Origin of the sequence: Paenibacillus agilis (genome assembly GCF_007786455.1) — a bacterium.
Lineage (GTDB): Bacteria > Bacillota > Bacilli > Paenibacillales > Paenibacillaceae > Paenibacillus_B > Paenibacillus_B agilis.
In genome coordinates this window covers 230,686-288,356 of the sequence record NZ_VNJK01000001.1, presented here as the reverse complement: position 1 = coordinate 288,356, position 57,671 = coordinate 230,686, and the positions used below count along the sequence as shown (strand labels likewise).

Here is a 57,671-nt window from a genome sequence, read left to right as displayed (position 1 = left end):
TGTTAGTAGGACGGTACATAAATGTATGACAAGTTGTGCCCGAAACACTCTTGCAGCTGTCAAAGCAAATCCAAGCAAAGAACCGATGCAACCAAAAGCGGTTGAAATCGTTAGTATTAGAAACAAGTCACTATACTGTGCATAATCAGCTCCATACAAAATAGTTAACAGCCAAGACCCCAGCAGCCAGCTTCCTAAGGTCATTCCCACTCCAATAGCACAAATAATATAAGCTGCCTTACGCAGTAAAGAACGAAGCGCATGACGATCAACTGCTGACCATGCTCTTGCAAGATGTGGACTAATGCTCTGACCAAGAGCTGAAACAACTGTAGTAGCCGCCACCATCACATACATGAGCGCTGAGAAGTAGCCAAGCGCAGCTTCTCCATAGGCATCGGAGATGAAGTAGCGAGGTACGTTCGCTTGCAGCGATACAAGCATCATAACGATCCCCATCGGCCAACATTGCTGCAGCAGTTTTAGCCCTGCCCGCCTGCTCCCTCTCCATGTAAAACCTTCGAGCCGCCGTGCTCTCGGTATATCAAAGGCGATCAATATACATCCCCATATTAGAGCGTACACCGTCAGAGCTGTGAGTAAGCTTCCCGTGTATATATAAGCTCCACTAAATAAAGACAAAGACAGCAACCCACGCAGGATGAGAGATTGTGCACTCCAATCCATACGATGATGCTGCTGCCACCATCCGTACAATAGTTCACTAATCGATTCAAACCATTTCGATATCCCAATTAGCACGATAGCCATGCATGTTTCCCAGCTTGAAACATACATCGCTGCACATCCAAGCGTAGCAATCAACGCCAAGCAAGAACTTACGATGCGAAGCTGAACGTACACGCCAGTTGCGAAGAGCTGTTCTGCATCAGTAGCCAATATTCCACGCAATTGCATATTAGTAAATAAAAAAATAGGTGCACTAATCGCCAAAGCTAACGAAAACACACCTACATCTTCTACCGATCCACGCTGTGCCAGCACAATCAACAACGCCCACTGACAAGCGGCGTACAATACATTGCCTGTAAGCGTCCACGAGAACAGATGCCACAAGGAAGTCCGTCGTGTGTGCGCATTATGACTCGCCCCTGCCATGCGCTTGCTCCATCTACTTAGAAGACTTCCCATCCATCTCTCTCCTTTTCGTTATACCAAGGACAACTTCTTCTCTCTCCAATCGACAACCGCTTTTTTCTCATCCTGTTCCATACACATCGTCGCTGCAACCTGATTCGTATACCCATCTTCGTTAGGCAGCATATATGTTGGGATTAGCCGCTGCAGCGCCTCACGTATAGGTGGGTTCTCTTCATTGAGGATATCTTTTATAGCAATGACTTCCTCTTCCAGCACCTGCTGCGGTACGATCGGTGGACGTCCCACAAAAATTCGCGAATGTTTTGTTACGTTCAATCCTTCTTCCACGGTCAGCATTTCCTCAAATAACTTTTCGCCAGGGCGTATCCCCGTAAATACAATCGGTATATCAACCTCTGGCTCATAACCAGACAAGCGGATAACTGCTCTAGCCAGATCTACAATTTTAACCGGCTCGCCCATGTCCAGTACGAACACTTCCCCGCCTTCTGCAAAAGCTCCAGCTTGCATAACAAGCTGAACTGCTTCAGGTATCGTCATAAAATAACGGATCATATCAGGATGTGTAACGGTGACAGGCCCTCCGCTTTGAATCTGCTCTTTGAACAAGGGAATCACACTGCCGCGGCTGCCCAACACGTTGCCGAATCGAACAGCTGCAAACACCGTTGAGCTTTGTTTGCTTAAACTTTGAATATACATTTCAGCTGCACGCTTTGTCGCTCCCATGACACTTGTCGGATTAACCGCCTTATCGGAAGAAATAAATACAAAACGATCTGCACCATAGCGATGAGCAGCCAGTGCAACATGAATCGTACCAAATAAATTGTTCTTCACGGCCTCTGTTGGATTGCGCTCCATTAACGGCACGTGCTTATGAGCTGCTGCATGGAATACAACCTGCGGCTCATAGGTAGCAAATATACGATCAATACGCGCTGCATCTTTCACATCAGCAATGATCGTTTCCAACTTCAATCTTGGATACTTGGAGCGCAATTCACGCTCGATGACGTAAATGCTGTTCTCCCCTTGCCCGAGCAGCAGTAGTGCATGCGGCTCGAAATGAGCAATTTGCCGACAAAGCTCTGAACCTATCGAACCTCCTGCTCCAGTAACAAGCACCGTCTTTTCGTGCAAATATGTAGAAATATGTCCCATATCAAGACGGATTTGTTCTCTGCCGAGAAGTACTTCGATGTCGACATCACTAATCTTGTTAATCGTTACTTTTCCTTGAATCAGATCATTCAACAGCGGAATCATCCTCACTCTTGCTTTCGTTTCGATACAAATATCGACGATAGGCTTCAATTGCGACATGGAGAGCGATGGGATAGCAATGACGATAACTTCAACGTTATACTCCTTCACAAGTTGAGGAATATCGCGCAGCATCCCTGCAACAAGAACCCCATGTATTTCACAATGAAGCTTGGAGATGTCATCATCAACGATACATATGGGTTCCATTGGCTCCAAGAAAGTAGATTTCTGTTTAAGCATCTCTCTCGTTATAAGACTCCCGCAACTGCCTGCCCCAACAACGAGTGTCCTCGTTCGTTCGGATTTCATTTTTGAGTGTTCGCGACCTGCCCGAACCTGGATAAGACGTCGTATAAATCGAATCGCACCGATTCCAAGCAGCATCGTTTCTAACAACGTAAAAATAATGCCAACCGACATATTCCCACCCAAGCACAGCCATGTAACACAAAAGGCGATCAATACACTTGTACAGAGCGCCTTAACAATGGAATATAGTTCTCCTACACTTGCGTACTGCCATACTCGATGATAGAGCTTACCTATGTATAAGCTTGCTAGTGAGAAGACGACTGTTAATCCACCGAACAGCATTCCGTGCGGCATAAACTGTTCTTTCCACTCGCTCCCATATTGCAAATAAAAAGCGAGCACAATACTACTACTGACGACCGCTGCATCCAGACTCATCAGAACGAGTAACCGCTTGGCTTTGTTCATGCTATGAATCGTCCCTTCTTCCCTTTTGACCTAATAAATTGACCTATTAAAAGATACAGCTATGTCGTTTAAGCCATAACATGATCGTAAACGACACAACTCTCTCTTTTACAAGAGCCATAGGGCATTTAACCCTTCCTCACATCGCACCACCGACGATATACGTCTAAGGCGAAAATTCGCCCACAGCACGACCGAGTACCTCCGAATGATATAGGTGTAGGAGATATTACCTAGCCTGCGAAAATAATCACAAGCGATATTAGCCAATTACTTGCTTCCCACAGTCATCTTTAACCCTTGTTGGGACCGAGCCCCTTTTTTCATCCATTTCTTATCCATATGTTCCTCACTCGCATTCAGTACAGTGCCAAGAATATGAGCATGAACGCGTTCCAATTGGGATTGGGCCTGTTGCAACGCCTTCCATTTTGTTTTGCCTGGTTGAACGACGAGCAGAACACCGTCCGAGCGAACCGCAATTTGCTTCGCTTCGTTTACGAGCAGCACCGGAGGCGCATCGAACAAGACAATGTCATAGGCTTCACGGACTTGTTCAATGAATTGATCGAACTCGGATGAGGCAAAGATTCTACCTGGATCGTCCATAAGGTCTCCCGCACTGATGAGGTCTAAATTTTGAATCGATGTTTCCTTGGCAAATTGTGACGGGGGGGTTGAAGTCTGCAATAGTTGTAACAATCCTTTTGAACCATCCATGCCAAATACTTCATGCAGACGAGGTCTTCGAAGATCCCCATCTACAAGCAACACCTTTTTACCTTCCGAGGCAAAAGCCACAGCTAGATTTGATACAGTTGTCGTCTTCCCCTCGCTCAAACGTGACGATGTAACCGTAATAACGCGCGGCGCCCACATCTCTTCACCTCGCTGAACGAACTGCAATTGTGTACACAGAGAACGATAAGATTCAGCGATTGGAGAAAAGGGCTGCCGTTCCATAATTCGCGCGTACTTATCACTGAGTCGTAACATAAGCATCCCCTCCTGACGTTGTCGTTCTTTGTCTAGACGCTCTATCATGCTTGCTGCGGACATGCTTCCGATTCATCTTAGGAATAACCGCCAGCGTTGTAAGACCCGTCGCCAATTCAATATCCTCTTCGGTATACACACTGTCGTCAAAGAAAGAGATGACAAGTGCCAAACCTATTCCTGCAGCAAATGCAGCGATAGCTGCAATAATGACATTCATAAGCCGATTCGGCTTAATTGGGCTTGCATCCACATTTTTATCAGCTGAAGTTAATAAAGTGACATTGTCTACGTGCATGAGGCTCGGTATTTTGGCAATAAACAGAAGCGTAACCTCATTTGCAATCCGTGCTGCCATCTGATAGGATTCATTCTCTACGGAGATCGTTACCACTTGTGTATCATTTGTTGACGAAACCTTAACCATAGAAAGCAGTTCAGCGGTTGTGTAAGGGATATCTTTATTTTTGCGCAGTACTTCTTTTAGAATCCAATCCGTACGAATTAACTCTTTGTAGGTCTGTATTAATTTAATGTTCGCATTAAGCTCGTTAATGTTGATCGAACCTTGCCCTTCTTCGAATTGCGTCTTATTGACAATAAATTTAGTAGATGCTTGATAAACAGGCTTTAACACCAAATAACTGTAATAAGATGAAGCAATTATGCCGATAACTACAAAGAAAGCTATTATCCCCTTTCGCTTCCATATCGTCTGCAGCATATGTTTAAGATCGAGTTCCATCTGTTGACTTATCCTCCTTATGATTAATGAATACTGTTGCTACGCTATAATTGGATTTGACGCTCCCCCTTACTTCATGACCCTGTAGAAATCAAGCGGAATGCTGCGTATTCTTACAAGGAATCAAACCTATTGATGTCGAATAAATGATTTAGCTAAAATTAACGATGGTCACAATGACATTTCACATTTAAAAATGGTATAATATGTACTGGAACATCTATATTTTCCATATACTTTCGTTTGTTGTTCGCAGTACTTGATCGCTTACTCTTTGATACATCTCATGAATGCCTTTTTGTGTTGGCATCATACGAACCAACTCATCATTAAGCAAACACAATAAGCGCGAACGTTCTTCAGACTGAAGCTGAAGACGAATCCCGTAGCATAATAAATGTTGACTAGGATCACACCATACTACACGGCCAAACAGTATGATTTCCTGTTCATGTAAACGGAAGTCAAAGCGAAGAACATAATCACGTTCATGCTGGAGCGGCAGATCTAGATGTGAAAACATATACAGTCCGTAAGGACTTACAGAGGTGACTAAGACAGGACATGTAAGAGAAGAATTGACCGCTTTCTGGTTGACGAGTTCTACGCCCATGGATGCTAGTACGGGGCGCTTCAAAGTAAGTCTTAGGCTTAGATGATGAGGAAACCCATTTATCGACATGGTTGTATCCCCTTTACTGAGAAAAAATGATTCACGGAGCCGATGATGAGCGAAGACGAGCGCATATTAAGATACATTTTGTAGATTAATATTGGGATTAGAAGGTTGATTTTGATACGATTTGTAACTTTTCACCTCTTTACTTTACGATACATAATGTAGCATGTCAATCCTTTTTAAGTTCTATTTTTTAATTCATGCCTACAGTGATACATTTCGTCACGTAACAATAAAAATGTAAACAGTTACCCGTCACAGAGGAGGATGCAAGATGACAACAGGGAGTCGAATATCACAGTTAAGAGATTCAAAAGGGTGGACTCAAGAGGAACTTTCCCACAAGTTAGGTATTACGAGAGCAGCATTGTCTCATTACGAGAAAAATCGACGTAAACCGGACTTTGAGGCACTAACACAATTAGCGGATTTATTCGAGGTATCTATTGATTATCTCGTTGGTCGTACTTCACTTCCTCAAATGGAAATTTCACCTGAAGTACATGCTTTTACTGAACAGTTAGAGTTAGCAGAAGAGGAAATATTGCAGCGATTCAAATTAACGGTAGACGGGGATGAATTAACCGAAGAGGAAGCTAGACGATTCATCGCCTTTGTACGGGCTGAGCGTTTCATGCGCGGCAACCAATCTTAAAATGTTTCTAAACACGGAACAAGCGTGCAGACGCTGTACATTCGTACGGTCTACACGCTTGTTTCTATGTTTTAGGATGAGGTTCCTTTATATTCCTTTTATTATATTCGTCCCATCGTTCTATAGGTATATCCAGTTGAGTGAGGATTTCTTTAATATCTACTGTAATCGTTAGCGGATTATCCTCGGTTTGTTCTACTACCGTGTGCTGGGTCTTACCAGTTACATCGTGTCCTACCTTCATTCACCAAACCTCGTTTCTCTCAGAATCCCGCAACTTATGGCATCTCTCTATTAAAGTATCCAGTTACGATAACCCTATTATATCCATATAGAAACGCTTAAACTGTCGGACAATGGAGGAGCGAACACGAATTATCCCTTCTATTTTTGTCGAATCCTATGAAAAATGAGTAATTACCTGTCACACGCGATAGAACTCGGCTCATGAACTTGTTGTCCGCGCTGCAGCCACGCATGCATCAAATAGCTGCTTATTGACAAGCCTGCAACAATAATGGATACAATGACAACCAGATTCAATCCGCCTGCATCGTAAGCAATGCCTAAAGCCAGTGGTCCAATCATACGCCCTAAGGAGCTGATCCCTCCTACTAAGCCTAAGTAAAATGGAGCTTCTCTCCCTGCCACTTTACTAAGAAAGGCTGGAACAGCAGGCGATACTAGCATCTCGCCCAACGTAGCTACAATCATTGCAAATATAAATCCGATATAGCTCGGCCATATCCAAATCATCAAATAAGCAATACCATATAAAGCTGCACTCCAAGTTAACTGAGAAGTAGCATCAACTGCCCAAGTTCGTTTCAACCAACTAAGAAGGGGTTGTCCAGCAAAGATGAAGATGCCATTGATCGTCCACAGCCAGCTGTACATTTTCATCTCCATTCCTTGGTCGGTCAAATGTGGAGCAACGCCTGAACCCCATAGAGAGTTCGCAAGCCATATGAACATAGAGCCACAGCCGATGAACAAATAAATATGGATAGAGCGAAGCTTCGTCGACAACGAAAGATGAGGCAACGCCCCTTTTTGTCTATCAGCTGGCAAAGTCATGCTTCCCGCTTCAGACCTACCCGACTTCGATCCTACACTCGAAGTTGTTACCATTCGGCTGGAAGTAACTTTATCGCTCATGTAAAAGTGGAAAAATACTGCGAAAGCCGCAGAAGCAGCGGCATTCATTATGAATGTCAAATTAAAAGATATATCTGCTAGAACACCGCTCACTGCTGTTCCTAAAGCTACACCTATATTGTTTGCTACATAAAAAGAATTGAACAGTTCATCTCTTCGTTCAGGCCAACGAAATCCAATAAACGACTGCATCGCTGGCATTGAAATATTGGAGGCAAAGCCAATTGCAAACATCGTAATAATATATCCCCACCAGCTTGTATAAGCTGTTACCACAAGGGAAGCTTGGAGTATAGCCGATAGGCCTAGTGCCCCTATCAGAAGATTACGAACTCCCCATCTATAATAGAAGGAACCACCGACAACCTGCCCAATCATGCCCCCTAAAAACTGCATCGTGATAACAAAACCTGCTTCTGCCAAGCTCCGTCCCAACTGTTGATGTACAAATATCGTCGTTAACGGCCACATCAGAGCCGAACCTGCCGAATGAATCATACTTGCCCAAATAAATACGTTCATCTCACGGGTATTTTTACTAAATATAGACCATGGTGATTCCATCTAGATGTCACTCCTGTCCTTGTCTTCATCCTATGTTATGTAAGCAAAAAATAACCTTAACCCTATCTACCATTATATATGGTAGATGATGGATTAAGGTTAGACAAGCTAAATCGTTATAAAACTAAATTTATAAGCTATTGACTAGTTGCCGCCAACACGGGATAACTCACGCATATTTGCCTCGAATGCCGCCAGCAAAGCCGCTTCCCCTACTAAGCCCTTTGCTTCAACCTTCTCAATTTGCTCCAACATGCGCTTATAGTCTTTCGGAATAACGCGTACAAATTTAGGCAATAGTTCCTGCCACTGAGCCAATACTTTATTACCAATTGAGCTGCCTGTGTAATGTACGTGCTTCTCGATCATATTGCGTAATTGCTCGATCTCGCTTTCGTTCTCTACCCGCTCCAAAAGTACCATTTCCAAGTTACAGTTGTGCACGAATGTGTTGTTCATATCAAGTACACAAGCGATACCACCTGACATACCTGCTGCAAAGTTTCTGCCCGTAGAACCAAGTATGACTACGCGTCCACCAGTCATATACTCGCAGCCGTGATCGCCAACACCTTCTACAACGACATTTACCCCAGAGTTACGAACAGCAAATCGCTCCCCGGCTATACCGTTAATATACGCCGCACCGCTGGTTGCTCCATAGAACGCGGTATTACCGATAATAACATTTTCTTCTGCTGCAAATGTTGCACGCGGTGACGGCTTCACAACCAACTTACCGCCTGACAATCCTTTGCCGACATAGTCATTGCTGTCGCCTTCGACTATCAACGTCATCCCCTTCGGCACGAACGCACCGAAGCTTTGACCTGCTGAACCTGTAAAGCTGAAGGAAATCGTATCTTCCGGTAAGCCTTGTGCGCCATATTTACGAGTTACTTCGCTGCCTAGAATCGTACCTGTTGCACGGTTCACATTCGTAATCGGGAATGAACCTGCTACAGATTGTGCGTGCTCCAAAGCTGCTTGAGCTGCCGGCACTAGCTGCAGCATATCCAGCGTCTCTTCAAGACCATGGTTCTGTTCGCGAACTTTCGTGCGAGCTGAACCTGCTGGAAGCTCCGGTTGATACAACACAGTAGACAAATCAATACGCTTCGCTTTCCAGTGATCACTTACTTCTTTCACATTCAAGCACTCTGTACGTCCGATCATATCATCCAACGTGCGGAATCCGAGCTCTGCCATTAACTCGCGCAGCTCTTCGGCAACGAATTTCATAAAGTTTACAACATGATCTGGGTCACCCTTGAAGTTTTTACGAAGCTCAGGATTCTGAGTCGCTACGCCGACTGGACAAGTGTCCAACTGACATACACGCATCATAATACAACCTACTACAACGAGCGGTGCTGTAGAGAAGCCGTATTCTTCAGCTCCGAGCAATGCTGCAATCGCAAGATCACGGCCTGTCATCATCTTGCCATCTGTCTCTAGACGAATACGGTCACGCAAATTGTTGAGAATAAGCGTCTGATGCGTCTCTGCCAATCCAAGCTCCCACGGAAGACCTGCGTGACGGATTGAACCTTGAGGGGATGCCCCTGTTCCGCCGTCATAGCCGCTGACAAGAATAATGTCTGCACGACCTTTCGCCACACCAGCAGCAATCGTGCCGACACCTACTTCAGACACGAGCTTCACGTTAATGTTTGCGCGTGGATTCGCATTTTTCAAGTCATAAATAAGTTCCGCCAAATCTTCAATCGAATAAATATCATGATGCGGCGGCGGCGAGATAAGACCCACTCCTGGTGTCGAGCCCCGAACTTCTGCTACCCAAGGATATACTTTGCGTCCTGGCAGCTGCCCACCTTCACCTGGCTTCGCACCTTGCGCCATCTTAATCTGAATTTCTTCCGCGTTAACCAAATAATTAGAAGTTACACCGAAACGTCCTGACGCTACCTGCTTAATCGAGCTGCGACGCCAGTCACCGTTAGGGTCCTTCGCAAAGCGTGCTGGGTCTTCTCCACCCTCACCGGAATTCGACTTACCGCCGATGCGATTCATCGCTATCGCCAGCGTCTCATGCGCTTCCTTCGAGATGGAACCGAATGACATCGCTCCCGTTTTGAACCGTTTGAAGATGGCTTCTAGCGATTCCACTTCCTCTATAGGTACTGCTGCTCCGATTGGCTTAAGCTCAAATAAAGAGCGCAAAGTACCATTTTGGCCGTACTCTTTCTGTACAAGACCAGAATACTTTTTGTACAATTTGTAATCGCCTTTGCGGCATGCTTCTTGCAGCGTGTGTATCGTTTGCGGATTGAACAGGTGTTCCTCCCCGTTCTTACGCCATTGATAATCACCGCCGGAATCCAATTCTGAATCGCGTCCCTCTTGTACAGCGTAAGCACGATTATGATGTGCAAGCGTTTCTTGCGTTACTTCTTCAAGACCAATTCCACCGATACGAGAAGGTGTCCATCTGAAATATTTATCAATAAAGGACTGTTCCAAGCCGAGCGCCTCAAATATTTGAGCTCCGCGGTACGACTGCACCGTAGAAATACCCATCTTGGATAAAATTTTGACAACGCCTTTCGTTGCTGCCTTAATATAGTTCTTCACTGCTTTATCATGCGATACATTGCGGATCAATCCTTGGCGAATCATGTCATCCAATGTCTCAAAGGCCAAATATGGATTGACCGCGCTGACGCCGTAGCCGAGCAACAATGCGTAATGATGAACCTCACGCGGCTCACCAGATTCAAGCAGCAAACCAACCTTTGTACGAGTACCTTGTTCAATAAGGTGGTGATGCAAGCAAGAAACCGCCAACAAAGCCGGAATCGCTGCATTCTCCGCATCGATGCCTCGGTCAGACAAAATAATAATGTTGTGTCCTTTATTTATAACGCGATCTGCCGCTTCACACATCATCTGCAAAGCCGCGCTCAAACCATCTGCCCCTTCATTAGCTGGGAACAGAATTGGGATCGTAATAGACTTAAATCCTGGGCGTCTAATATGACGCAGCTTCGCGAAGTCCTCATTGGATAGAACTGGAGAATCTAATCTGACGTGGCGGCAGCTCTCTGGCTCCGGATTCAGCAAGTTGCGCTCAGGCCCAATCGTCGTTCCTGTAGCTGTAACGATCTCCTCACGAATTGCATCGATAGGCGGATTCGTCACCTGCGCGAACAACTGCTTGAAATAGTTGTACAGACGCTGAGGACGCTCAGAAAGTACCGCAAGCGGAGCGTCATAACCCATCGATCCGATTGGTTCAACACCACTTGATGCCATCGGCTCAAGCACTTTGCGCAATTCTTCAAATGTATAGCCAAATGCCTGTTGGCGTTGTTGAACATTCTCATGCTTCGGCTCTGGCACTTCAGGTGCTTCTGGCAAGCCATCAAGACCGATCAAGTGCTCATCAAGCCAATCTTGATACGGATTCTCGTTAGCAATTTGCTGCTTAACTTCCTCATCTGAAATAATTCGACCCTGCTCCGTATCAACGAGCAAAATACGACCTGGGCGAAGGCGGTCTTTATACAAAATCTGTTCAGGTGCAATATCCAAAACACCTGCTTCAGAACTAAGAATGATCAAGTCGTCCTTTGTGACGTAATAACGGGATGGTCGAAGACCATTACGGTCCAAAATAGCACCGATCTGTACGCCATCTGTGAACGCCATTGCAGCAGGGCCATCCCATGGCTCCATCATACAGCTATGATATTCATAGAAAGCTCGCTTCGCAGGATTCATGCTCTCGTGATTGGACCATGGCTCAGGCACCATCATCATCGCCACATGTGGCAATGGACGTCCAGACAAATAGAGGAATTCAAAGGTATTGTCGAACATCGCTGTATCGGAACCATCTGGATTGATAACGGGTTTAATCTTCTCTAGCTCAGCACCAAATACTTCAGACTGGCACAGCGTCTGACGAGCGTTCATCCAGTTCACATTACCACGCAGCGTGTTGATTTCTCCATTATGAATCATAAAACGGTAAGGGTGGGCACGTTCCCAGCTTGGGAACGTATTTGTACTAAAGCGCGAATGCACAAGGGCAATGGCCGTCTCTAAAGAAGGATTTTGCAGATCCAAGTAGAAATGACCTACCTGTTCCGTTGTAAGCATTCCTTTATATACGATCTTGCGGCAAGACATGCTCGGAATATAGAATGTATCTGCGCCTTCTTCATTCGTATAACGGATTGCCTGCTCTGCACGCTTGCGAATGAGATAAAGCTTGCGTTCGAATGCCAGATCGCTCTGAATGTCTTCACTGCGACCGATGAACAGCTGGCGAACGTAAGGCTTTACCGCTTTAGCGGACTGACCTAATGTTTCATCGTTTGTTGGCACGGTGCGGAAACCTAAGAAGGTTTGACCTTCGTCTTCTACAATACGACGAAGCTCCGCCTCGTGACGCTCCCGGATGCGGACGTCTTGGGACATAAACAACATACCAACGCCGTAGCGTCCTGCTTCCGGCAATTCCACGCCTTGCTCTTGCATCTGTTGTGCAAAGAAACGATGCGGCAGCTGCAGCATGATGCCTGCCCCATCCCCCGTATTAGGTTCGCTTCCTTGACCGCCACGATGCTCCATACTGACCAAGACAGTTAACGCTTGGCGAACGATGTCATGGGACTTCTGCCCTTTGATATGGGCGACAAATCCCATACCACATGCATCTTTCTCGTACTGTGGATCGTATAGACCCTGCTTCTGAGGTAAGCCGTATGCTTTCATAGGATGCAACCTTTCTATATGTTAATGTAGTAATTCATGCATTTATTTATAATTATTCATTTGAATTATTGTATCATTTTATCACCGCCCCATATTGAAGGCAATTCAAACTTTTTATGCGCTTGATAATTTTTGTTTTACAACAAGACAGGATTTCCGAGCTGATTACTTGCAGTACTGCGCCGATTTCACATTAAAAATGAAAGCTTCCTGTTTTAAACAACGTCAAAATAACAGCTTAATCTACTCATTTCTGTCATAGGGATGACGCTCATCACGCAGGGCAAATGCATAAAAAGGACAAGTTTTATGTATTTTTATACAAACTATTGTATAACAAACACAAACCATCCTTGAACATCCCAACCATCAAGATGACTATATACAAATCGCAGCCCCTATAACATAGGGACTGCGACAGAATGTACATATATACTTTTTATGCTGTTGATGAACGATCAGCAAGGAGAACTATTTAACCGAAACGCGCATCGAGACAGATTTACCATCGAATGTGAATTTGACCGACGCGCTGCCTTTTGTCACTGCTGTTACTTTTCCACGTTCTACTTTCACTTTAGAGCTTGAAGGCACATACTTCACTTGCGAAGTGACATCAACCACCTCACCCGTATCGTAAATCGCATTTACCTTCCAGTCAGCCGTTTGGCCAACTGTCATCTTAAGCGAAGAAGAAGCATTTGTCTCTAATTTCAAGAGACGTGGTTTAACATGAACAGGAATAACAAGCTGATTGCCTTGATATTCTCCAATAATCTTCGTGCTTCCTAGTGCTAAACCTTTGACACTGGAGCCACGCAAGCTTGCAATACTGTCGTTTTCAACTTTCCAGTCAATACGACTTGTCAGCGTAGCCTTCTTGCCATCACGGTATACACCTGTTACTTTGAAGCTCTTGGACTTGTTAATATTCACATAGACAGGATTAGGCTCAATCACGAAGCGAACGACTTCCTGCTCAATTGTGATCTTAATGCTAATCTTTACGTTCGAGTAAGTACCGTTAAGCGTTACTCTGCTCGGAACAAGACCTTTCATCTTACCATCACGGATCAGCAAATTCGTGTTGCTAGCTTCCCATTTTATATCCTGGGTTACATCAAGTTCTTCACCATTTGTGAATATAACGGTTGTCTTAGGCAAAGCAACCTCACGGCCTGTCACGATGGACATTTCCGTTTTGTCTGTACTCAGCATCAATGCCTTGCGCAATACTTTCACGTCTGTGCTCAATGCAAGACCGTTCGATGTCACCAATAGTTGAGCATCTCCGCTGCTTAAGGCTTTCATTTTGTCATCTTCTACTTCAAATACAGCAGGATTGCTGGACATATAAGTAACCACATTGCTCAAGTCTACTTTGTCGCCGCCAAACGTAATGCCTTGTACTTTCGGAAGAGGCTTCACATCTTCTACGTACAATTCTTGCTTAAATGGCTCTTTTGCATTTTCCTTTGCATCTGTCCATTCGAGCTTCTCGATTTTCGGGTACACCGTCACATTAACCGATTTAGATAAACCATTATAACTAGCTGTAATTTTAGCCGTTCCTGCAGCTTTTGCTTGTACGACACCATTCTCAACCGTCACAGCCATGACATTATCAGAACGCCACTCTGCAGATGTAGTTACATTATCAGGAGTAGCTAGATCTTTCTGAGCAAACAGCTCCAGTTTAATCCCTTTTGTGTCACCTAGCATAACATGCTGGTCTTCATCTGGTGTAATCCGTATTGCATGATGAGAAGGACGTACAACAGCCGTTACACTCTTAGAACGACCAAGATAAGTAACCGTTACCGTAGCTGTACCCACATTGATCGGTTTCACTTTACCGTCTTTTACTTGAACGATATTGGAATCACTTGAACTCCAAGTTGCTTTCAATGTAACATCTTCAGCTGTGCTGCCCTTTTTCTCCGTTGTCGCAGTAAGGGCATATTCTGCACCACCATACTGGAATTCAATCAGCTTGTTCGGGGACAGCTTCAACTCATCGTAAGCATATTCAACTTTTACTTCGATCGTTTTCGTGATCCCTTTATGCTTCACTGTAATTTTCGTTGTTCCTGCAGACTTAATGTCAAGAACACCTTTATCCACGTCAACGATATTCGAATCTGCAGTAGACCATAGCGCTTCTGCTGTTACATCGTTTTCTGTGTTGGACGATTTATCGGAGGCAAATACTTTCCATTTGTGCTTTGCACCAAGCATCGTAGTCATAGATGCCTCAACCTCTTGTCCACTATCTGCATTACGAACTATAAGCTTGTCGTACATAAATTCAGATACTACTGTCTTCTTTAACGTGAAACCTTGGTACTTAACTGTAATTTCAGATGTACCTTTGCCAGCGCCTTTCACCCATCCGTTCTCTACCGTAACGGCAGACGGATTGGAAGAAGTCCATGTCGCTGCTCCCGTAACATCCCTCAGATTCGTTTCTCCCTTAATAGATGCTAACACTTTCATCTGCACAGATGATCCATCCACAATGACATGTACAGGAGTTACCGTTGATTCAAATTGAAGTCCCGTTACCGTTTCTGCAGTCGATGTCTTCGTTGTAGTTGATGCACTAGCAACGGAATGCCACGGAGATATACCAATTATCAACGTAACGGCAAGCAAGCTTGCCAGCCATGTTGTCATTTTGCGCCCGAATGAACGCTTGTGTCCCGTTAAATTGCTCAAGCTATTATTCCCCTTTCCCTACTTCATACCGAAGTATGACGCAAAGTCATGTATATATTGATATATCGGCAGTTGGAAAGGTTTTTTTTATGATAATCCGAATGTACGCTTCATTATTATGAAAATTAAGACTTTATAACTATATCTTCTGCAAATTGACGACCGAATGAACTGCACTTATTTTATTTTCCAAAAAACATCCCCATTGGGCTGCGTACTGACCGTCGTGGAGCGAGCTTATTGCCGATATACTGCACACCTATACACAGCAGCATCGTAAGTACAGTTGTCACAATTATCATCGCGTATGATCCATACCATACCGAACTATGAAGATCCAAGCTTTCCAGTATAAGCACATGGGCGAGGAATATAAAAAAGGCGTATTGTCCGAGATTCATCACACTCCTCATCCAACGCGCTTCCCCGAATACAAGCGCACATTTCCATACAAGCAAAATGGTACTACATACATAAATAAACACCGTAACACGGTAAAAATGAATCGAATTGCCAAGATCTGATGAAATGCTAAACGATAGGTGAACATCTGCGAGCTGAAGAACAAGGGAAGCAAGATATACACTTGTACAAAAGGCGAGTGATTTGTTCTTCACGTACTGCAAACATTTTTCAAAATGCAGGCCAACTGCTAGCCCAAATACGAAATAGCCCATCATGCCAAATAACGTAGGGGCAATTAAAATTTCCCAAGCTTTCGCGAGCGATGCAGGTATGTACTCAAATGAAGAAAGGAATAGAAGTTGATACGCAGCCGTGTACAGAAGTTGAATGCTGCCGATGATGAGAAGAAAGCCTCCGACGTTCCATTTTAGACCTTTGAGCCAGAGAGGAAGAAGAATGATACATTGCAATAAAAGAGGGATAAAGTACAACTGATGAAAATATCCTTTGCCGAGCACAAGGGCAACAATGAGATGCTGTAACCCCCATGGGTTGATCATAAACCAAGTGAACAATAGACCAATTACTGTCCAAAACAAGTAAGGCAACAGTAAATCGCTTCCTCGCTTCAGGATCAAACTTGGATAAGAAATGGGCTTATCCTTAAGACGATACGTAATTAGCAGTCCCGACACAAATAGAAATATAGGTACCGAAAACCTACCCCATGCGCTCGCCCATACCAAGGGCAGCACCCCCGCTTCCATCTGTCCTCCCCATCCGGCATGATCAGGATACTGAACTGCAATTCCCATAGAAATAACATGGATGAGAACGACACCCATAATCGCGACGCCACGCATCGCTTCCAGTTCCCATCGTCGATTTACATTTTTCACATTCGTACCTCCTTACGATTTGCCGCTAACCGTTACGTTTATACTTGCTGCAACGAATCCTATGAAGTCTTACAACCAATTCGAGCTTATCCCCTTATTTCCTGCTGAACATGGAAAAAACCCTCAAATGCGAATTAGCACTTGAGGGTTTCTCTTACTTCCGATTATTCCATTTCACGTCTAGCATCGATAAAGCTTCATTTATAATTGCAAGTATTAGTTCGCGGTAACCGAAGCTTGATCGCCGCGTGCTTCACGCGCCTTCACAACGAAGTAGCCTAGAGTTAATGCACCAAATGCAACGATATAAATGGCAAGAATGCCAGATTGGCTAAGCAATGCGCTTGTATCGCCACTTGAAATAACTGCTTTGAAACCATTTACCGTATACGTCATTGGCAACCAGTCGCCAATCACTTGCATGAATGTAGGTGTCAGCTCCACTGGGAACGTTCCTCCACAAGATACAAGCTGTAAAATAAGAATTACGATTGCCACAAATCTTCCCGGGTCCCCAAGTACGGTTACCAAGGACTGAATAATAAACATGTACGTCATACTTGATAAAATACTAAAGCCAATAAATTGAGCTGTATTTTGTACTTCCAGCCCTAGGCCGAAAATAAGAATCGCATCTGCCACTAGTGCTTGAACAACACCAACGGATACGAACAATAGCGTTTTACTAACAAATCGACTCCACCCAGAAGCCAATGGATCTGGCGATTGAACTAGCGGAAGTACAATCGTTAGAATAAGCGCACCTACAAACAATCCAAGTGACAAGAAGTATGGAGCAAATCCTGTACCGTAATTCGGTACTTTATTGATGCTGGATTCTACAACCGTTACAGGTTTAGCGTACATTTCGATTCGTTTTTCTGAACCTTGCACACTCGCTGCTTCATCTGCCGCTTCTGTCAGCTTACTCGCTAGTTCACCTGAACCGTCTTTCAGCTCACGCACACCATTTTGCAGCTTGCCTGCACCATCATTTAATTTGCTGCTGCCATCTGCAATAGTCGTTATCGCTTTCGTAGCTTCTGTGACTCCACCTTTAAGCTGCGCTGCACCATCAGCAAGTTGCTTCGCACCAACGGTAAGCTTGCCGCTGCCCGCAGCAGCCTCGTCTAGCTTCTGACCGAATTGATTCATACCGCCAACAAGCTGAGTTTGACCATCTTTCAATGCAGATGCTCCCGCTACCAGCTTCGTTTGGCCTTCACTTAACTTGCTCGCTCCTGCTTGAACTTCACGACTTGCTTGCATAATCTGCTTCATAGCAGGGTGATTCGCCAATTCAGGGCTTGCTTTCACTAATTGCTCTAGGCCGCCTGCGAGCGCCTTTGTTCCTTCAGCCAACTCTTTGCTGCCTGCCGCAGAGCTTTTCAAACCTGCTTGCAGTTGAGTTGCCCCTTGCTCACTCTTGCGAGCCCCTTGCTCTAATTGATCATGTGCTTGAGCAAGCTGCTTCAAGCCTTGATTCATGGAGGCTGCACCTTTGTTCAATTCTGCTGCGCCTTGGTTAAGCTTCTGTGCACCTTCCGCAAGCGGAGACGTACCTTGCTTCAGCTTTAGTGCCCCATCAGAGAGCTTCGCCAGGTTCGTTTTCAGCTCAGTTGTACCATTAGCTAGTGTCTTCGTACCATCGTGGATCTTAGTTGCGCCGTCTCCAGCTTCACCTAATCCATCAGATACTTTCTCAACCTGCTCGAACATTAATTTCGTATAAGATTCCGTAATCGTGCGAGATATTTCGGAATTGACTTTATGGATGGCAGTCCCCCCAATTTGAGCTGCCAAGAAGTTATGACCTTCATTCGTTTGGAACAATAATTCTGCCTGCTTCGGCTCATCATCCATCAAACTTGCTGCACGCTTAGAGAAATCTTCTGGAATCGTGATCGTCATGTAAAAACGATCTTCCTTTAATCCAGTTAATGCTTCCTGTGAAGATACGAAGTGAAAATCAAGTTCTTTACTTTCCTTCAGCTCATCCACAAGCTCCTTGCCGATCGTTAATTTTTCCCCATCCATTTCAGCGCCATTGTCTTCATTGACAATCGCTACAGGCAGATCCTTCATCTTCCCGTACGGATCCCAAAATGTACCTAGAAATAGAGCACTGTACATAACCGGAATCATCATCACCGCAATAACAGGCACTAACACCTTTGGATTGCGCAGTATGTTTCCCCACTCTGCAAAAAATAATCGCAAACTTTTCACACGTCTCACTCACCTTTGTGCTAAATATCATTTCCCAAACTCTTCAAAACCTCCTGACCAAATAGTTCATTTGGTCATTTTAGGTCAAAAGAAACGCCTCGTCCGCATAGCTATAACACATACAGCGCATAAACAGCTGCACATCTAGCTGCGATTGGACGCGACGCAATAAACCTATAACAAATCTTGCCCCATAGTAGGCAAGTCGCTAACTAACAATACAATGATCACCCATACAAAGGTTACTCATCCTTCGATTCATACGGTGTTACTCGCAGAATCCCCTTCATAAAGTATTTATAGAAGGTTTCCTTTATCGTATCTTTATCTAACGGCTCATAAAGCTTATTCCATTCCGTTGTTAAAGATCGATATAATTGATACATAATAAAGCTCATAATACGAGGATCGCCCTGTTCCAGCTCACTACGATCCATAGCTGCTTGAAGTTGAGCTTCAATGTAAGTAAGCAATTCACTTTCAAGTCGGTTCAGTGCTTCTTTAGCCATAGGCGTACCTACATCACGAAGCTCTTGAGAAAGCTTCATTGCCAGCTCATGGCGACTGCGGAACTCTAACGCTTGATCGAGAATACGAAAAACCTTCTCATGAAATGGACGCTGCTCAGCAGATTCCCTATCTGCAATATGCTTCATTTCAAGAATGACTTGTTGCAAAATCTCGTTGAACAGCTCTTCTTTATTTGCAAAGAACGTATAGATCGTCCCTTTGCCGACTTGAGCAATCTTAGCGATCTGATCCATCGTCGTTGCTTTGTACCCAAACAAGGCAAATGACTTTGCAGCAGCATCAATAATTTGTTTGCGTCGATCCAAAGACATACGATCACCCCTCTCTGCTTCTGACTATTTGACTAAATGACTGAATTTTTATTTCGGTCAGTTTTCTCGTTTTTCACTTTACCACATTGTTTTTCATCTTGCAACTTCAATGTTTTTTTGGAACAATATCTAAAGATTCCTTGATGCTTCCAATTCGATTGTGGGGTATAATAATGAAGGGTGAGAAACATGCGTAAAAAGAGGATCCTTCTTCTATCCGAAGGTTTCGGTACAGGGCATACACAAGCTGCATACTCATTAGCTGTCGGGCTTAAACATATAGCCCCAGACGTCCAAGCCCGTGTTATCGAGCTCGGCAGGTTTCTAAATCCTACCGTCGGACCGCTTATATTTGCAGCTTATCGCAAGACGGTCAGCACACAGCCGAAGTTGGTCGGTCTTCTGTACCGCAAGAAATACAAAAAGTCACTTCATCGCTTTACTCAATTAGCTCTGCACCGTATATTTTATACACAAACTTCTCAGGTCGTTAATCATTTGCGTCCTGATGCCATTGTCTGCACGCATCCATTTCCGAATATCGTCATCTCTCGATTGAAGCGTTCAGGACTTCATGTTCCGTTATATACCTTGATTACCGATTATGACGCTCATGGTACATGGATAGACGATGAAGTAAGCAAGTATCTTGTATCTGCTGATGAAGTACGTGATAAGTTGCTCGCTCGCGGCATTGAATCTGATCGCATTGTCGTCACAGGCCTGCCTGTTCATCCAAAGTTCTGGAGTCGTCAGACTCAACAGGAAGCCCAAGCTTCCTTGGGACTGAAGACAATGCCTACCGTCATGTTTATGGGCGGCGGATGGGGACTCTCCATTAATGAAGAAGCACTACAATACATAGCCGAATGGCGAGAGCATGTACAGTTTCTATTCTGTATGGGCAGCAACAGCAAAACAATTCAGCGTATGAAGCAAGATCCATTATTTCAGCATCCTAACATTCATATTTACGGATATACTCATGATATCCCGCTAATCATGGACGCTTCTGATCTATTAGTAACGAAGCCTGGCGGAATGACCTGTACAGAAGGTATGATTAAAGGAATTCCGATGCTGTTCTATTCTCCTATTCCTGGACAAGAAGAAGAGAACTGCGACTATTTTATTGACCATGGTTACGGAGAAATGCTTACCTCACATGAAACACTTATAGAATGGTTTAAACGGTTGCAGAATGATCTGAGCGACGTAAGAATCACGCGTCAACAACGAGAGTTCCCAACCCAACTGCTGGAGAAGTGTCCACGTGATGTATTAGAACTTATCAACAACCAAATGTTTGGATAAGCAAATAACTGGTAATATTTATTACCGAATTTTATTTATGTACAAATTGTTCTTACTTACTATCAAACATTAAATTGAATATTTATTTGAACACGAGATAAGGAGAGAGCCAGATTGCTATATCGTACATTCGGTGCCATTGGATATATCCTCGTAGTTGTTGGTATGCTGACACTAGCACTCGATTGGACTTCCTTCACCCTTTCCTGTATCATCGCCATTGCTGGACTCATCAGTCTTGGTATTGAAGAAAATCGAGCAGGCAAACGACATTGGCTTGTCAAATATGTAGATTATGCTCCACTAGTCGTGCTGGGTTTCTTCTATATTCTTGTACGTGAGCAGCAGAGCCTAGCGGTATGGTTGCTTTCAGCTATTATTCCACTTAGTGCGCTTAGCGGCTGGTATGCTAATCACTTAGCACGTAAGCCTCGATTCCGCAGCTTGCGTAGGATTGAAGATCTAATTCCAGAAACACCTGGAACCAAGAAGGAACATCATCCTCATCAGCATCACCGTCAGTAAGCAGATGTCCATTGACAGCATAGGACAACAACATTACTTAATGTACAGCGACACCTCCTTCCAAGGCAGCTCTTGGGTGGGGGTTATTTTTTTGTTCTCTAATCCAACAGAAGGGGCTGCCCTTCAGAAGAACAACTCTCCCCTTCGGACAACCCCTTGATTAGTTAGAAATATTCAAAATATTTAAATGATTCGTTTACTAGATTACACTTCCACCGAACAAGAAGCGGTGTTCCCAAGCTTTGCCGGTAACTGTATCTACACGAACGCCTCCAGAATCAACGGAGTACGTATGCAATACTTGTCCATCACCTAAATATACACCCACATGAGTAATGCGCTCTGTATTCTTATTTACCCCAGCATAGCTGGAAGCTTTGGAACCTTTATAGCTCATAAAGAACATCAAGTCGCCACGCTTCAATTGAGAGATACTATTTTTAGCTGTCCCTTTATCCTTCACATAAGAACCTTGCTGACGAGAATCTGCTGGAAGGGTAACTCCTGCGGACTGCTTGAAAATATGACGGACGAAATCAGAGCAGTCGAATGTCTGCGTATTGCTGCGGTTGGAACCGAACTCATACGGTGTTCCGAGATACGACATACCTGTCTTAATTACGCCTTCCACAGAAGAGCTAATCGGCTGCTTATCGTCATTGTTCGAATTATTTGTATTTACAGAATTGCTCGAACCCGTAGATGGATTGCTTGCCCCATTAACTTTAATATAATTGCTGTTTGCACTAACAAATCCAACGTTTCCTTGTGAATCTTTCACTTGGTACCAGTTGGCATTTGTCTTTTCCAGTACGGAAACCGTTTCCCCCTGTGTTAGCTTGCGAATCACTTTTCCAGAAGTAGATGCGGCGTCACGCATGTTCACACTGTTTTGGATTGTTGCCGTTTGCGCTGTACTAGCAGCGTTCATGTTATACGTATAGCTTGTCCCGTTGTCTGTGCTGCGCGGAGCTGCTGATACAGGTGCTGCTAACATTTGAGCAGAGAGTGTAAGTGTCGTTAGTGCTAGCAAAGATTTGCTAAAAGTCTTCATATTCATTAATTTGTTCACCTTGTTGTTCATTATCGTTCTGCCTCCCTAAGATGTCTATTCTTCGTTGCTGGCTTACAACAATAATGATCACATGTGTGTATGTACACATTGTAATCTTTTATAATATTAGATCAATGAATCCTATTAATGTAATGGGATTCCATTTGTCTATACTATAACAAGTTACAATTTTGACATCTAGGGGACTTTAGTCTTAAATATTACGATTTGTAACTATTTTATTAGTTCTAAAGAACTACTAAATTGATTTATTTTCCTTTTGTTCGAATCATCAGGTACACAAAGTAAGGAACCCCAACTAGTGAAATAACAATACCAACCGGAAGCTCCGCCGGTGCCACGATCGTTTTTCCAACATAATCGGAAAAGACAACAATCAGCATACCTATCAATCCGCATATCGGAATTAACCTGTTATGTGTCACACCGACTAGTCTTCTGGCAATATGCGGCGCAAGCAAGCCAACAAAACCGATACTCCCTGATACGGAGACACAGGCACTCACGATACCAATGCTGCAAATTAACAAAACGATTCGTTCACGATTAATGGCAATGCCTAAGCTGGATGCACTTTCATCCTTCATTTGCAGCAAGTCGAGAACAGATGCCTTCATCATTAATATAGGAACAAGGATAATGAGCCATGGCAGCATGGCTGTAATATACAGCCAATTCGAATTGTAAATGCTTCCTGTCAACCAGACGGTAGCTGCTTCGAAGTCATTCGGATTCATTTTCAAAGAGATAAATAAAGTCAATGCACCAAATCCTGAAGAAATGGCAATACCGACTAACAGAAGCCGCTGCGGATCCAACGTCCCTCGATGCCAGGCCATCACAAAGATAACTACCGCGGCAAGCAATCCGCCGACCAAGCCGAAAATAGGCATAATCATCGTCCCAAGCCAGCCATCTGTAAATAACTCGCCTTGGAACATAAACATAAACACGACGATGGCGAAGCCCGCTCCAGCATTGATCCCTAAAATACCTGGATCAGCCAAACCATTTCTAGATACACCTTGAATAATGGCACCCGCAATACCAAGCCCAAAGCCAACTAAAGCAGCAACAATCATTCGCGGCATACGAAATTCAAATAGAACCAACTCATTTTCTGGCTTAGAATCGATCTGCAATAGGGTTCGAAGTATCTCCATGACCGTGATGTCAAAATCACCAGACGTTATATGTAAATACAAGCTAACCAAAATAAGAGATACGAGCGATATAAATACGATCCAGAACGTGCGTAATGAAGTAGTTTTATGCATGCTTGCCCCCTCCTCTAGTACGAATCAAGTAGAGGAAGAACGGAACACCAAACAGCGCAGTAACTACACCTATCGGTGTCTCGAACGGCATGTTCAAGAAGCGGCTTATAATATCGCTAAAGGAAAGAAACATAGCTCCAATGACACCTGCACAAGGTACAACCCAACGATAATCCATACCGACTAAGAAACGCGTAATATGAGGAATCATTAAGCCGACAAAGCCAATCTTACCTACTAGCGCAACCGATATCCCTGTCAAAATAATGACCGATATGGTCGCAATACCTCTGACTACTTTCGTCCGCTGCCCTAATCCACGAGCTACTTCCTCACCGAGCGCCATGACGCTAATCTTGCTGGCAACAAGCATTGCTAACAAAATCCCCACAATTGCAAATGGAATCGCTAACTTTACATGCTCTGGATTCACTTGGTGAAGCCTCGCATTGTACCAGAAGCTAATATCTTGTGAAATTTGAAAATACGTGGACAAAGCCATTGAGACACTGCTTAAAAAAGTTCCTACAATTGTACCGAAGATGGCCAGCTTTACTGGAGATAGTCCCCCAGGTATGACGGACGCTATGCCATACACAAACGCTACGCCCAAAGCTGATCCGACAAGTGACATCAAAATCATTTCCATAGACGATGCATTAGGCATGAAGATCATACAAAGTGTGATGGTAAAGGCGGAACCATCCGACACGCCTAAAATAGAAGGTGAAGCTAAATAGTTGCGCGTTACCCCCTGCATTAATGCGCCAGATATAGCAAGGAACGCCCCTACAAGGAGCGCTCCTATTGCTCGTGGCAGACGGGAGTGTATCACAATCTGATGGTCGATATGGTTCGGATCGAACCGAACGAACGCATCCCATATCGTGCTTAAGCTAATCGACTTAGACCCGTAAAAAACAGAGCAAACAGCTAGTGCTACCATTACAAAAGGCGACAACGCAAGGATGAGTATAGGTATACGATGTGATATTTGCCTCTTCATCTGCTCACCTGAAATCATTACGATCCGAGTTTCTCAACAGCAGCTTTGAGGAACTGCTGTTTGCTCCAGAACGTTCCGCCCTGTGCATCTGGATCGACAACATTGATAAATACTTTATTGTTCTTAACAGCATCTAGGTTTTTCCAAATCGGATTGTTTTGCAGCTCTTCTAAAATTTTTACATTCTTCTTATTCTCTGACTCCGCAAATTGTAAGAAGATAACGTCAGGGTTAATCTCACTAAACTTCTCGATCGAAATAATTTCTTGTTTCTTCGTCGCTTTTATCTCAGCCGGTACTGTTAAACCAAGTTCATCATACAAGGTAGGATTAAAGAATACCGATTCTGCGTATAAACAAAGTTCGAGTCCACGCAACCGAAGCGCAATGACCTTTTTATCCTTATACTCTGCCCCAATTTTCGGCTTCGCAGCTTCAAGATCTTTCTTATATTGCTGGAGCAATTCATTGGCCTTATCTTGCTGGCCCGTTAGTTCTGCTAACAATAACAAGTTCGCTTCCCAGTCCACTGCTTTGTGGGAAACGGGAATAGTCGGTGCAATCTTCTCCATTTTTTCTGTCTTATCCGCTGGGAATTTTGTTGAGCCCAGTATAACGTCAGGCTTAAGCTTCAGCATCGTTTCAAAGTTTGGCTGCTGCTTTTGACCGATATCAGTCGCCGTTTTCGTAATTTCTGCGAACATTTGCGGGAAGCTGCCGCCAACTGAACTTGCTCCAGTAAGATTAGTCCCTAGTACTAATGCATCCTCCATCGACTCTATGCTGCCCGCAACAACAATGTTCTCAGCTTTTTCAGGTACGGTATAGGTCTTGCCCAAATATGTAATCTCTCTCGTTCCTTTGGCTGTTTCTGTCGCTGCTGGCTGAGACTGACCCGTCTCTTGTTGGGAAGTTGGTGCTGTCTTATTATCTGTCGCTCCTTCTTGCTTCGCGCTGCCGCACGCAGCTAGTAGGAAGACCATAACGGAAATAAGTGCAAATTGCCAAAAACGCTGTTTCATTGTTTTCATTGCCTACCTCTCTATTTTTCAATCCGCACGGATTGATAATTATTCTCATTTAGATTATAGAGGAGTGGCTTTTGTCTTAACATGGACAATATCCAGAATCCATCATGTACGATGTCCAGAATCATGTAACATCACCATACCTGAAACTCTTCATTCCGATTCTCACCTCAAAATATATATGCACCCCCATTTTGATGAGCTGGTTATCACAATTGTCACATTGGGTTATTCCGACATATGTGGCAATCATCCATACCGCGTTGTTTATGATCCAGTTAAAAAACTACTCTTGTTATTGTTATCTAATGTGGTAAACTTCACCTACAAGGCAGCATGACGATACGGACGGGCTATGGAGTAAGTTGGATTATGTAGAGAAAAATAAGAGAGGATAGGGGTAAAATGAATTCATTTTTGCACGCTATTAAGCAGCATACGAAAACGACCTTTGCCATTCAGCAGTTTCCTATTACTATGGTCATCAATGTGTTTCTCGGAATTTCTTTTGCTTTTGTATTGCCGTATAACTCACTATTTGCTATTGATGAAGTGGGTATGAGCAATAAGACCTTTGGTATATTTATGCTCGTCTCATCGATTTGCGGTATTGTGTTTAGTACCTATATCGCCAAGCTATCTGATCGCCTACCCAATCGCGGCTTCATATTAGCCATGTGTGCAATTGCTGGAGCAGTCGGTTATTTGGGATTCGCCTTTTCAAGAAACTTTTATGTGCTGCTCTTTGTCTCTTCACTGTTCCTTGGCATCGCTTCTTCGACATTTTCACAGGTGTTTGCCATTGGACGTGAAATTTTAGGAAGATCAACCGTGCCTTCTACTCAAATTCCACTCTATATGAACATACTACGTACGATTTTTGCTCTATCTTGGACGCTGGGACCTGCCATTGCAGCGTTTGTTCTGCTCTATTTAGGATTTACAGGATTGTTTGTGGTAGCGGCAACTTGTAACGTTATCGTTGCAATCATTTCACTCTTATTTTTAAAGAGCAAGCAAGAAAACCAAACGGCCACAACATCTCAAGCCAATATTCCGCTCACTAAGATCGTATTTCAACCGTTTATTTTTCTTAACCTGATTGCATTCACTTTCATTTCTGTGGCAAATACGCTTAGCACGATGAATATGGCTCAATTCGTCACCAAAGAACTAGGCGGTACAGAAAAAGATATCGGCATCATTTTTAGCATTCCGCCTGTATTTGAAATTCCATTTATGCTTGGCTTTGGCTATTTAGCTACCAAAATAATAAGTGATAAATTAATTCGGCTAGGCGTATTTATCGCCTGCATTTACTTTATCCTTCTCTCATTTGCAGCAGAAACTTGGCATATTTTTATCGTACAAATATTGAGCGCTGCCTACATTTCTATTACGAGTGGAGTAGCCATTACGTATTTTCAAGACTTTTTGCCGCATATGCCTGGTACAGCGACCAATTTGTACTCCAACTCTAATAAGGTCGGAAATATGCTTGGTTTTGTTCTATTTGGCTTTATAGCGGATGGATTCGGATATCGAAGTGTATATGTGACTTGTGCGTTGTTTGCTATTATGTCATTTGTACTGCTGCTTGTATTAATAAAAATGAAGCGAGCGAAGTTTGATAACATCCAGGGGAGCGAAGCTGAGGCCGTATAAGAGGCATGTAAGAAGGAATTAGAAGGACTATCTTCAAGATCATCTAAAACGTTCATTCAGTACGTTCACGTTCACTTAGAACGTGGGATTGGAAATATGGAAGGTGGGATATGGTATGTTGAGCGAACGGATTTCCAACCGTTCAAAGTATGGTGCTTCCTCTAACGGTCACTATTGACGCTATTTTCACGAAATCGTCCATATTAAAATTTTAACGGTTGTGGGAGAGCTTATTTTAGCTATGGTGGCGTTTGGATTCGCTCCATCTGGCTAATAAGCTCACTGACACCCTTTACATTTCAAAATAAGCAAATATAAGCTGAATAGCCGATGTGGCAACCGTTAGCGCGGTAATGGTTAATCAATCTCATGATGTAAACGAAATGAGTAGGCAAAGTTGTCTTCACGATAACTTTGCCTTTTTCTATGTACGTTGCTGAGCAGAACAGAACAGTTATCGTGCAAGCAATTGGATATGCTAACTAATCTATATGGAGGGTGAAAAAATAAAAGAAAAGTCCAAAATCAAGCGTAGCGTACATTTAGGCAACAAATACCGGTGCAACCAATGCCGCCTAGGCAATCTCCGCATCATTTTGGACTCGACCGCAAAGATGTTTATTTTCACATGAGATATTGATAAAAATTAAAAGCGTAGCTTACCTCTCATATTCATTCAGCACGTAAATACACGTAGTCCTTACTAACAATAACAATCCCTACTATGAAGACTCTCCTTTTAATAGGGGTTCCACATGCACTTGTACTTCCGTAATATTATGAGAATGCATCATTCGGTGCTCTACTTCATCGCAGATGCGATGGCTCTCAATTAACGTTAACTTCGGATCAACGAGTACAATGACATCGACGAGTACACGATTGCCATGGAGGCGTGCCTTTACATCCCGAATCGCGCGAACACCATTCGTGCACGCGATTGTCTTGCGCAGTGTCTCCAATTTCTTTTCATCGAAGCCATCCGTCAACGCATGGCTCGCATCATAAAAAATATCCCATGCTGTCTTCAGAATTACTAAGCCGACGGTCAAAGCTGCCAGCGGATCTAACCACGGGAACCCCCATTGAGCTCCGAAAATACCAATTGCTGCACCGATACTTACAAACGCATCGGAGCGGTTGTCATGAGCAGCTGCCATTAGAGCTTTATTTTGAATGCGTTTGGCAAGCCTGCTGTTATAAAGGTAAACCACCAGCATAACGGCCGCACAAAATAGAGCAACCCAACCTGTCAAAACATCTGGAACATGCGTATCTGAAGACCAGAGTGATTGAACGGTCGATACAATAACTTGTATCCCTACGGTTGCCATAATAAATGAAGCAACTAATGCTGATATTGTCTCTGCACGAAAATGTCCGTACGGGTGATCGCGATCGGGCGGCTTCTGCGAAATTCGCAGCCCTATAAGCACAGCTACAGACGCAACGATATCCGTCAAGTTGTTCCAGCCGTCTGCCTGCAGTGCAGCAGAATGATAGGCGAAGCCAAAGCCAAGCTTCGTCATGGACAGCACAATATAGACGATGATGCTAACCCATGCCCCTCGTTCACCTTTTTTCATATCTGCATATTCTTTCAATGCAACTTCCTCCCAGCTAATCATCATTAGAGCAAATGATATCAGTATGATAATAAGTTGGTACTTCATCCGTTAACCATGCTAGTATTGCTCTTTCGTATTTCATGGTAGCAAATACAATTGCTGTGGGTCTAGAGAAACAGTGTTGACCTGTAACCGTTCTGTTTCCCTTATAAAAAGGTGTTGCATCTGTTCTGTAAAGTTGGTTGAACGTGAAAAAGTTGCTGCGATACAACTTATGTGGAGATGTACCTAGCTCCTTAACCTTAAAAAGATGCATCGATTCTATAGTATGCTCGGTCGAAGAGGAGTTCATAAGCGAACACGCAATGATGTTTACATTACTGTATGTTCTCTTTAGCGCCGACAGATTTCCAGCTCGCTTCTGCGCAAAAAAAAAGCGCCATCGTCCACGGGCTCATTCCCCATAACGATAGCGCTGTAATATGGAAGCTAAATCATTCGAAGCTCTTAACACTACCCAAGTAGAATGGGAAATTGCCCTTATCGTGTAGAGTTACTTCCGAATATTATATAGCGTTATTATATTGCGTTGCTAAAACGGTTAATTTCATTGTGTACTTCAAGACTAAACTTAACGTTTGCCTCTGCCACCGGAACGACCAGCTCCGCCAGAACGCTGCTTACCACCTTGGCCTTGACGAGATGATCCTGTACCGCCAGATGCACGTCCGCCGCCGCGACGACTACTGGAGTCACTGCTTCTGCCGGATGTACGGTTGTCCGCATTAGCTGGCTTACCACCGCGCCCACGATTACCAAACCCGCTATCCGCTTGTCCACCACGGCTATTGCGTTTTTCTCCAAAGGATGCTTCACCGCGAGCACTATTGCGCTTCTCACCACGCGCTGGAGCTCCGCCACGTCCAAAGCGCTCTTCTCTGCTTGCAGACTCCGTTCCTTTACCAGGGCGCTCCGCACGTCCGGCAGTTCCTGCTCCGCGACCGCTGCGCTTGCTTCCTGCGTCTGCGCCACGAGCAGAAGATCTGCGATCTGCGCCGAATTCATTTCTGCCTTGGCCGCGTCTTGCTATGCGTTTGCCAGAGGAAGCAGATTCCTGATAACGATCCGATTTCCCGCCCTTGGACTTTCCAGCCCCTGGTGCATTATCGATGCGGAAACCTGGTACTTTCTGAATCTGAAGCAAGTACGGACGATCTTTATCAGCAACGAAAGTGATTGCGACACCTTTTGCACCTGCACGGCCTGTACGACCAATACGGTGAACGTAGCTTTCCGCGTCTTGCGGAATATCAAAGTTGAATACGTGCGTGACGCCTTCCACATCCAAGCCGCGTGCCGCAACATCTGTTGCAACGAGCAATTGAAGCTTCGTGTCACGGAAGCGTTTCATAACCTGCTCACGCTTCAACTGGGACAAGTCGCCATGAAGCTCGTCCGAATTGTAGCCAGCCTCTAACAATGCTTCATTCAAAGCATTCGCACGGCGCTTCGTACGACAGAAGATAACTGCTTGGAACGGGTTCTGCTCATCAAGCTGCTGGAATAAAGCATCCTGCTTGGCACGATCCGTCGTCTCAATGATGATTTGCTTAATATGATCGACCATTACTTTGCGTGATTCAATGCGCACGTTAACCGGATCTTTCAAGTAGCGATTGCCCAAACGTCTTACGGAATCTGCCATCGTCGCAGACAACATGAGTGTTTGACGCTTGTATGGCAATTGCTCCATAATTTCTTCTACTTCAGGCAAGAAGCCCATATGAAGCATTTGATCGGCTTCGTCGAGCACAAGCGTGTCGATCTTAGACAAATCAATCGTCCCGCGACGAATATGATCGTTTAGACGCCCAGGAGTCGCAACGATCAATTGTGGTGAGCGACCGCTTAGCTTGTGAATTTGTTTCATTACGTCTTGTCCGCCATAAACCGCTAATACGGAAATTCCGCGAGTAGCCGCCAATTTGCGTGCTTCGTCCGTAATTTGAAGTGCCAGCTCGCGTGTAGGCGCAACAATTAGTGCTTGTACGCGTGCTTGATCAGGCTTCGCCTTTTGTACAATCGGCAATAGAAATGCCAACGTCTTACCTGTTCCTGTTTCCGCTTCCGCCATGACATCTTGGCCTTTCATCATGGCTGGAATAGCCTGCTGTTGTACAGGTGTAGGTGTATCAATTCCGTTTTGCTTCAAATATTGCAATATTGCTGGGTCTAAGTTATAAGCTTCGAAACCTTTCAGGTCGTTCATCTCCCTTATGTTGTCGGTTCATTTTTAGGCATGGCCGCTGTCTTAAGGAGAAACATGTATATGCTTCACCCGTCCCACCTGACCGCTGTGCAATCTCACTTTAATGCCGTGAGGGTGGAACGGAGAGTTCGTTAATATATCCTTGACGATTCCGCGCGTCGTCTTGCCTGTACGCTGATCTTGTTTCAGAACGATATCGACGTCTAGTCCTGCACGGATATGCTGACGCTGTTGCCCGTTCACTTGTCCATTGACGGTCATTTTTTCTGATGCTCCTATCTGCTTGCTGGTGGTTATGCGTTCATTTTACCCATATTACAAGAAAGCGAGCAACATCGCCATATAAATGTAGAGATTAGGAAGGAAATACATGCGGGGCTGAAAGAGAGAATGTGAATGTTTCAATACACACTTGTTAATCAACCGATTATGTACAAATGGTTTTCGGATGTGATCACAGGCTGCTCTGCTTCAGCGCGGGAAGGAGATCTTATGCGTCTGCTTCCTCTAACGGGCGCCATGGAGGTTATTTTCGCGGAATTGCCTTGCATAGAAAAGTAACGGTTGTGGGCGAGCTTATTTTGGCATTCGTGGTCTATGAACTAGCTTTATTTGAAGAATAAGCTCTGTGACGCACTTTATCATTCAAAATACACCCATATACGCTCATTAGGCTCTACAGCAACCGTTAGCGCGATTCCTACGTCACAGTTATAAGAAGAGATTAGCCGCGGGACGGCATTTATTTAGATAAGGTCGCCCGCTTATTCGTGTTGTCCCACAGCAATTTGAGCTGCAGCGCTTCTGCAATATCGCGCAATGGAACATACACGTGTCCATTTAATAAATGTCCTTCCAAAGCAGATGTCTTCCCTTCCGGCAGGTTCACATTTACAGGGACCTGACTCGACTGGGACGGCTTGTCCCCTGCTCCTGTTGGATTGGTTCCTTTTATATCTGCTAATACACGCTCTATCATGCGGGTAAACGTCTGCCAATGCGGTAGCAGTCGGGATGGACACCCCTTCCCACTCCAGTGGCGATGCGGTACGATACGACTAAGCGGAATATTGTGTTTCTTCATTAATTGAGCAACCAGCCAAGATGCCTGTCTCCAAGCCAGCATTTCGTTCATATTCTCATACATGCATATTTCAATCCCGATGGACATCGTGTTGCCCAAGCCTTTACCATCGCCTGCATGCCAACCTTGTTCAGTATCTTCCAAGTGCTGAATAATATCATGGTCATCCACCGTGTAATGCCAGCTTTTTTTCGCTCCGCCGCTACCATTCAGCAAGTATCGGGCATGTGCATCAGCAGTCGCGCCTCGATCCGTGTTATCTGTGTTATGTATCGTAATATAGAGCGGCTTCATCGCTCGCTTTGGCTTATTTGGTGCCTCTTGTGGCAGCAGCCGCTGTTTAACGCTGTACGTCATCGTCATCTCCGCCTTTTTCGTGCAATATTTCAATCGCTTTTTTAATAGTAGATGGAATCGGAACCCCCATCCGTCCTGCATTTTCAATAATGGATAGTAATTCATTTGCCATATAGAAAAATATCGATGCGTCACGCAGCATGTGCTGGTCCCCCAGTACAAGGTCCACCTGGTGAGCAATGGCGATAATAAGGAAAATGAAAATTTTGCGGGAAATCCCAACCAGCCCAACTCGACTGCGTAAGGTTCCTGTTACTCCTGCTGCGATAATTCCCGTAACATAATCGATGATAATCATCATGAGCAGCACCTGCATCAATGTCGGCCAGCCTCCGAACATAAAGGCAGTGAATGTTCCGAACACCCCGAAGGTCGCAGTTGCTGCAACTTGCTCTGATGTCTTGATGCCGACAAGGTCGGCCAATAATTTAGTATAGTCATTCATAGGCTTACTGCCCCCCCTTTAAGTGAATTGCCCTCGGAAAAAGCTCGGAAGGCACGGCAGGAGTGAGGCTCGACAGTTACAATCCCCTACTCTTGCTCGCTTCAATCCAATCTCTACGAGGGCATAAAAATAGCGCTCATGCAATGTGCATGGCGCTTACTCGATAAAATAAAAATCAAGTGTCGGAGTATTGACAGTAAATCTATATCTTCCTGACACTAATGTCCTGAAATCTATTTCAACGACGCCTTTACTCCTACGGTATGATACAGACATATTAAAAGTGTTTCCTCCGTATTCAACCCAAGAATTTGTTCTCCCGCTCCATAGAATAAGCGTTTTATAATAACCAGAAAAAACTCCAGTTATTGGAACTATAACTTGGGCATCAAAGCCGATATCTATTACAGGTATTTCAATGAGTTCGTATGTCTCCCATTCTGTCCTAGGTAATGTAAGTTTATGATGTGCTTTTCGAGCTCCTGTGGGCATCGTACCTACAACACCTAAAACATCCGTACCTGAACGAATATTTTCTGGACGAAGGTGCGGTACTGGAGCAGTTACCCAACTTTCTCCATCGTAAAACCCGTGGGGAGGTTTTAAAAAAACTCTATCCCCATGCCAGACAGTGTGGGAAGTAGATGACATATGATGATCTTCTGCTGACCGATTCGGCATTGTTCCCAGCTGGTTATGCTCTCGATCTCGTGAAAACCACCATCCACTCAGCACTAAGTGGTTTGGTACGTTCCCTCTTGCTTCAACGATATTTCCAACCTTACTAAATAAAGATTGTACTGACTCATTGGCATTAGCTGCTACACTTTTATCGTTAAGATTTTTAGCTCCCAACGCTTTTGCATCATTGATCTTTTGTGCCAATTGATCGCCTGTGTCAGTCCCTCCAGCAGGTGCACCAATAGCAGCGGCGACCTTCGACTTTATGCTATTGGCAAGTGACTTTAAATTTTTCAGTGCCCCTAATACCGTTGTTTGATTTGGAAAGTCAGGATCGTTCATAGATATGGATGATGCTGAGTGCGCCGTTGCACTGTTAATATGTGAGTTTAATTCTTCCTTTATTGAAGGGAGCTTCGCAAGCTCTGATTGTATTTTTTGATCTGCATGTACCTTAGCTCGATCCTCTGCTGCTGCCACTTCTGTCTTTTCCGCTGACTTCTGCTGCAATTCATGAAGCGCTTCATATGTTGAATTCATCTGCCAGTTTAACCAAGCGGCAGGTGGTTTGTCTTGCACTTTCCAGCCTTCATCCAACTTACTCTGCGGAGGCTTGATTCCTTTTGCTTTCCATTCAGGAAGCTTGTTTTCATAAGCCATTTATACTCACCTCTTGATATTATTTCATTGAAAAATGTAAGAATCTCTTTTTAAGTCATGCTTTACATGGAATCTTCTTGGTACTCTATCTAAACTGTTAATATAAATAAAAAGAATGAGTGCCTTTTAGCACCCATTCTTTTAAATTGGTAACTCATAGTCATTACCTGGCACGTAGAGGTCACCTAATGTACCGCCATGTCTCATAGCTTCATCTGCAAATCCATCTTCACTGACTTCTAATCGATCAGCTATAGAAGCCAGTGCAAATGTCCCTGTTAACTCCACTCTACTAACTCTAACTCCAGCCGCGACAAGCCGTTCTACAAGAGCTACAAATTGCGCAGGACTTAAGCCAGCACTATTTAACTTTTCGTATGGAACTGAGGATACATGTAAAGCAGCAGGCTCCGGTTGAACAGGATCACTGTGCTGCTCAGTCAAGCGAAATTCATTCGGCTCAGCCTGCAGCGCCAGCGCGAGCACTTGAATAACCGAATCCAAGCTGCCACTCGCATTCATACGCGCAAGCTTAGAACGCAGCAGCATCCGATACACTTCATCCGTCGCTTGTCCACGCGGCTGACCAACATTACCGCCAATATCATCCAGAGTCGATCCTTCCGCCTTATCAATCGCCTTCCACTCCGACATAACTCGCAGTGTCTCCGCGAGATCATTCATTTGCTTCAGCCATACCTCGACTAATGCGCCAAATTGGCTTCCTTTCTTCGTAATGACATCTGGCAGCAGCGACATAACGTCAGGCAGCTTAAACATGAGTCACCGCCACCTTAATGCGTTCCGGTGCCACCCGCGCTACGTGATAGAGCGGAATATTAACATTACCAGAGCTGAATGGTTCTGTGCCTAGCTTGACCTTCAACTCTGCAACCTCTTCAACCCCAGTGACCTGCTGCACGACTGATAACAAACGGCTGGATACGATGCGAGAGCCTTGCGGTAGCCCAGAATAATCCTGCTGATCTGCGCCAACACCACCAACATATTGTGCAATCGCTGTGCGGATATCATCTGCCCCTTGAGCAGCGAACTGCGCGTTAACAGAGACATTCACCTCAACATGAACATCCAGCATCTGCATCCGGCTGAAACGAATCGAATGTTCACCACCGCTGACGTCTTTCACTTTGACAAGTTCCTCGCCATTAGTACCAATTCCCGCTGCCTTCTTTTCAAAAATCGTCTTCGCAATCTGTTCGGATTGACCTCCATACACATAAGCACGAATCGACTTCGCTGGAATACCTTCTGCATCCGTCTGCATCGTATCATTGACACGTACAGATGCAGAACGTACATCTGGAAGCTGCAATAACGCAGATACGATTGCATCGATTGTTGCGGCATGACTTCCATCGCGAGCTGCTCGCAAACGATCACGGAATTCGATATCATTTTCCCGCTCACGGCCATCTGCTGCACCCGCTTCATTCGTCACCGAAGTGACTTCCTTCACAGGATTAAGCATCTCCGTAATCGAAGCTGATGGCACATTACCTGAGGATCCTAGCCCCACTGAAACAACAGGCACCATCCCTTTGCCTTGAGCATCGAGCGTACATGGAGCTGTTGTTGTAAACCACACTTCTGACTTGGTCCCCACACTGAATCCCGCTGGAATCGTGTAAGTTGGTGTTCCTTTAAAAGAAACAATACCTGTCGCTGGTGTCTCAAGCTTGCGCTGTAATCCGTAGAACACTGCTAGCGCATCCAACTGCACACCCGTCGCATATTGAATGTAGGATTCATGGTACACCTGCTCAACATCTTCCCATACCACAGATAAATGCCAAGCGAATATTTGCATCATCATCCCGAGCGGTGACGTTTCCGAAGTGTTGACATCCTCACCAAGCCGAGTAGTCAGCTCACCCACCATTTCTTCATAAATATCGTTGTACGTTTTACGCTTCAAACCCGCTGCTGTTAACATCGATCTCGACCTCCTCCCCTTCTACGCTTGTCATGACGACATGCACATCGGCTGTGCGGCTCGCCCGATCAAACTGAATATCGATTTCATCGACAGATGCAATGCGATATTCATCAGCCAACGCCTCTAGTACAAGCTCTCTTAATTGATCCTCATTGAATGGCTGCCCAATCATTTGCTCATGATCAAGCCCCATCTCTGGCGTGAAGAACGATTCGCCAAGTCTTGTACCTAATCGCACACGAACCGCTTGTGCCAGCTCTTCTCGCCCCTCCACCCATTTCACATTGCCCTGTTCCAGTACAATGTCGCCATCTTGCAGCAGCCAAGTCCTCATCCGCCGCTCACCTTCCCTGCTATTACTCCACCGCCGCGATTGGAATCCGTAAAGACTACCAGCACTCGTTGACCTGCTTCGTAGACCAATCCAGGAACCTCCACAAGCGGCAGCTCATATCGAATAAGCCCTTCTTCATCTTCCAATTCCACATCAGCCGTCGAACCATTCATTTGTACAATCGATCCGAGCTGGGCAGGCGACATGCCGCCCAAACGATGATCGAGCCAAGCTTCCAAAGCGCCAACTGTTCGATTAGCCCCCATATGCTTCCCCTCCTCTCGTTTTCACTCATGTCACCAAATCAACCTCCGTCACGAACTGGTCATTCGAAGCTTGATGCATGCCCTGTTTCACTTCATAAATGCCCTTGTAATCTTCACTTTCCAGTTTCACTTTTACACCTGCACGAAGACGGTGATTTAGTAGGGAGGTAATTTTGATCCCTTTCTTTTTATCTCCATCTTCAAAGCGCTCGGGACTGCCAATCAAGCCTGTATCTGGTGCAATAAGAATTGGTGCTTCTGCTTTCTTCTTGCCAGATGCCTTGAAATGCAATTTTCCCTGACTGGAGTAAGTTGTTGATCCACAAGCTGCAGCAACTCGACGTATCGACTCCATTACATCGCCATTAGCGACAAATCCTTTGGCAAACGTATAATCCTCACTAAGTACCATTTGACCACGAAGAATCTGATCTTTATCCATTAGATCCTGCAAAATCACACTAGCCCTCGTTCCAGGGCGATATGTCTGCTTAACTGGTTGTTTCTTACGTTTTACAACATCTTTCACTTGTAGCGTTGTAAGCCGATCGGTCTGCTCACGAGTTGTTCGAATTTCTACAATTGTCCCCTGCAAAATCGTACCTATATCGTTGCCATAACCCGCACGCACAACGACAGGCATCTCATTGCGAAAACTCGAAATCGTCTGCTTCGTTAAATTGTAAATTTCAATCGTCGATTCGTTTGGCTCAGCATCATCATCGAATTCTGCTCTTACTCGGATCGTCAAATCTTCACTTTTAAACCCTTTCCCGCCAATAACGACCTCCAACTGTCGTTTATACAATAACTGCATGTTCATCCCCCACATTCAGGAATACAGAGTTGCCGAGTGTCTCCCAACTCACCAATTCCTCTGGATTGCTGCCATACGGCACGATACTTTCCAATGGGAAGTCAGTTGTTTCCATACTTTCAAACAAAGGCACTCCCCACACGAGCTTAACGCCCAATGCAAGAGGAGTGCCTCCTTGTGAAATATCCATAGTAAAATAATCATGTTTATTGTTATAACGCACGTCGAATGTGTACGTTCTCGTACCCATATCCATATCGAAAGAGTAGGGAACACGCTCTTTTTCAATCGTCAATATTGCCATATTGAACCTCCTCTCTTGCGTGTGTACATAAAAGGATGACTGTGCATTCGCATTATGCGATGCCTAGAATCATCCCCGGTTGCAACGCTCGATTCGATGACAAATGTTTATTACGAGACTTAAGTACAACAGGCGATAGCCCATACATGGCCGCAACCGTGCCCCAGTTTTCACCGGGCTTCACCTCATGCGTAAGCACACCCACGAATGATGGATGTGGTCCCTTATACTTGTTCGTGTCAGGCTTAGGCTCAGCAGGACCTATCGTGAGCACCATGCCTTCCTCCACTTGCTTGTACTTCTTGTCCCATTCTTGAAGCTGGACATAAGGCTTATTCCACTCTCGCAATTGATGCGGCTTAAAACCATAGTTATCCGCAATCGTTTCCCATGTCTGCCCACGCCGTACAAGATGGCTAAAAGGATAATGCTGATAAGTGATTTGCTTACTGCCCCCATCACCTTTTTTTTGCGTAGGAGAGGGCTTATTCCCTTTCTTGATGCGCTGCTTAGTTGCCACATGGATCTGTTTCAACGTCAAAGAGAAACTCATTCCATTGCTAATCGAGTTGTCATGGGAAGTACTAAATCCCGTTATAATGCAGTTGGTCAACATCGTCCTACCAAAATACTGCAGCAGCTGACCTTTCTCCATCGCCTTGACGATCTGATAGCGTGATTGTGGTGCCTGCTCACCCAGGAGCAGACCCTGTAGATTCAAGGTTACGCCTTCTCGTTGAATATGGTCGGTAATCGTACCGCCCTTTTCTACATTATGAGTACTTACTTGAACCGAATAAGACGGCTCCTCCGATGTAACGAAAAGGGATACGCCGCCTAGTTTACTCCATTGCTGTTTAATAAGACATCGCCCCTCCCTTTCCTTGAATCGGCGGTGCTGGTGGTTTCGGTTTCGGCATTTTATCTAGTATATGTCGTTCAAAGGAACGGAACGAAGCATCATACTGCTCTCTTGCAATCCGCTTAATTTCCTCGATCATTTTCTGATCCACCAAGCCAGTAACATTGAGATTCATAACGACATTGCTGTTCGTGTTAATATCCATTGTTCCACTTCCCGCTCCGATCGGTGCAGGAGTTGGAGCTGCCGGTACCGCTGATGGAACTACAGAAGTAGGAGCAACTGTATTTGGTCTAAATGAAGTCGTTGTCGTCGAAGATGCTGCCTCAACTGTCTTTTGAATCGTTTCCGGTGGTTTTGGCTGTGGCTTAGGTGGTTCTGGCTCCTTCTTTTCTTTATCCTCACCAAATAACCATTTATCAGCAGCCCATAATCCTGCATCAAGCGCCATTCCGCCTAAAAATCCAACCGGATTCAAGCGTAAAACACGGGTGGCTTTACTAACTGTTCGAGCACCGTCAAGAAGACGTTTCCCCCAGCTTGCCTTTTTAGCCGTTGAAGCAGTCTCAGCCGCAGCTTTAGCCTGCGCAGATGCCGTAGAGGCTGTTTGCGCGGCCTGTGTGGCAGCTGTTTGAGTCGTCTGTGTGGTCACACTCTGGACAGTCTGCACCGCATCAGCCACCTGTGCTGCCGTGGAAGCTGCATTGACAACTTCTGATACAGGAGAAGATTCCCCCGAAGAACCTGTAAAGAAATTAGATAAAGAATAACCAGCTACACCACCTGTTACCAACCCTGTAATAACCCCTGCCTTCCCTTTCGGCTTCCCAACAGGTCCTTTACTAGAATCACTAGTCGCTTCACTCAACGGTGATGGTGCTTGTTGTTTTAATTGCTTATTATGCTCTGCTCGCGATTGTCTAGCTTCCTTACTAGATCGCGGAGGAAAGCTACTTCCTGTTTCTTTCAAAGGTTGTTTTTTCTTAAAATCAAAAAATGAGGTAAATCTATTTTTTTTCTTATTACCGTATGTTTCCGTTCTTTTAGGAGTAGTAGATGCTGAGCCTGAATCAGAATCTTTTTTGCAACAGCAGCTTTGCGCTAGCTCGCTTGGCTTTGTATCTTTTTTTGAAACAAAACTTTTCACTTTTTTTATTTTATCCAGATTAAATAATGCAACAGTAATGGCTGCAATAAGAAACTGTGTGACTCCAGATAATGAAGCAAACCCTGCAGAGACTCCTGCGATTGCACTATATAAATCAGGAAATGTAGAACGTAAAGAATCCATCATTACATTTTGAGTATTCGCAATACTATTTAAGCCTACGGTATCTTTAGATATTGCTGTTGCCTCTGCATGTGTACTACTATTCTTTTGAGCTTCGCTGATTTTGCTCGATTGACTTGTAAGATTATTACTCTGTTCAATAAACCGAACCGTTCCCCAAGGATCCTCTGAATTAATATTCTCTTTTACAAAGGCAGCTTTTTCATTCAGCGTAAGCCCCTTCATATGCTCTCTCAATACCGGTAGTACCGTTGTTAAGTCGTTGAGATTATTATTTGAATCCTTTAAAGTAACGCCACTATTATTAAATAACTCATTAATTTGATCCGTTGGTTGCTTCAAACTCGACATAACGTTAGTGAATGCACTACTCGCTCGCTCACCTTTAATATTTTGAGCATGTAAGAGCATCATCGATGCAGCCGCTTCCTCCGCTGCCACACCCGCATCGTTTGCTGGCTTTGCTATAGATATGAGTTCATTTGCTGTTTCATTAAGTGTGGTTCCCATTTCTTTCTTCGCAACTATCAACATATCATTGAACTTTGCAGCATCTAAAGCGTTCGCACTAAAAGCCTTCAGTAAATCATGGTTAATGGTCGTTGCCTGCCCCAAATCAACATTTTGAGATACAGATAGATTATTAGCAGCTGGGGACATAGACATAATCTCATCCGCAGATCTACCATATTCAGCAAGCTGAATTTGAGACTGTGTAACTGAATTTTTAGAGTGCGGGAGCCTTTCACTCTCATTTAATGCTAAATGACGCAGCTTAGTAAACTGTTCATTATCTTTAACGATTTGATTAAGTTTATTATCGTATGTTGCAGAAATTTGATGATTGGGAAATAAGGAAAATATATTCCAACTAGCATCGGGTTTTGTAATACTAAGTTTGGTGTCAACTTTAGGCTCCATTTTCTTATACTCTTTAGGAGCTGGTTTTATCGTGGGATTTGATGGTCCCTTTCCCTGAACTTGAACATGAATTACCTTTTCTCTAATAATTTCTCTAAGAATAATTTGATTATTAGTCCCTACACTGGATCGCTGGCTGAGTGAGAAATCTACTGCTACTTTAGCCAGAGTATTTAATGTTTGCTTTGTTGTAGCCTTTAACTGATCAATCTGATCTTCAATCGACCTTATTAAGTTATTGCCTACGTTTGAAAGTCCATCTATCTTTTTATTCAATATTCTAAGCTCTTGCTGCGTTTGTTTTTGCAATTTTACATCCATTTATACCCCTCCTTTCCCCAACATCCATTCGAGCGCGGCGGCCGCTTCGCATAGTTCCTCAATCGTCATGCCGCTCGCCTGCTCATAGGAAATGCCGCCCCGACTGCCGATGACGACTTGCCATAGCAGTTGACGGAGCGGATTATCGGAGATGGCTCGTTTATACGTCGGATGCTGCGGATTCCAAGGGTGTTTCGACCAGCCCCAGGAAGCGTGCGCATTCCAACCACAGCGGTGTCATCAGATCAACCTTGTCCTCAAGGCCGTCCCAAGACAAACGCGGAGATACAATCACATGATTCAGGAAAAAGTCCATCGAGGACTCCAGCTTCCAGCCTCCATCAGGCTTCAATGCTGTGTCATAAAGACGCATCAGGGCGCGAGCGCCCGGATGCTGAAGTACATACTCTTCTTCTTGAACCGTAATTGTCTTTTGTTTACTCATCGTTCCATGCTCCTCTCGTTAGTGAAAAATAATTAAGATACGATATGTGTGTAATCCAGCACTTGAATTTCGAATTCGCGATCTTCCAACTCTGCCGCAAATGCAGCCGCAGGCAATTTCTTAATAACTGCTTTCGTACCGCCAATGCGCTCACGTGGTTGATTGTGAGATACAACCCAGATCGTGAACACTTTTTTGTCGCGAGCTAGACGCGTGAGCATGCCGATTTGCGGAGAAGTAGACATCAAAGTCAGCTTCACGGAACCGAGCGGATTGTTTTTATGAGCCAAAGCTACCTCACCGCGCGCACCAACATGCGCAACAGCCTGCTCTTCGTCTTTTTCACAAGAAACGAACGTATTTTCACCAAAGCCTGTAATATAAGTACCATTAATAATGACGTTTACCGATTTCGCATCATAGAATCCAATAGACATGTATTAGCACCATCCTTTTTTCCTTTTAGTAAGTAATAGAGTTGTAGCTTTATGTTGAAAATGAATGTTATTTGACGTACTAACCAGCGTTCAGGCTGTATGCCAGTACGTCTCCGTGAAATCCATTAGAAGCGGATTACGCCGCTAACGCGAACTTGATGCACCGCTCCTGCCACCTCGAACCAGAACGAACCGCCCTTGTATTCACGGCTTGCACGATCCAATGGGTCTACTTCATCACGAAGCAAGAACTTCGTACCGAAGAGCGCTTCGCCACTCTCATCTGCTGCGATAATTCCCATATCGAACGCTTCGAACAGTACGTTGACAACTGTGCTTTCAATTTGAGCAATCCCACTGTTTGTATAAGGAACCTTATCAGATTCATTCAACAGCTTCTGAATTTGCTCTTCCATACGAGCACGCACATAGTCACGCGCCATAATGACGTCGATGTACTCACCGGATACAGTTTTACCTTCAGATGTACGCGGTTGGCCTTGTTTGTTCACATACGTAATCGCACCACCAAGATGAATATCAAGCAACTCATTGCTTGTCATCTTCAATGGAGCAATACCTTCGCACTGTTTGAACTTCCAAGTTACAGAACCAACGTCAGCAGACCCTACTGCGCCAACTAGCGCCGCATCTGGATAAGCCGCAGCATCTGTATGGTAGAACACAACGGTACGAGTGTAGCCCGCTGCCTTCAATGCTTGAAGCTTCGCCTTGTCTGCAATGCGTGTTACGAAGAGACGATAGTCTTCTTTCTCTAGTTCCTTCGCCAACGCTTCTACAGTTGTAGCATCATTATCTGTGGACAGGAGGTAGTACCAACCACTATCCAAAAGGGTACGCAAACGAGCAACCGCATCTTCTAACTCATCGCGAGCTGCGATTGCGACTTGTGTAGGCGCATTTTCACCTTGATCGAACAACACTTTTGCCATCGCATATTCTGGTGTTATGTCTGCATAGTCAGCTTTTACAGCATCGAGATGCGCGTATTCTTTATAAGCAGCACCACCAGCTTTTTTACCGAGAATCAAAGGTGTTGCGAAGGAAAAGCGTCCTGTCGGCTTTTGCAGGTCAATCGTAATTTGCACGTCTTGTAATGTCATGTTTCAGTCACTCCTTCATTTGAATGTTGATTTTTTCAATTTTTTCAGAGTTGGCTTGCTGCCAACTGTCTTTCATGCGGAGTCTTACCGTCAGCGTTAAACTCGGAATCGGCTCCTTCTTCCATTCAGGGGGCATCATCTTGACGATCGTAGTTGGCACAAGCTTCGCTTGCTCCTCCCCTTCAGACCAGAGCCACCTCATCAACTCTCTGCAGCGCTGCATCAGGTCCAAACGATCTTGTCCAATAAGCAGCAACTGCCATTCCATCTCAACAACCTTTTCTACCGTCACCTTTGTCCGATCCATATGCGGCGTCATATCCTCATAAGGCTTCGGTACTTCATAAGCGATGCATGGCGTTGGGCTGTCCGGCTTCACTTGGGTAACATCCAGCAGAGGCAGCTGCAAAGCCAGTGCCATTGGTTCCAGCAACTTCTGAACGATGTCCCGATACACAATCAAGCTCATCCCTCCTTCTGGTTGAAAATCGAACAGGCAGATATCGATAACAGGATTAGACTTGCTACGAGCTTCCATCGCTCTTGAAAAGCTCGTCTGTCCCCTTTCGACTCACGATGTCCACGTTAATAGTTTAAAACACCGAACATATGTTTGGTTTATTGATTTTTAAATTGTTTTTTATTCATTTTTGATTGTTTTTTGAAGTGATTTTGAATACATAAAGTAAAGCAGAAGAGTTACTTATTCTATTGCATGCGCTACGTTCTAGAGTTAATAAGCTAAATGACATTAAGCACATTTCAGAAAAGCAACTTTACCTATATTTGGGGGTATAATGTGATATACGGAACAAATAAAGTTACTTCTCATAATGCATAGGCATGTTGAACAACTTATTTCAGAATAAAATCTATACGCTACATTAATCCTCAAACTCTTGAAAATTAACGCTTATGCTCTTCAAAAAATAAGGGAAGGCAACGTGACTTAGTCATCCTTTATCACGAACTTTTAATAGGAATTATTAGGAGGTATGATATGAAAAAGTGGATACTAACCGTTTTGCTTACCAGTTTAATAGTTGTTAGCGGTTGTGGAGCAGTGCAGAATCAAAAGACAGAAGGAGGAAACCAACAAACTGTTGCGGAACAAGAAAAGAACCAGGAAACTGAACAGCCTAAAGTTAATCTTGAAGACATTGTCTATACTCCTATCGATGAAAGCAAATACGAAGGTATGGAATTAGAGATGATTAAACTCGTCAACTTACATGCCAAATACGTGAATGAGCGCGATCACAATAACTTTAAACAAATTCGCCAATCTCCAGACGTAAATCTCCCAAATTATAAGGTAATGAATTTCGAAATACTTGAATTCAGTAATATGAAAAAAACACAAGGATACGTCAGCGTAAATATGACATATGTTGGATTTGAATCGAAAGTTGTAGAATCAGGTATTAGAAACTTCTTTATAGCCCAGAACAAAGAAACAAAAAAGTGGTTTGTAAAAGATGTGGATTAACTCGAATCATCTTAAATACAGTTCTATTATCATTCTCTGGATCAAACGCCCCCGTTGTTTGTCCACTATATCGCATTTGCGAAGAGCCTCCTCCGTCTAAATATACTGCCATGGCGCATCCTTTATTTTTCATAAATTGACGCATTCCCCAAGGAGTCTCATTCTGAAAAACAACTAACACAACTTTATTTATTGTGTAACTATATCCAATAGCTGTACGTGCTCGTAGTCCAGGTGATGAATAAGTACTACCACTTTTATTAATTACATTATTAATTCCTGATGCCTGTTCATTAACATCTAAACGACGGTAAAATTCTTGCTCTGTGATATTCTCGTTGACATATAGATTAAGTCCACCAATTGCAAACAGTTTCATATTTGGGGAGATCGGAAAATCCTCTACTTTTTTCACATTCGCTACATCATGTACACGGTTTCCAGAACGTAAATCGCGATAACAGTAGAACGTTCCACGCTGCTTCTGACCATATGCATTGAATGTCGCATTCCCACCTACGCCAGTATCATTGTTCACAGCAATTCCCAAAAAATCATTTGATGAGTTAAAAAACGTACCATTTACACCATAGTTGTTTGAGTTCAATACACTGCCGCCGATTTTTACGACGGAAATTGATTCAGAATCAGCTTCAATTACACGTACATCTCGTCCATTATGAGTTGTTTTCGAATACTTTGCTGTTGTCATTTGTTCAACATCCTTTCACCAATTAGAGTTTTTTAACAATACAATAACTTTCAATACTATTATTAAATTAAATTTAAATTGTCTAGTACTCCTCCCTTCTACGGCTTTATTGGATTACTGTAAGTCTCAATTCTAGAGTTAATGCAATAATTACCTGCGACTCACAATGTCCACACTACAAGTATAAATATGGAAACACATGTTCTCTTTATTCGTTTTTGATTCATTATTCATCGTTTTTTATTATTTTTTAATAGCTTCAAAAGCTTGATATCCATGGATGGAAAGCTTCATCTATATGGAGCAAACATTGAGCAGAAGTGAAGGAGATACCATTTCTATCAGCTATAAATACTCCTTAATGAGTTATCGATAAACAAATTATCTTAACTAGGAGAGGATTCTGAAAACGAACATCTTACGAATGGAGTCCGAAAAATGATTATAAAAATAAACAAAAACACAAAAATAAGAACACGCGTTCTTGTTTTTGTGTTATAATAGTTATACCTGCCCACGGTGTTCCATAATCAGAACGGATATTTGAAGGAGGATTTTACGCGGATGATGAAATGGGATATCCCCTCTCTTGAAGCATGGGACAAGCTCGGAACGAAGGATAAGAAAATGATGATGGAGAACGTATTTAGCAAATATAGAATGTGCAAAGTGATGAAATTTGCCGTTCGTGAAACGAAAATTACTGCTCAATACGAAGCAAGAGCCCACGGTGCGACCAACCGCGTTGGGGACCCAACAGCTGCTGTAGCTGTATATAACATAGATAAGACGAATGAGTGCCTTGCATTTTGCACATTAATTGAGACGATCGTTGCAGAACTAGAGCCAGATGAGCAATTGCTCATCCGAGAACGGTATATGAAAGCTGCCAAGGTAACCGATATGAAGGTGTACAGCTTTGTGTATGATCCTCCCATTACCGCAGTTGCTTATGGGCAAATTCGCAAGCGTGCTTTCGAGAAGCTTGTCTACGCCTTTCAGTATGTATTTCCTCCTCAAGGAACGATTCAGCAGCTTATTAATTAACTTTATTCATCAACGATACGAAGCATTGCGCACTATTATAACGAGCCGTTCAAGTTCCGATGGATCGAGCATTTTCCGACCCGTTGGAACTTTATTTTTTCATGTAAAATAATCGATTTCCACGCTCTTGAGCTCCAATGATCTACCATTTGACAAGACGAATTAGATTCTATACAATGAGTCTCGACCATATAGTCATTTAGAGAACTTTATAGTCAGATTGGAGGATGAATCAAAGTGGTGGTCGATGCAATGGCAGATAAGAAATGCACCATTATCAAAACTGCAATGAAACTATTCGCTCACAAAGGCTACCGCAATACGACGATGCAAGAAATTGCAGAAACTTGTCAAATTGCGAAAGGAAGCTTGTATTCTCATTTCAAATCAAAGGAAGATTTGTTATACAGCATATTTCAGACATTCTGCCAGTCTCATTTGAACATGCTTTTGCAATCCGATCAAGATTGTTTCCCTTCTGAAAAAGAACGCTTTATTCATCAGTTGGAGCTGCACATGAACTACAGTGTTGAATATAGAGAAATTCTCATTTTCCAATTCAAAGAAAGTTCTGACGTTATAAATGATGATCTCGTCGCTTACCTCAAAGGTTTTCAATCCGAATTCCTGAGCTGGATAGAGAAGCGACTCATCCAAATATACGGTCCTGACTTTAAACCCTATGCTTTTGACACCACGTTTACCCTGTGTGGCATGATTCATATTTTCACAAACTACTTATTATTCGAGAAAAGCACACTAGATATCTCTCACATCAGTCACTATCTCATTCGACATTTGGACTATATGGCAGAAAAGCTTATGCAAGAGCAGCCTGAACCACTTGGGATAAAATTGTTATTGGAAGAATTTCAAGTTACATGCCCCACAGAAGAAGCAGTACATCCATTACAAATTACAAAACGTATGGCTGATACTATTGCAGATTGCCAAGCGGAAGAAGATCTCAAGATCGAAGCCAAGCAATCTTTAACTCTTATCGAAAAAGAACTGACTGAAATTCAACCACGCCGCTTCCTTATTAAAGGAATGCTGCACAATTTGCGAAGCATCCCTCAGTTGGATATTCATATATGCCAGCTAAGCTCAAAATTAAAATTATAAGGAGAAACAACACGTGAACGAAAAGAAAACAACAAATGGCCCATTGTTCATTTTGATGATCAATATGTTCATCGCCATGGTTGGTATGGGTATGATTATTCCGCTTATGCCAATGTTTATTACGGAATTCGGAGCTACCGGCAAAGATATGGGTTATCTTATGGCCGCTTTTGGACTTACTCAGTTCATTTTCTCCCCACTCGGCGGAGATTGGTCAGATAAATATGGCCGTAAAAAAATGATTGTTATCGGTATGGCATTTTTCACGATTTCACAAGTTCTGTTCGCAGTAACAACGGATCTATGGGTACTTTATCTGTCTCGTCTACTCGGTGGAGCCGGTGTAGGTCTGATGTCACCGCCAATGACAGCATTTATCGCTGACGTAACAACAGAAGATCAACGTGCAAAAGGTCTTGGATGGCTGGGGGCAGCGATGTCGCTAGGTATTGTTATCGGTCCCGGTATTGGTGGGTATCTTGCTGACTTCGGGATGCGTGTACCGTTCTATACGGCTGCAGCATTAGCTGGATTATCTACGCTTATTTCGATTGCGATATTGCCAGAGACATTAACACAAGAAGCAAAAATAGCCGCTCTGGCAACGAAACAAAAGCGCGAGAATATAGTTGGTCTCATCATTAATTCATTCAAAGCGCCTTACTTTGTTCTGTTACTGCTCGTGTTCGTTTTAACATTTGGCCTTATGAACTTCGAAACAGTATTCGGACTATTTGTTGACGTGAAGCATGGATTCACACCACAAGATATCTCACTTATCTTTACATTCGGAGCACTGGCAGGGGTTATTATTCAAGCCGTTGTATTCGGGAAACTCGTTGAAAAATTCGGAGAACAACGCGTAATCCATGGCTCCTTGATGCTTGCTGCGATTTGTATGTTTAGCATGACTTTTGTTGGTCAATACGCGGTGATCTTCACAACAACATTATTATTCTTTATCGCCACTTCCCTTATCCGCCCGGCAGCTAATACGCTGCTATCGAAGATGGCTGGAAATGAACAAGGCTACGTAGCTGGATTGAATAACGCATTTATGAGTCTTGGCAATATTATTGGACCATCTATTGCAGGTATTCTGTTCGACGTGAATATGAGCTATCCATACTGGCTCGGAGGCGTTGTTCTTATTGTTGGCTCTCTTATGCTTGCAGGCTGGCAGCGCAGCAGAGCACAGTTCGCTAAAGTGGGCTAATTTATAGTAATTTCAACTCAGAGAACCCCTATTTTCGATCATGAAAATAGGGGTTCTTTTTTAATTACAAGCATTTTTCGCCTTATGACTAGTTGCTAATAACTAATAACTAATCGAGAATATGCGGAAATCACATCAAATCGCTTTTACTTTTAGCTGCATTGCGCTACAAACTTCCTCTAACGAACGCCATTGAGGCTATTTGCGCGAAAATGCCCGTTCTAGAGTTATAACGGTTGAATGATCGCCTAATGTAGTCATATTCGCGAGTGAAATCATCTCAGCTATGAAATTAGCTCATTGACATCCGTTACATTTCAAAATACACAGCTATATACTAAATAGCCTCTGTGACACCCTTTACGCTCATTCGTGCTGGACATTCCTATCCATGCCAATTTTATCGGTGATGAAAACAGAAAGTATGTTGGTCCGTCATCTATCCACTTTAAAGCACACGTGGCAGGATTCTATTACGATCTTATTAAAGTGTGCGTTGGTCTCCTAAAAAATATTTATATTTTTCTTCCATAAAATGCTTAAATACATAATTATGTTTAGCATCTTTAAATTAAATTCATTACAATGACTCAAGTGCGCACAACTATATACATATTATGGAGGTACATATGCGTAAAAAATTTATGCCTAGCTTTATACTGGCACTCGTATTTAGTTTAGTATTTTCTATCATGCCAACATTTGGTGCAGCAAAAGTAGGAACTGACATGTGGAATCCCGAACAGGGATGGAAGCGGTATTCAAATACTTCACCTGAACTTTCTTACAGTCCATTTAGCTGGAATTATAGTCCTCAGTATTCTATGCACTATCACAGTTATCCAAGTTCCTCTGTAAAATTTAATATCGTAGGTACTTCTTTCCGAGTAATAAGTAAGGACATGTTTAGCTCATTAGCTGATGATATCTCAGTCATTATTGATGGAAAACATTACGGGAAGATGAACTTGCAAGTGATTGACCTTGATGGCCCTTATACGAATTCCAGCACACCACGTTTAGCTCACGAAGTAACGGGATTGTCATCAGGGGAGCATTCTGTTGAGCTTATTCATAATTCTTCATACGGGAAAAATTTTGTATTAGCAGCTATTGACGTGCCCCAGCAAGGCAGCTTGAAGCCGTACAACCCTAACATTTCCACACCGAAGCTTTCTGTAACTTCGGTAACGTATTCGGTATATTTAAACGAAACGTTTGATGTTCAGCTCAGATTGGACAACGTTAACAATATTTATGCAGAAGATTTCAGCATCGAATATGACAAGTCCCGCTTCCAATTCGTAAACGCAACGGCAGACAGCAAGCTAACGATTGTTCATCAAGAAAATACAGATACATTACGATTTATTACAGCAAGCAAAGGCCGCTACAACGGCATTAATGGCAGCAGCGTTCTTGTTAATTTGAAATTTAAAGCAATAGGTGTTGGCTCTGGTAAAGTAGATGCCATTAAGGCTAGGATTGCTGATAACGGCAAAACAGAAACTACGCTTGCACCAGAAAACATCGGTGAACGCTCGATACAAGTACTTCCTAGTACGGAATACAGCCTGAAGCATCTTGGTGAGGTCGCTTTCTTCTACAAAGAAGACAAAACCAACTTGTCGAACAGTTTGAGAAGCATATTAGGCGATCGCGGTCCAGTTGAAGAGGTTGATTTGATTCATATCGCGAAGACTGTGTTGGCTAATCCACAATATAAGTAATAGCATCCTATCGCGTAACAAAAAAAGCCCGTTCCCTGTTCCTTCACTCTTATCTCGTAGCAACTGCTACGAGAGTACGAGGGATTGGAATCTCGGTTGAACGGGCTCTTCTTAATTTTAAAAGAACGAATCCTAAAATATGAATACGATCCGATTCCCAGTTTTGTAGATTAAGAATCGGCTAGCTAAAAGCTCATTTATAAGAAAAATAAGTTGAAGCTAAGCAAAATATAAATCAGCATCTCGATAACTGCCAGTCGTATTTTCCAACTGCCCGATTGGTTCAATAGTCGACCACCCAAGCTGCTAGCAAGCACCGAAACAACTACAAATATAACGAACGCTTGTACCATAAACAATAAACCAAGCTGAAGCATCTGAAGCGGTACATAACCGTTTTCTTGGCGAACAAACTGTGGGAACAAAGCTAGAAAGAACAAGGAGAGCTTCGGATTCAGCATGCTCATAACAATCCCTTGGCGATACAGACCAACGCCTATATGCGCATTGGCAGATGACGCAACACCTTTGCCAACAGGAGGTGCTTCTGCTACCGATGATACTTCCGCAGTCGCAGCCACTTCGCCATCCGTTTTCATTTTCCGAATACCCATCCACACTTTCCATGCTAGGTATAGTAAATATACAGCCCCCAAGAGCTTAATAATGAAAAACGCCGCAGGCGAAGAAAGAATGACCGCAGATACTCCTGCCGATGCCAATCCGACATGCACGATTAATCCAGTACATAAACCAAGTGCAACCGTAATCCCGCTGCGCCAAGAACGGCTCATGCTCTGTGCCGCAACAAACAATATATCTGGACCTGGCATCAATGTCAGTGCAATGGCAACGGCCAGAAAGGACAACATTTGATTAAGTTCAACCACTTGTAAACTCCTCCTGAAAACATCCCATATATGTCACAATAGACATTAAATTGACTATATAGACAAGTGCCAATATAACACCATTACACTGACATGTAAAGCTTTATAGCGTTAACGCGTTTCATAGCGATTGTGAACAGCTACTTTCTGCATACCTTACCTTCACCCGTTTCTTATTCTTACTCACAGTCTCAACATCATCCCATGTTAGAGGAACCCAATCCTGCTTATGCTAGTCATCCACACATCCAAAGAAAGTTCAAATTCCATATGCTAGAAGTAACTATATGAAGTGGGTGAGCGTATGCCTATTTATGATTCCGGACCGATTGATAATAGCCAGACAGGAAGGGCTGCTTTTGCAGAGGTCAGCGCCGTTAACGCAGGACGGTTTGCTACAAACGTGAGTGTGCAGCTATACGAATTGCCTCCACTCGCATTCGGCACACAGACAAGCAATCCGTTTTTTACGAGCCTATTCTACCTTTATCCAAGAGGCAATCCCAACAACACACTTTCCTCTGGACCCGTTGCTTTAGACAGTACGTTTGGTGTACGAGTTATTAGCAGCGGAATTGGCGAAAATGATGTCGCTGTACATGTGACTCTTTATGATGCAGACAATCGTACTATTCGTACATTTAATGTCCCTGCCACCTCGCCTACCCCATTACTTGTTTACGGTGTAAATAACGGCTCGGATAACGTAAGTGTGATCGAAGCTGATACCGAGCAAGTAACTACCTTTATATCCACAACATCCACTGACCCTACGAGCGTGGCTCTAACTCCAGATGGAAGCAAGTTGTATGTAACCGTCCAAGGTACAAATTCTGTAGACGTATACGATACAGCTACTAATACGTTGATTACGAACATTCCTGTCGGACTTGGTCCAGTAGGTGTGTTCGTCCGGCCAGATGGCGCTCAAGCTTATGTAACGAATATTGACGACAACTCCGTCTCTGTCATAGACGTAGCAACAGATACTATAGTTGGTGCCCCCATCCTAACAGGCTCCATGCCATTCGCCGTCTCCTTTGTATTGTCGCAAGCAAAGGCATACGTCACCAACTCCAACGGAATGAGCGTAACGATTATTAATACCAATACGTTAGTACCAACAGGAACGATCCCGCTGCCTGCCAATCCTGTTGGCATTGCCACCACACCTAACGATCAAAAGACATACGTCTGTGTACAGCTCAACACCCTTGCCGTCATCGATACAGCAACAGACGCTTTGCTACCTGCCATCCCACTTCCCGTTGGGTCGGGTGTAGCTCAAGTTGCCATTACCCCCGATGGCTCACGCGCCTATGTCACCGCCAGCGTCGCGGGTATGCTGTTCATGGTCGACACCAAAGCAGATATCGAAGTTCCCTCCCAAGCAGTCGTGATCGGCATGGGCGCTCGAGGCGTCGCAATCACACCGGATGGCAAAAAAGCATTTGTAACTGCCACACTTGAAAATTATATTGCTGTTGTGGATCTGCAAACAAATACAAGACAGCAGCTCATTTCGACTGGAGTGCTGCCTTCAGAAATAGCGATTACTCCGAATTTATTATTTTAGCTTCATACAACAAAAATTAATGTTACAGAAAAAGGAAGTGATGAGTGTATGCCTCTATACGATTCGGGACCAATAGATAACAGTCAGACAGGAAGAGCTGCTTTTGCAGAGGTCAGTGCTGTTAATGCAGGCCTTTTTCCTACAAATGTGAGCATACAGCTGTATGAACTACCTCCACTCGTATTCGGTACGCAGACCAACAATCTACTTTTTACAAGCTTGTTTCACCTCCAACCTAGAGGTAACCCAAACAACACTTTATCTTCCGGGCTCGTCGCGTTAGGCAGTGCCTTCGGGGTAAGGGTCATTAGCAGTGGACCTGGGGAAGATGATATCGCCGTTCATGTCACGCTATATAATGCGGGCAGCGACATCATTCGTACACTTAACGTCCCTGCTACAGCTCCTACTCCCTTGTTCGCATACGTTTCCACTGCTTCAGCTAGGGTCACGATTATTGATACCTCTACTAATCAAGTCGTGCAATCGTTAACGACTGATCCAACAATAGCTTCTGCCTCCACCTCTACGCCAGATGGAACACGTCTGTATGTAGCTGTTCAAGGTTCAAACGTGGTCGATGTATTTGATACGACGACCAGTACGTTGATTACATCGGTTCCAACCGGAGGCCTTCCCCAAAGCGTATTAATGAGACCTGATGGTCTCCAGGTCTATTCGGCAAATGCGATGTCAAACAATGTTGTCGTGATCGATGTCGATACGAATACTCCAATAGGCGCTCCAATCCCAACTGGAATTAACCCATTTGCATTAGCTTTTTCTTTACCTATGAGCAAAGCTTACGTGACTGATTTCAGCGGACCTAGCATCACCGTAATTAACACAAATACGCTGTCTGTCCTCACAACAATACCGCTTGTTGCTAGTCCATTCAACATCGCCGCCACGCCAGATGGCAGCAAAGTGTTCGCCTGCCTGAATACAAATAATGTTGTTGTCATAGACACAGCTACTGACTCTATCATTACCACAATAAACTTGTCCCCAAGTACGGGGGTATTTGATATTGCGATTACACCAGATGGTACGAAGGCCTATGTAACTGCAAGTACAACAAACGAAATTCGAGTCATTAATACGATCACGAATGCTGTTATTAACAATGCAACGATCCCGCTAGGTAACGGTCCACGATCTATTGCCATTACACCAGATGGTAAAAAAGCCTATATCACTACGTTTTCAGAAAATGTTGTGCAAGTTATCGATCTGAAGGCAAATACAAACATAGCTACCATTATCGTGGACACCACGCCAAACGACATATCTATTGCTCCTAATCTGTTATTTTAATAGGGAATAAAAAAAAGAGGTTCTCTCCGTCCATTAAGACGAAAGAGAACCTCTCTGTTATATATTGCTGTTTCTATTCCTTTGTAAATCCGATCATAACGCCGCCTACTACGATAAGCAGACAACCAATAATAACGAATACCATTTGACGCTTGGACTTCCGCTCATTCAGCAAGAAGATACCACCTAAAGTAGAAATAATCGTACCCGTTTGTGATAAAGAGAAGCTTGTTGCTACGCCGATAAGCGGGATCGATAGTAGTAATGCAAGGTTACCAGCTCCCCACCAAGCACCTGTAAGGATGTTGCGGAATGTGTATTTGTTAAATGGCTTATGCTTCAACGTCAAGAGCAAACCACCAAGTACCATACCAATCGCCTGCGGCAAAATGGCTGCCCAACCGTCTACTTCGAACCAACGAAGAATAATGACATAACCAACGAACCCGACTGTGGAGATAACCAGATGCACAATTCCTTTTTGCATATGACTACCGCCGCTCATTTGCGTACCTTGATTATTCGCTTGCTTGTCCTCCATTACAGTAAATACAACACCGATAATAAGAAGGACAATCGCAATAATTCCTAGAATGACGGAAGTTGTCGTCGACCATTCACCGAACACAATAACGCCGAACAATGTCGTTACAACCAACTGCATCCCTGTCGAAATTGGAACGGTACGAGATACGCCTAAATATTGAACCGCAGAGAACTGATTGTACTGACCAAGCGCCCAACATACACCAGAAATAATACCAGCAGTCCATATCGTTGTGGACAATTCAGGCTGCTTAAATAGATAAATTCCAATCGCAAACAATAGAGCACCAAATGTCATACCGACGAGTTGGTGATGCGCTTTTCCTCCAAGTTTGGAGCTAACAAGCAATAAGGTTCCCCAGAATAACGCAGGGACAAGAGCCAATAAAATATCCATGTCCAAATTCCCTTCTATCGCTACCACGAACTAATCATTATTTATTTATATAAACCAATTTATATAAACCAAAAATCATTTCTTAGCTATAATCCCGAATCTAGAAACACGATAATGCAACGATTCCTACATATGGGCCGCATCATCCTTAAGGATAGTGTAAACATCGCCCAGCAATTATAATCATCGGACACAGCATCGTGCGGCATATTTCCCCCATCCACCTCGCTAATGAGCGTAGTTGAGCTTATTTCTGCAGAAATGTCCATTTTAAAAATGTAACGGTCATACGGGAGCTTATATTAGCAATATTGATGAATAACATTGCTCCAAAGAGCCAATAAGCTCACTGTCATCCTTTAAATATTAAAAAAGGGACATGCAACCTCAATAACCGCTATGACAACCATTAAGACATTTGATCCTGCCGAAAAATCAAAAAAACAAGAGCATCGAGTTCAATTATCACCATGGACGCTGACTTATTGTTTGTACAGCAGTCTTCTTAAATAGTGTAAATTTATTGTGTTATCGATAACACAAACGGAATGAAGCAACAAAAAGACGCCCCTGCTTCGACTTGCCTTGAAGCGGAGCGTCTTCCTTAAGAAATCAATCTGCTACACTTGCTTGAGCCACTGCATGTATTGCCGCTTACTGCTGTATTACCACTAAGCTATATTTGTTAGCTTCGAGATAAAGAGTAGAAATTCATGAACTACTGCGAACTTCTATTCTGCTGCGTAAAATTTCTTACGCAGTTCTTTAATCTCGTCGCTTTCAAGGTATTCGTCATAAGACATTACACGGTCGATAACACCGTTCGGCGTAATCTCAATGATACGGTTCGCGATCGTTTGCATGAACTGATGGTCATGAGACGTGAACAGCATCGTACCATCGAAGTCGATAAGTCCATTGTTGAGCGCTGTAATGGATTCGAGATCCAAGTGGTTCGTTGGCTCATCCAACAGAAGCACGTTTGCACCCGTCATCATCATTTTGGACAACATACAACGAACTTTTTCTCCCCCGGACAATACGCTTGCTTTCTTCAACGCTTCTTCACCAGAGAATAGCATGCGACCTAGGAATCCGCGCAAGAATGTTTCGTCTTGGTCTTTGGAATACTGACGAAGCCAATCTACCAATGAGTCATTAACGCCTTCGAAGTAAGCAGAGTTATCTTTCGGGAAATATGCTTGAGATGTTGTAATTCCCCAACTGAACGTACCTGCATCAGCTTCAACTTCACCCATAAGGATTTGCATCAAAGTCGATTTGATCAAACCGTTAGGTCCAACAAGCGCGATTTTGTCACCTTTGTTTACAATAAGATGCAAGTTCTCGAACAATTTCTCGCCATCAACCGTCTTGGACAAACCTTCGATCGTCAATAGCTGTTTACCAGCTTCACGGTCAGACTTGAAGTTGATGAACGGATATTTACGGTTCGAAGGACGAATGTCGTCAAGCGTAATCTTGTCGAGCATTTTCTTACGAGAAGTTGCTTGCTTGGACTTGGACGCATTCGCGCTAAAGCGCTGGATGAATGCCTGCAATTCCTTGATCTTCTCTTCCTTCTTCTTATTCTGGTCGCGCATCATCGTCTGTGCCAATTGGCTGGACTCGTACCAGAAGTCATAGTTACCCGAATAAAGCTGGATCTTACCGAAGTCAATATCAGCAATATGCGTACATACTTTGTTCAAGAAGTGACGGTCATGAGATACCACAACAACGGTTCCTTCATAATCCATCAAGAAGCTCTCCAACCACTTAATCGATTCAAGATCCAAGTGGTTCGTCGGCTCATCAAGAAGCAAGATGTTCGGACGACCGAACA

Annotated in this window: 50 protein-coding genes (2 of these 50 only partly in view); 12 read left to right on the top strand and 38 right to left on the bottom strand. The window is 43.8% G+C overall.

Annotation, left to right across the window (positions count from 1 at the left end; genetic code table 11):
* The 5 genes from FPZ44_RS01195 to FPZ44_RS01175 form a co-directional block, all read right to left on the bottom strand.
* Window positions 1–1,152: the 5' portion of an MATE family efflux transporter gene (locus FPZ44_RS01195; RefSeq protein WP_144986640.1), read on the bottom strand. Its footprint begins 183 nt before the window's first position; only the first 1,152 of its 1,335 coding nucleotides appear in the window; the start codon lies at window positions 1,150–1,152; its stop codon lies off the left edge, out of view.
* A gap of 18 nt (window positions 1,153–1,170) precedes the next feature.
* Entirely contained in the window at window positions 1,171–3,111 is a 1,941-nt protein-coding gene (locus FPZ44_RS01190) for a polysaccharide biosynthesis protein (protein ID WP_144986637.1), read from the bottom strand.
* A 270-nt stretch (window positions 3,112–3,381) separates the two neighbouring features.
* Complete coding sequence (locus tag FPZ44_RS01185; RefSeq protein WP_186785869.1) at window positions 3,382–4,107, bottom strand: CpsD/CapB family tyrosine-protein kinase; 726 nt, start codon at window positions 4,105–4,107, stop codon at window positions 3,382–3,384.
* A complete protein-coding gene (locus FPZ44_RS01180; RefSeq protein WP_144986633.1) occupies window positions 4,091–4,852 on the bottom strand; it encodes a YveK family protein in 762 nt (253 codons plus the stop codon). Before FPZ44_RS01180 ends, FPZ44_RS01185 begins: the two co-directional genes overlap by 17 nt.
* A gap of 220 nt (window positions 4,853–5,072) precedes the next feature.
* A complete protein-coding gene (locus FPZ44_RS01175; RefSeq protein WP_144986631.1) occupies window positions 5,073–5,534 on the bottom strand; it encodes a PilZ domain-containing protein in 462 nt (153 codons plus the stop codon).
* Between the two features lie 271 nt (window positions 5,535–5,805).
* Here FPZ44_RS01175 and FPZ44_RS01170 point away from each other — a divergent pair, with 271 nt between their 5' ends.
* On the top strand, window positions 5,806–6,186 hold the full coding sequence (locus FPZ44_RS01170; RefSeq protein WP_144986628.1) for a helix-turn-helix domain-containing protein: 381 nt from the start codon (window positions 5,806–5,808) through the stop codon (window positions 6,184–6,186).
* A gap of 64 nt (window positions 6,187–6,250) precedes the next feature.
* Here the strand turns inward: FPZ44_RS01170 and FPZ44_RS01165 are convergent, their stop codons facing one another.
* From FPZ44_RS01165 to FPZ44_RS01135, 7 genes are all read right to left on the bottom strand, one after another.
* The gene (locus tag FPZ44_RS01165) at window positions 6,251–6,430 is read right to left on the bottom strand and encodes a hypothetical protein (protein ID WP_144986626.1); all 180 of its coding nucleotides are present in this window, start codon (window positions 6,428–6,430) and stop codon (window positions 6,251–6,253) included.
* 173 nt (window positions 6,431–6,603) lie between these two features.
* Window positions 6,604–7,908 carry an MFS transporter gene (locus tag FPZ44_RS01160; protein ID WP_144986624.1) on the bottom strand — a complete coding sequence of 435 codons (1,305 nt, stop codon included), beginning with the start codon at window positions 7,906–7,908 and terminating at the stop codon, window positions 6,604–6,606.
* Between the two features lie 144 nt (window positions 7,909–8,052).
* Window positions 8,053–12,651, bottom strand: a complete 4,599-nt coding sequence (gene gltB / locus FPZ44_RS01155) for a glutamate synthase large subunit (RefSeq protein ID WP_144986622.1) — start codon at window positions 12,649–12,651, stop codon at window positions 8,053–8,055.
* Between the two features lie 471 nt (window positions 12,652–13,122).
* The gene (locus tag FPZ44_RS01150) at window positions 13,123–15,369 is read right to left on the bottom strand and encodes a bacterial surface protein (protein WP_261378163.1); all 2,247 of its coding nucleotides are present in this window, start codon (window positions 15,367–15,369) and stop codon (window positions 13,123–13,125) included.
* A 182-nt stretch (window positions 15,370–15,551) separates the two neighbouring features.
* Complete coding sequence (locus FPZ44_RS01145; RefSeq protein ID WP_144986620.1) at window positions 15,552–16,673, bottom strand: acyltransferase; 1,122 nt, start codon at window positions 16,671–16,673, stop codon at window positions 15,552–15,554.
* A 216-nt stretch (window positions 16,674–16,889) separates the two neighbouring features.
* Window positions 16,890–18,902 carry a YhgE/Pip domain-containing protein gene (locus FPZ44_RS01140; protein WP_144986618.1) on the bottom strand — a complete coding sequence of 671 codons (2,013 nt, stop codon included), beginning with the start codon at window positions 18,900–18,902 and terminating at the stop codon, window positions 16,890–16,892.
* Between the two features lie 242 nt (window positions 18,903–19,144).
* Entirely contained in the window at window positions 19,145–19,744 is a 600-nt protein-coding gene (locus FPZ44_RS01135; protein ID WP_144986616.1) for a TetR/AcrR family transcriptional regulator, read from the bottom strand.
* A 189-nt stretch (window positions 19,745–19,933) separates the two neighbouring features.
* Between FPZ44_RS01135 and FPZ44_RS01130 the strand changes: the two genes are divergently transcribed.
* A complete protein-coding gene (locus FPZ44_RS01130; protein ID WP_144986614.1) occupies window positions 19,934–21,058 on the top strand; it encodes an MGDG synthase family glycosyltransferase in 1,125 nt (374 codons plus the stop codon).
* Between the two features lie 114 nt (window positions 21,059–21,172).
* A complete protein-coding gene (locus FPZ44_RS01125) occupies window positions 21,173–21,583 on the top strand; it encodes a permease (protein ID WP_144986612.1) in 411 nt (136 codons plus the stop codon).
* A gap of 199 nt (window positions 21,584–21,782) precedes the next feature.
* Here FPZ44_RS01125 and FPZ44_RS01120 read toward each other — a convergent pair whose 3' ends face one another.
* The 4 genes from FPZ44_RS01120 to FPZ44_RS01105 form a co-directional block, all read right to left on the bottom strand.
* Window positions 21,783–22,667, bottom strand: a complete 885-nt coding sequence (locus FPZ44_RS01120; RefSeq protein WP_261378162.1) for a C40 family peptidase — start codon at window positions 22,665–22,667, stop codon at window positions 21,783–21,785.
* A gap of 239 nt (window positions 22,668–22,906) precedes the next feature.
* Window positions 22,907–23,935, bottom strand: coding sequence for a FecCD family ABC transporter permease (locus FPZ44_RS01115; protein WP_144986610.1), 1,029 nt, complete (start codon window positions 23,933–23,935; stop codon window positions 22,907–22,909).
* Window positions 23,928–24,941 (bottom strand): FecCD family ABC transporter permease, encoded by a 1,014-nt coding sequence (locus tag FPZ44_RS01110; protein ID WP_144986608.1) that lies wholly within the window; start codon window positions 24,939–24,941, stop codon window positions 23,928–23,930. Before FPZ44_RS01110 ends, FPZ44_RS01115 begins: the two co-directional genes overlap by 8 nt.
* A 17-nt stretch (window positions 24,942–24,958) precedes the next feature.
* Window positions 24,959–25,963, bottom strand: a complete 1,005-nt coding sequence (locus tag FPZ44_RS01105; protein ID WP_144991619.1) for an ABC transporter substrate-binding protein — start codon at window positions 25,961–25,963, stop codon at window positions 24,959–24,961.
* Window positions 25,964–26,374: 411 nt separating this feature from the next.
* Between FPZ44_RS01105 and FPZ44_RS01100 the strand changes: the two genes are divergently transcribed.
* Window positions 26,375–27,634: a sugar efflux transporter gene (locus FPZ44_RS01100; protein WP_144986606.1), complete on the top strand. Its 1,260-nt coding sequence runs from the start codon at window positions 26,375–26,377 to the stop codon at window positions 27,632–27,634.
* Between the two features lie 722 nt (window positions 27,635–28,356).
* Here FPZ44_RS01100 and FPZ44_RS01095 read toward each other — a convergent pair.
* The 3 genes from FPZ44_RS01095 to FPZ44_RS01085 all read right to left on the bottom strand — a co-directional run bounded on the left by FPZ44_RS01095 (window position 28,357) and on the right by FPZ44_RS01085 (window position 31,714).
* Window positions 28,357–29,220: a cation diffusion facilitator family transporter gene (locus FPZ44_RS01095; RefSeq protein WP_418789159.1), complete on the bottom strand. Its 864-nt coding sequence runs from the start codon at window positions 29,218–29,220 to the stop codon at window positions 28,357–28,359.
* A 613-nt stretch (window positions 29,221–29,833) separates the two neighbouring features.
* Entirely contained in the window at window positions 29,834–31,471 is a 1,638-nt protein-coding gene (locus tag FPZ44_RS01090) for a DEAD/DEAH box helicase (RefSeq protein ID WP_144986602.1), read from the bottom strand.
* A gap of 42 nt (window positions 31,472–31,513) precedes the next feature.
* A complete protein-coding gene (locus FPZ44_RS01085) occupies window positions 31,514–31,714 on the bottom strand; it encodes a YwbE family protein (RefSeq protein ID WP_144991618.1) in 201 nt (66 codons plus the stop codon).
* A gap of 153 nt (window positions 31,715–31,867) precedes the next feature.
* Here FPZ44_RS01085 and FPZ44_RS26285 point away from each other — a divergent pair, with 153 nt between their 5' ends.
* Complete coding sequence (locus FPZ44_RS26285; protein WP_186785868.1) at window positions 31,868–32,032, top strand: hypothetical protein; 165 nt, start codon at window positions 31,868–31,870, stop codon at window positions 32,030–32,032.
* Window positions 32,033–32,213: 181 nt separating this feature from the next.
* On the opposite strand, the gene FPZ44_RS01080 is transcribed toward FPZ44_RS26285, so the two are convergent.
* The 15 genes from FPZ44_RS01080 to FPZ44_RS01010 all read right to left on the bottom strand — a co-directional run bounded on the left by FPZ44_RS01080 (window position 32,214) and on the right by FPZ44_RS01010 (window position 44,237).
* Window positions 32,214–32,912, bottom strand: coding sequence for an N-acetylmuramoyl-L-alanine amidase (locus FPZ44_RS01080; RefSeq protein ID WP_144986600.1), 699 nt, complete (start codon window positions 32,910–32,912; stop codon window positions 32,214–32,216).
* Window positions 32,896–33,357, bottom strand: a complete 462-nt coding sequence (locus FPZ44_RS01075; protein ID WP_144986598.1) for a phage holin family protein — start codon at window positions 33,355–33,357, stop codon at window positions 32,896–32,898. Before FPZ44_RS01075 ends, FPZ44_RS01080 begins: the two co-directional genes overlap by 17 nt.
* A gap of 156 nt (window positions 33,358–33,513) precedes the next feature.
* Window positions 33,514–34,698, bottom strand: a complete 1,185-nt coding sequence (locus tag FPZ44_RS01070) for a hypothetical protein (RefSeq protein WP_144986596.1) — start codon at window positions 34,696–34,698, stop codon at window positions 33,514–33,516.
* 141 nt (window positions 34,699–34,839) lie between these two features.
* Entirely contained in the window at window positions 34,840–35,478 is a 639-nt protein-coding gene (locus tag FPZ44_RS01065) for a DUF2612 domain-containing protein (protein ID WP_144986594.1), read from the bottom strand.
* Window positions 35,471–36,655: a baseplate J/gp47 family protein gene (locus FPZ44_RS01060; protein ID WP_144986592.1), complete on the bottom strand. Its 1,185-nt coding sequence runs from the start codon at window positions 36,653–36,655 to the stop codon at window positions 35,471–35,473. Before FPZ44_RS01060 ends, FPZ44_RS01065 begins: the two co-directional genes overlap by 8 nt.
* A complete protein-coding gene (locus FPZ44_RS01055; protein WP_144986590.1) occupies window positions 36,627–36,992 on the bottom strand; it encodes a DUF2634 domain-containing protein in 366 nt (121 codons plus the stop codon). The genes FPZ44_RS01060 and FPZ44_RS01055 overlap by 29 nt, the downstream gene beginning before the upstream one ends.
* Entirely contained in the window at window positions 36,989–37,258 is a 270-nt protein-coding gene (locus FPZ44_RS01050) for a hypothetical protein (protein WP_144986588.1), read from the bottom strand. The genes FPZ44_RS01055 and FPZ44_RS01050 overlap by 4 nt, the downstream gene beginning before the upstream one ends.
* A 25-nt stretch (window positions 37,259–37,283) precedes the next feature.
* Window positions 37,284–38,075 carry a phage protein gene (locus FPZ44_RS01045; RefSeq protein WP_144986586.1) on the bottom strand — a complete coding sequence of 264 codons (792 nt, stop codon included), beginning with the start codon at window positions 38,073–38,075 and terminating at the stop codon, window positions 37,284–37,286.
* Complete coding sequence (locus tag FPZ44_RS01040; protein ID WP_028593341.1) at window positions 38,059–38,379, bottom strand: phage baseplate plug family protein; 321 nt, start codon at window positions 38,377–38,379, stop codon at window positions 38,059–38,061. Before FPZ44_RS01040 ends, FPZ44_RS01045 begins: the two co-directional genes overlap by 17 nt.
* Before the next feature lie 52 nt (window positions 38,380–38,431).
* Window positions 38,432–39,241 (bottom strand): LysM peptidoglycan-binding domain-containing protein, encoded by an 810-nt coding sequence (locus tag FPZ44_RS01035; protein WP_144986584.1) that lies wholly within the window; start codon window positions 39,239–39,241, stop codon window positions 38,432–38,434.
* A complete protein-coding gene (locus FPZ44_RS01030; protein WP_144986582.1) occupies window positions 39,237–41,774 on the bottom strand; it encodes a phage tail tape measure protein in 2,538 nt (845 codons plus the stop codon). The genes FPZ44_RS01035 and FPZ44_RS01030 overlap by 5 nt, the downstream gene beginning before the upstream one ends.
* 160 nt (window positions 41,775–41,934) lie before the next feature.
* Window positions 41,935–42,219 carry a hypothetical protein gene (locus tag FPZ44_RS01025; RefSeq protein ID WP_144986580.1) on the bottom strand — a complete coding sequence of 95 codons (285 nt, stop codon included), beginning with the start codon at window positions 42,217–42,219 and terminating at the stop codon, window positions 41,935–41,937.
* Between the two features lie 32 nt (window positions 42,220–42,251).
* Window positions 42,252–42,656 carry a phage structural protein gene (locus tag FPZ44_RS01020; protein ID WP_144986578.1) on the bottom strand — a complete coding sequence of 135 codons (405 nt, stop codon included), beginning with the start codon at window positions 42,654–42,656 and terminating at the stop codon, window positions 42,252–42,254.
* 125 nt (window positions 42,657–42,781) lie between these two features.
* Window positions 42,782–43,780, bottom strand: a complete 999-nt coding sequence (locus FPZ44_RS01015; RefSeq protein ID WP_144986576.1) for a DUF3383 family protein — start codon at window positions 43,778–43,780, stop codon at window positions 42,782–42,784.
* Window positions 43,781–43,787: 7 nt separating this feature from the next.
* Window positions 43,788–44,237 (bottom strand): phage neck terminator protein, encoded by a 450-nt coding sequence (locus FPZ44_RS01010; RefSeq protein ID WP_418789158.1) that lies wholly within the window; start codon window positions 44,235–44,237, stop codon window positions 43,788–43,790.
* Window positions 44,238–44,780: 543 nt separating this feature from the next.
* On the opposite strand from FPZ44_RS01010, the gene FPZ44_RS01005 reads away from it, so the two are divergent.
* Window positions 44,781–45,269 carry a hypothetical protein gene (locus tag FPZ44_RS01005; RefSeq protein WP_144986571.1) on the top strand — a complete coding sequence of 163 codons (489 nt, stop codon included), beginning with the start codon at window positions 44,781–44,783 and terminating at the stop codon, window positions 45,267–45,269.
* On the opposite strand, the gene FPZ44_RS01000 is transcribed toward FPZ44_RS01005, so the two are convergent.
* Window positions 45,217–45,981 (bottom strand): phosphodiester glycosidase family protein, encoded by a 765-nt coding sequence (locus tag FPZ44_RS01000; protein WP_144986569.1) that lies wholly within the window; start codon window positions 45,979–45,981, stop codon window positions 45,217–45,219. The two genes, FPZ44_RS01005 and FPZ44_RS01000, sit on opposite strands and share 53 nt — an antisense overlap.
* 564 nt (window positions 45,982–46,545) lie before the next feature.
* Between FPZ44_RS01000 and FPZ44_RS00995 the strand changes: the two genes are divergently transcribed.
* From FPZ44_RS00995 to FPZ44_RS00980, 4 genes are all read left to right on the top strand, one after another.
* Window positions 46,546–47,028 (top strand): ArpU family transcriptional regulator, encoded by a 483-nt coding sequence (locus FPZ44_RS00995; protein ID WP_144986567.1) that lies wholly within the window; start codon window positions 46,546–46,548, stop codon window positions 47,026–47,028.
* Between the two features lie 252 nt (window positions 47,029–47,280).
* Window positions 47,281–48,153 carry a TetR/AcrR family transcriptional regulator gene (locus FPZ44_RS00990; protein WP_186785867.1) on the top strand — a complete coding sequence of 291 codons (873 nt, stop codon included), beginning with the start codon at window positions 47,281–47,283 and terminating at the stop codon, window positions 48,151–48,153.
* Window positions 48,154–48,166: 13 nt separating this feature from the next.
* A complete protein-coding gene (locus FPZ44_RS00985; protein ID WP_144986563.1) occupies window positions 48,167–49,369 on the top strand; it encodes an MFS transporter in 1,203 nt (400 codons plus the stop codon).
* 629 nt (window positions 49,370–49,998) lie between these two features.
* Window positions 49,999–51,099, top strand: a complete 1,101-nt coding sequence (locus FPZ44_RS00980) for a cohesin domain-containing protein (RefSeq protein ID WP_186785866.1) — start codon at window positions 49,999–50,001, stop codon at window positions 51,097–51,099.
* 197 nt (window positions 51,100–51,296) lie between these two features.
* On the opposite strand, the gene FPZ44_RS00975 is transcribed toward FPZ44_RS00980, so the two are convergent.
* Window positions 51,297–51,989 (bottom strand): LysE family translocator, encoded by a 693-nt coding sequence (locus FPZ44_RS00975; protein ID WP_261378160.1) that lies wholly within the window; start codon window positions 51,987–51,989, stop codon window positions 51,297–51,299.
* Between the two features lie 304 nt (window positions 51,990–52,293).
* Here FPZ44_RS00975 and FPZ44_RS00970 point away from each other — a divergent pair, with 304 nt between their 5' ends.
* Both FPZ44_RS00970 and FPZ44_RS00965 read left to right on the top strand, forming a co-directional pair.
* A complete protein-coding gene (locus FPZ44_RS00970) occupies window positions 52,294–53,565 on the top strand; it encodes a beta-propeller fold lactonase family protein (RefSeq protein ID WP_144986559.1) in 1,272 nt (423 codons plus the stop codon).
* 48 nt (window positions 53,566–53,613) lie between these two features.
* The gene (locus tag FPZ44_RS00965; protein WP_144986557.1) at window positions 53,614–54,882 is read left to right on the top strand and encodes a beta-propeller fold lactonase family protein; all 1,269 of its coding nucleotides are present in this window, start codon (window positions 53,614–53,616) and stop codon (window positions 54,880–54,882) included.
* 73 nt (window positions 54,883–54,955) lie between these two features.
* Here FPZ44_RS00965 and FPZ44_RS00960 read toward each other — a convergent pair whose 3' ends face one another.
* On the bottom strand, window positions 54,956–55,825 hold the full coding sequence (locus FPZ44_RS00960) for a GRP family sugar transporter (protein WP_144986555.1): 870 nt from the start codon (window positions 55,823–55,825) through the stop codon (window positions 54,956–54,958).
* Window positions 55,826–56,556: 731 nt separating this feature from the next.
* Window positions 56,557–57,671: the 3' portion of an ABC-F family ATP-binding cassette domain-containing protein gene (locus tag FPZ44_RS00955; protein ID WP_144986553.1), read on the bottom strand. The gene runs 508 nt beyond the window's last position; 1,115 of the gene's 1,623 nt are visible here — the last part of the coding sequence; the start codon falls outside the window, past its right edge; it ends in the stop codon at window positions 56,557–56,559.

Excerpts from the sequence above, each read along its gene's own strand:
- FPZ44_RS01105 (WP_144991619.1), bottom strand. The coding sequence starts at position 25,963 with ATGAAACAGCGTTTTTGGCAATTTGCACTTATTTCCGTTATGGTCTTC.
- FPZ44_RS01165 (WP_144986626.1), bottom strand. The coding sequence starts at position 6,430 with ATGAAGGTAGGACACGATGTAACTGGTAAGACCCAGCACACGGTAGTA.
- FPZ44_RS01190 (WP_144986637.1), bottom strand. The coding sequence starts at position 3,111 with ATGAACAAAGCCAAGCGGTTACTCGTTCTGATGAGTCTGGATGCAGCG.
- FPZ44_RS00995 (WP_144986567.1), top strand. The coding sequence starts at position 46,546 with ATGATGAAATGGGATATCCCCTCTCTTGAAGCATGGGACAAGCTCGGA.
- FPZ44_RS01120 (WP_261378162.1), bottom strand. The coding sequence starts at position 22,667 with ATGAACAACAAGGTGAACAAATTAATGAATATGAAGACTTTTAGCAAA.
- FPZ44_RS01055 (WP_144986590.1), bottom strand. The coding sequence starts at position 36,992 with ATGAGGACTTGGCTGCTGCAAGATGGCGACATTGTACTGGAACAGGGC.
- FPZ44_RS01160 (WP_144986624.1), bottom strand. The coding sequence starts at position 7,908 with ATGGAATCACCATGGTCTATATTTAGTAAAAATACCCGTGAGATGAAC.
- FPZ44_RS01070 (WP_144986596.1), bottom strand. The coding sequence starts at position 34,698 with ATGGCTTATGAAAACAAGCTTCCTGAATGGAAAGCAAAAGGAATCAAG.
- FPZ44_RS00965 (WP_144986557.1), top strand. The coding sequence starts at position 53,614 with ATGCCTCTATACGATTCGGGACCAATAGATAACAGTCAGACAGGAAGA.
- FPZ44_RS01040 (WP_028593341.1), bottom strand. The coding sequence starts at position 38,379 with ATGGCAATATTGACGATTGAAAAAGAGCGTGTTCCCTACTCTTTCGAT.
- FPZ44_RS01005 (WP_144986571.1), top strand. The coding sequence starts at position 44,781 with ATGAAAAAGTGGATACTAACCGTTTTGCTTACCAGTTTAATAGTTGTT.
- FPZ44_RS00990 (WP_186785867.1), top strand. The coding sequence starts at position 47,281 with ATGGCAGATAAGAAATGCACCATTATCAAAACTGCAATGAAACTATTC.
- FPZ44_RS01020 (WP_144986578.1), bottom strand. The coding sequence starts at position 42,656 with ATGTCTATTGGATTCTATGATGCGAAATCGGTAAACGTCATTATTAAT.
- FPZ44_RS01060 (WP_144986592.1), bottom strand. The coding sequence starts at position 36,655 with ATGTTAACAGCAGCGGGTTTGAAGCGTAAAACGTACAACGATATTTAT.
- FPZ44_RS01100 (WP_144986606.1), top strand. The coding sequence starts at position 26,375 with ATGAATTCATTTTTGCACGCTATTAAGCAGCATACGAAAACGACCTTT.
- FPZ44_RS01185 (WP_186785869.1), bottom strand. The coding sequence starts at position 4,107 with ATGTTACGACTCAGTGATAAGTACGCGCGAATTATGGAACGGCAGCCC.
- FPZ44_RS01110 (WP_144986608.1), bottom strand. The coding sequence starts at position 24,941 with ATGAAGAGGCAAATATCACATCGTATACCTATACTCATCCTTGCGTTG.
- FPZ44_RS01050 (WP_144986588.1), bottom strand. The coding sequence starts at position 37,258 with ATGGGGGCTAATCGAACAGTTGGCGCTTTGGAAGCTTGGCTCGATCAT.
- FPZ44_RS00960 (WP_144986555.1), bottom strand. The coding sequence starts at position 55,825 with ATGGATATTTTATTGGCTCTTGTCCCTGCGTTATTCTGGGGAACCTTA.
- FPZ44_RS01180 (WP_144986633.1), bottom strand. The coding sequence starts at position 4,852 with ATGGAACTCGATCTTAAACATATGCTGCAGACGATATGGAAGCGAAAG.
- gltB (WP_144986622.1), bottom strand. The coding sequence starts at position 12,651 with ATGAAAGCATACGGCTTACCTCAGAAGCAGGGTCTATACGATCCACAG.
- FPZ44_RS01175 (WP_144986631.1), bottom strand. The coding sequence starts at position 5,534 with ATGTCGATAAATGGGTTTCCTCATCATCTAAGCCTAAGACTTACTTTG.
- FPZ44_RS01030 (WP_144986582.1), bottom strand. The coding sequence starts at position 41,774 with ATGGATGTAAAATTGCAAAAACAAACGCAGCAAGAGCTTAGAATATTG.
- FPZ44_RS00980 (WP_186785866.1), top strand. The coding sequence starts at position 49,999 with ATGCGTAAAAAATTTATGCCTAGCTTTATACTGGCACTCGTATTTAGT.
- FPZ44_RS01130 (WP_144986614.1), top strand. The coding sequence starts at position 19,934 with ATGCGTAAAAAGAGGATCCTTCTTCTATCCGAAGGTTTCGGTACAGGG.
- FPZ44_RS01045 (WP_144986586.1), bottom strand. The coding sequence starts at position 38,075 with ATGCAGTTATTGTATAAACGACAGTTGGAGGTCGTTATTGGCGGGAAA.
- FPZ44_RS01080 (WP_144986600.1), bottom strand. The coding sequence starts at position 32,912 with ATGACGTACAGCGTTAAACAGCGGCTGCTGCCACAAGAGGCACCAAAT.
- FPZ44_RS00970 (WP_144986559.1), top strand. The coding sequence starts at position 52,294 with ATGCCTATTTATGATTCCGGACCGATTGATAATAGCCAGACAGGAAGG.
- FPZ44_RS01065 (WP_144986594.1), bottom strand. The coding sequence starts at position 35,478 with ATGTTTAAGCTGCCTGACGTTATGTCGCTGCTGCCAGATGTCATTACG.
- FPZ44_RS01095 (WP_418789159.1), bottom strand. The coding sequence starts at position 29,220 with ATGAAAAAAGGTGAACGAGGGGCATGGGTTAGCATCATCGTCTATATT.
- FPZ44_RS01000 (WP_144986569.1), bottom strand. The coding sequence starts at position 45,981 with ATGACAACAGCAAAGTATTCGAAAACAACTCATAATGGACGAGATGTA.
- FPZ44_RS01170 (WP_144986628.1), top strand. The coding sequence starts at position 5,806 with ATGACAACAGGGAGTCGAATATCACAGTTAAGAGATTCAAAAGGGTGG.
- FPZ44_RS01025 (WP_144986580.1), bottom strand. The coding sequence starts at position 42,219 with ATGAGTAAACAAAAGACAATTACGGTTCAAGAAGAAGAGTATGTACTT.
- FPZ44_RS01115 (WP_144986610.1), bottom strand. The coding sequence starts at position 23,935 with ATGCATAAAACTACTTCATTACGCACGTTCTGGATCGTATTTATATCG.
- FPZ44_RS01090 (WP_144986602.1), bottom strand. The coding sequence starts at position 31,471 with ATGAACGACCTGAAAGGTTTCGAAGCTTATAACTTAGACCCAGCAATA.
- FPZ44_RS26285 (WP_186785868.1), top strand. The coding sequence starts at position 31,868 with ATGTTTCAATACACACTTGTTAATCAACCGATTATGTACAAATGGTTT.
- FPZ44_RS01075 (WP_144986598.1), bottom strand. The coding sequence starts at position 33,357 with ATGAATGACTATACTAAATTATTGGCCGACCTTGTCGGCATCAAGACA.
- FPZ44_RS01015 (WP_144986576.1), bottom strand. The coding sequence starts at position 43,780 with ATGACATTACAAGACGTGCAAATTACGATTGACCTGCAAAAGCCGACA.
- FPZ44_RS01135 (WP_144986616.1), bottom strand. The coding sequence starts at position 19,744 with ATGTCTTTGGATCGACGCAAACAAATTATTGATGCTGCTGCAAAGTCA.